This window comes from Gemmatimonadaceae bacterium (assembly GCA_016720905.1).
Classification (GTDB): Bacteria; Gemmatimonadota; Gemmatimonadetes; order Gemmatimonadales; family Gemmatimonadaceae; genus Gemmatimonas.
Genome location: JADKJT010000016.1, coordinates 1 through 57,671 on the forward strand (window position 1 = coordinate 1; position 57,671 = coordinate 57,671).

The following is a 57,671-nucleotide window of genomic DNA, read 5'->3' on the forward strand; positions in this document are numbered from 1 at the left end:
ACGCCCGCATGCCGTCAATGCCGAGCGCGTGCACTGCGTGTGGTTCCATCACACCAATGGCGCCGCGCAATCGTTCGTACATGGTCTTCGCCGCCGCCAGCGACACCTGCTGTTCGAGAATGATGCGCACCAGTGTCGCGAACCCCGGCCGACGCGCCCAGAGCGGCGGCGCGCCAAAGCGTGTGACGATGGCCCCGAGATCGGGATCGCGGTCGGCCAGTTCGTGCACCGCGAGTTGCAGGGTGGCGGCGTTCAGTTGCCTCACCCTGCACGCTCGTTCATTCCCGACGCCAATGCCTTACCATCACGGCGTTGGCGGAATGCGACCCGGTGTTGGCGGGGCACCAATCCGATCCAGTTCCTGTTCGATGGCTGCGATCTCCGTCATGAGAATGGGCCTGAGCTTCGCGTACTCACTGGCGAAGTCCGCCGCGGCAATCTCGTATTCCTGTCGGTTGGTGCCGGTGGGCGGAGCAAGCACACCATCGGGCGATGCATTGCCGGCCCGCGACTGGATTGACACCGGCACCTGCTCACCGCGCGCCGAGTTGACGTTGTCGCCGCGCAACGCACGCAGCGAAAGCGTGAGCCGACGATTCACATCGCGCGCGCGATCGGTGAGCGCCTTGGGGGCTTGCGGCATCTGATCGAGCACCCTGACGATGGCGTCCATCTTGGTTTTCGCCGCGTTGGCCGCTTCCACCGAGGCGGAAATCTGTCGCGTGAGCTTCTGCACTTGCGCACGGAACGTGAGATTGGCTTCGCGATCGGCCACGGTGGTGGTGGCGGCCGGGTCGTGCAGAATGTTGAATGACATGGGACCGGCGAGTGGCGTGGATACCCCCTGCTCGCGTTTCACCAGCGTAACGGTGTACTTGCCAGGCGGAACAGGGCTGCCACCGGCACCGCCGCCACCGAACCCGCCGCCTCCGCCTCCGCCCGCGGCAGCCGCGGCGCCGCCGTCACCCGGCGCGTCCAGCGTACCGCGCGCAGGTCCCACGTGACACGATGCGCGCCACGCGACCCCGGCAGCGTGAGTACACGCCACACACGCCCCGATGCATCAGCAATCGACGCACCGAGTACCACTGCCTCTTCTTCGGCCTCGGCAATGAAGTCGGCCGGCGTTGGATACACGATAGGCTTGCCCGCTTTCTCCGCGGCGCGCTGCGCTTCCAGGCGCTTCTCCTTCTTGGACGTAAAGAGCGCTTCTTTCAGCGAGTAGGTGATAGCCGCACCGTAGTCCGGATTGGCAGCGCTGAAAATCGCCTCACCTTGCGAGCCCTTCCCGCTGCCGCCAAACGGACTGCGACGCACAAACGAGATGGCATCTTTCACCGGATACAGCGTGGCTGGCGCCGCCAGTGACGCCGTGGTCACATCGCGCAGCCGCGAGTAGTCGTCCACCACGAAAATGCCGCGACCGAAGGTGCCGAGCACGAGATCATCGGCCTGTCGCTGAATCGCGATGTCACGCACCTGGATGGTGGGCAGTCCGGGAATCTTGAGCCAATGCGCGCCGCCGTCCTTACTGACGTAGGCACCGAATTCGGTGCCGGCAAACAGCAACATGGGGTCGACGTGATCTTCAGCGAATCCATACACCGTGCCGCGCTTGGGCAGGTCACCCGTGATGGACACCCATTGCTTGCCGGCGTCGGTGCTCTTGAACAGATACGGCGAGAAGTCGCCGTTCTGGTGATTGTTGAAGGCGGCGAACACGGTCTTGGCGGCATGTCGCGACGTGATGAGACGCTGCACGTAGGCGTTGCCAGGCACGCCGGGCACTGAATCGCTCTTGCGCCAGTTGGTGCCGCCGTCCTCGGTGATCTGAATGAGCCCGTCGTCGGTCCCCACAAACAGCAACCCTTCCTGCTTCTGCGACTCGGCAATCTGGCTGATATTGCTGTAGAACGCCGTGGACTGGTTCTTGGCAATCGCATCGGGGCCCCACACCTTGCCCATCACCGGCATGGCGTTGCGATCGACCTGCCGCGTGAGGTCTGCGCTGATGGGTTTCCAGCTGTTGCCGCGATCGTCGCTGCGATACAAACGCTGCGACGCCGTATACAGTCGCGTATGTGAGAAAGGCGAGATGATAATCGGCGTGTCCCAGTTGAAGCGACTGGGCGCTTCGCCGCGACCCACCGCCGGCTGAATGCCGATGGCCTCGCCGGTGCGCACATCATGGCGCACCATGCCGCCGCCCTGGCTTTCCGCATACACGGTGAAGGGATCTTCCGGATCGACGCGCGACACGAAGCCATCACCACCCGTGGTCACAAACCAGTCGGTGTTGAGAATGCCGTTGTTGCTGCGGTTGGCCGCCGGACCGCAGAGTGAGGCGTTGTCCTGCGTGCCGCCGCACACCATGTAGAACGGCGCGTTGTTGCTCACATCCACATCGTAGAACTGCGTGATGGGGAGGTTGGCGAAGAAGATCCAGTTCTTGCCGCCATCCCACGTCTGATACAGGCCACCGTCATTACCGTTCACGTAGTGATCGGGGAAACGTGGGTCCACCCAGATCACGTGATTGTCCACGTGCTTGGTCCGTTCGCCGAGGTTGCGCCATGTGGCGCCGCCGTCGTCGCTCACCTGGTTTTGCACGTCCACCGCGTACAGCCGTTGCACGTTGAACGGGTCGGCGAAAATAGTGGCGTAGTACATGGGCTGCGCCGAGTAGGGCGAGCGCTTCTCCCAGGTGATGCCGTTGTCGACGGAGCGGAACATGCCGCCGTCGCCGGGTGTGCTTTCGACCGTGGCGTACACCACGTCAGGATCCTTCGGCGACATGGCGAGACCAATGCGTCCCAGCGCGCCAGAGGGCAGGCCCGTGGTGATCTTCCTCCAGCTCTTGCCGGCGTCGGTGGAACGATAGAGCGCGCTTTCCGGTCCGCCATTGATGAGCGTGTAGAAATGCCGGCGGCGCTGCCACGTGGCGGCGATGAGCACGTCGGGGTTGCGCGGGTCCATCACGACATCGGTGACGCCCGTACGCTCGGTAACCGCGATGAGGGAGGTCCACGTCTTGCCGCCATCGGTGGTCTTGTAGAGTCCACGGTCACCGCCGTCGGCCCACAGTGGCCCCTGCGCGGCGACATACACCACGTCGCTGTTGCGCGGGTCAATGAGAATGCGCGCAATGTGCTCGGACTTCTCCAGTCCCATGCGCTTCCAGTTCTTGCCGGCGTCGTCGGAGCGATACACGCCGTCGCCATAGGCGACGCTGCGCTGCGAGTTGTTCTCGCCAGTGCCTACCCATACGGTATTGGGCTGGCGCTGGTCGAGTACCACGGTGCCAATGGAATACGACGACTGCTTGTCGAAAATGGGTGCCCAGGTGGCGCCGCCGTTGTCGGTCTTGAACACGCCGCCCGAGGCAACGCCCACGTACATGATGCCCGGATTGACCGGATGCACGGCGATGCTGGAGATGCGCCCGCCGGTGACCGCGGGGCCAATGAGGCGTGGTTTGAGCAATGCGCTGAGCGCGCCGGAGATGCCGCGCGCGGCGGTGGTGTCGCCTTCAGCGCGCGTGGTATCCGGCTTGGTGTCGCGCTTGGTGGTGTCGGGGCGCGACGCCGTCGTTGGCTTGGTCGTCGCGACGGTGGGTTTCCGTGCGGCGGGCGGTGTCGATTGTTGTGCAACAACCGGTGTGTTGCTCAAAGAGAGCAGCGCGACGGAAACGATGAAGATATGGCGCATCGGGAGGGACTCTGAGAGGGCGGTAACGGGATCGCGACCAACCTGAACGATCGCCCGTGGCCTGACGGCGCGCCAGACATGACGCCCCGCGACGTGCGCGGTGCGTACCGTGTGCGCGTGATGCACTGGACAGCGGTCTCAGGGCTCACCAGTATCAAGTGTCCGGATATCTGTTGGCGCCGGTGGCAACGCGGCAGTAAGCGGCCGCCTGGAGTGGCAAGGAGGTTCCATGGCGAACTGGACGACGACGTCGGCGATGGCCGTTGCGCTTGGCCTGTCAGTGCTCGAGTCGGGGTGTGGCGATAGCAGTAAAGACGGAGGTCCGACGGGTATCGGCCCGCCACCGGGGCTTGCCGCATGCAGCGCCGGCCCGTTCCTCACCGTGCCGCTGGTTGCCGCTTCCAGCATCCAGGTCGTGGCGCCGCTGGGGAATCTCAACCCACCGGGACACACGTTCCCCACCGATCATATCTACCTGTACATGGCGGTGTTTCCCGTGGCGATATCGGCGCCCGGCAATCTCGTCATCACCGACGTGCTGGTGCAGCATCGCACGGGTGGTGGGCAGGCGGATTTGGACGACTATGCCGTGACGTTCTTTCCGTGCAGCGACGTGATGATGCAGCTTGCCCACGTCGCCAGGCTGGCGACGCAGCTCAGCGCGAAGGTCGGCGACTTGAGCGGTGGGTGCGGGAGCAGCTATCAGTTGGCCGGCTTCACGTACCAGCAGTGCCGCAAGAGCGTGAACGTGGCAATGTCAACCGGAGAGGTCATGGGCACCACGGCGGCGACGCTCGACGTGCTCGCCCGGGACCGCCGCATCACCATCGCCTACGTGAACGCGTCACGCCTGTCCGACAGTGTCGGTGCGTTCGGCGACAAGCACGTGGCCTGCCCGATCGACTACTTCGAGGCCTCTATCGCCGATCCGTTGCGCGCGAAACTGGGCATCGGCAGCGCGCTGCGCACCACGCCCCCGGTATGCGGCGATGTGGCGCAGGACGTGCCCAACACGGCGGCGGGACGCTGGTTTCGTATTGGCAGCCCGACCTATCCGGAAGAACCGCATCTGGCCCTGGTGCACGACAATTTCAATCCGGCCCTCGGTGTGTTTTCCGTCGGCTCGTCGATCCCGTCGCTGTCGGCTCGCACGTACACATTTACTCCCGCAGCCACTGGTCGCGTCAATCTGGATTTCCGCTACGTCACCACGATCGGCGAGACCGAGTGTTATGTGGTGTCGGCCAATCAACGCGTGTTGCTGCAACTCACTTCCACAACGCGCCTTCGCATTCAGGGCATTGGCCCTGGCACCTGCGGCGACCCCAGCACCTGGATACTTGGCGCCGGGGCCGTGGAATTCGAACGCTGACCGGTTGTGACAGTGGCCGCATTGCGGGCGACGCGCTCGCCGAAATGCTGCGCTCACCGAAGTAAACTCCAATTTTACCTGACCTATGAAACGCTCCATCGCGCTCTGTTCCCTGATGCTGCTGCCACTGGCGTTGCCGTCGCAGTCCGTCGCCACGCCGTCCGCGTACTCGCTGATCAAGGAAGCCGATATCAAAGCCGACATGCTCGTCATGGCCGGCGACGGGATGCGAGGCCGCGAGTCGGGCACGCTCGATGAACTGCGCGCATCGATGTGGACCGCGGATCAGCTCGCCAAGGCTGGCGTGAAACCGCTGGGCGAAGACGGCACCTGGTTCCAGTGGTTCAATATGCGCCGAACGCGGATCTCAACGGCCGTGAGCACCGTGCGCATTGGCGGCCGGCCGTTTGCCCTGTGGACGGAGGCCACGCCGACGTCGAACGCCGATGGAGACGTTGTCGGCATCACAGTATTCGCCGGCGACGGCAGCGATTCAACGATCGACGTGCGTGGTCGGGTGGCGGTGGTGACGCTCAAGCCGACCTCCGAAGGCACACGTAGCACGATCAACACACCGGCGTATCGCGCGGTGCGTCAGGGGCTGACGGTGCAGGGCGGCGTCATGACGCGGCGCGGCGCCTTGGCCGTGATCATCGTTGCCGACGACGTCGGCGAGGCAAACTTCGACGCCGTCGGTAGTCTGCAATCGCGTGGCACGTACAATGTGCCCGGTGGCGCCCCACGTTTTTCCGAGGCAGCGCTGAGTAACCGTGTGGGCGGTGCGGGCCGCGGCGGGCGTGGGGGCGCCGGAGGCGCTGCAGCCGGTGGCGGTCGCGGGCAGCCGACCGGCGGTATGGCCGTACCCGTCCTGTTCGTGCATCGTGCAATGCTCCAGCAACTGCGTCAGAATGGGCAAGGCGTCGAAATTCACATCAAGTCGGAAACTTTCGACGCGCCGTCGGTAAACGTCATCGGCGTCGTGCGCGGCACCGACCCCAAGCTCCGTGATGAGTACGTCGTGTTCAGTTCCCACCAGGATCACGACGGAGTCCGTTTCTCCATTGACGGGGACTCCATCTGGAACGGTGCCGACGACAACGCGAGCACCAGCGTGGCGCTGTTCGCCATCGCGCGCGCATGGGCCAAGCAGCCTTCCAAACGCTCGGCGCTCTTCATTTTTCACGGCGCCGAGGAGCGCGGGCTGCTCGGATCGCGCTGGCACGCCGCCCACCCGGTCGTACCGCTCACGAGCATGGCCGCAGTGCTCAACGGCGACATGATCGGCCAGAACCATCCCGACACGGCATCGCTGCTGGGATCGCAGCCGCCACACCGGAACTCGAGCGCACTCGTCCAGATGGCGTTCGACGCGAACAGCCGCACCGGCAAATTCGTCATCGATTCCATGTGGGACCGTCCGACGCACCCGGAAGGCTTCTACTTCCGGAGCGACCACGCGTCGTACGCTCAGCTCAATGTTCCCTCCATCTTCTTCACGACGACCCTGCATCCCGACTACCACACCCCGCGTGACGATGCGTCACGCATCAACTACCCCAAGCTCACCCGGATGACGCAGTGGATGTACCTCACGGGTTGGATTGTCGGGAATGCCAAGGATCGCCCAACGATCGACGGCGGTGTCCGGCAGGTGCCGTGACCGATACAGCGAACGCGCGACGCCCCCCGTGGCTATTTGGTCCAGAAGATCGCCGTTCCGCAATACGAGCCGTCACCTCCGGCACCCGTCGCGTTGTACCTCGATGGAGTCGACGATGGATTGTGCCACTCGAAGCCAATGATCTCGTCCGCTCGGAGACTACTCACATCAAATATCAGTGTTTCCCGAGCGATCTTCGTAGGCGCGCCATTGAAAACAGAGATTCCGTTCACAACAACTTGCGGGTAACAGGCTTGTGCATCTCGCTGTGCCGCGAGGACAGTCTTGCCGCTCACCCGACGAGTCCGCAGTCCGGGAACTCGGCCAATGAGCACCACGTCAACCTGACTCGCGGAGTTCTCCTCAAAAACCGAGCGGTCCAGGAATCGCCCGAAACCCATGGCCCGCCGCTCATCAAACTCCGCGAGTCGCAGGCGATCAATGGTCCTGTCAGCCTCGACCTGAACCGGCGCCATGGCTTGTGCCGTGCGCGTCAGCAGGAAATCGACATCGACCACGTCGTTCGCGGCCAAGCGAATACTGACCACGAGCGAATCAAAGCCCAACGCGCGAACGACAACCACGTATTCGCCTGGGGGGACATCCATCAGGCGAAATCGTCCGTTCGGCTCGCTGCGCGTGGTCAGTCCGCGCGTTCGCACCTCGATGCGGGCATCGGCGATTGGCCGTTCAGGCATGTCAGCCAGAACCCGACCAGAGATTTCGCCACGCTGAGCGGATAGCTGCAGCGGCCGTCCCGTGCACAGACACAGCGCGGCCAGCGATATCGCCTTCGCCCTATTGAGAATCATGCTGGGCCGCCAATAGGCGAGTTACAGCGGTGGTCCCGCGACCACCCGATCCTCGTCGTCGATGACCTCGTTATTCAGCTTCGAACGCCTGAACAACGCCACCTTGAGCGGCTCCGACCCCGCCGCCTTGAGCTTGGCGTTGAGCGCCGGCACCTCGGTTTTCGCGATCGCGTTCCACTGCGCTTGCAAGGCTGCCAGAGACTTGAGACGGGCGTTCGCTGCCGCGACCGCCTGTGACGTGGGCGTGTCGTCGGCGCCCTGCAGCACGTTCATCACCGGCAGGAATTGACCCGCGACACTGGTGAACGACTCCGGCGCCGCTGGGCCACCGCCACTGCCGCGTCCACCTCCACCGCCAAAGCCACCGCGACCGCCACCGACGGCTTCCGGACCAGCGAGTGCCTCGAGGCGTTTGGCCAACGCATCCACGGCGTTGGCCAGATCACCAGTCACCTTGCCCTTGCGATCCAGCAACTGCGTGCGCAGCGCGCGCGCTTGCTTTGCCATCACTGGTGCCTGCAACGCGGCATCGTACAGCGCGACCGACAGCGTGTACTGCTGACGCAACGCCACCGCGGGTGTCTTCACGCGCGGATCCATGCGCACCGTAAACGACTGCGACTGGCTCGCGCCGTTGGCAGTTAATCGTGCCGTGTACGTGCCGGGGTGCGCCCACGGCCCTTCGGGCTCACACTTGGTGTTGAACGGCGTCGCTGAAATGGGCAACGAGCAGTTCTCGCCCGGCGGCGTGAAATGCAGATCCCACGTGTATCGCTGCAGGCCGGCCTTGGTGGACAGCACTTGTGGCGGCCGGAACCAATACCACGGCCAGTTGCCCACGTCCTTCACCGGCTCGGCTTTGTCGGTACTGGAATACGTGCGAATCACGCGCCCCGACGCATCGAGAATCTCCAGCGTGACCGGGCCGCTCACATCGTTCTTCAGGTAGTAATCGATGATCGCGCCATCGGGCGGATTCTCGGCGTACGGCTCGTCGGGCGGCACCGGCGTGTCGGTGTACATGGAATACCGCACGCGCGTGGCCATCGCCGGCTTGAACAACGTGACCGCATCACTGGCGGCTTTCTCGCTCCACTGCCGCAACGCGGTGATGTTGTCGAGAATCCAGAAACCCCGACCGTGCGTGCCAATGGCCAGATCGTCGTCCTTGATGATGACATCACGCACCGAGGTGGCCGGCATGTTTACGCGCAATGAATGCCAGTGGTCGCCGTCGTTGAGCGAGAACCACACCTGCGTTTCACTGCCAGCGAATAACAGCCCTTTGCGTTTGGGATCTTCCTTCACGCTGTTGATGGTGGCGCCGTCGGCGATGCCGCCGACAATTTCGGTCCACATCTTGCCACCATCGCGCGTGCGGAAAATATGCGGACGCAGATCATCCAACCGGATGGTATTGATAGCCGCGTAGGCGGTGCCGGCGTCGCTGTGCGAGGCGTCCATGATGGACACCTTGGCCCACGGACCAATTTGCGGTGGGGTCACGTTGGCCCAGGACTTGCCGCCATTCCGCGTGACGTGAATGAGTCCGTCGTCGGTGCCGGCCCAGATGGTGTTGGAGTCCACCGGGCTGGGCGCGATGGTGTACACCACGCCGCGGCGAGTGGGGGTGGCGGCTGGTGTGCCGATGTACCGCCCCACGTTTTTGGGCACGTTCCACGTTTCGCGCGACAGGTCGGGGCTGATTTGCTTCCACTGCTGGCCGCCTGTCACGGTCTGCCACACCACGTTGGTGCGTAGTAGAGTTTGCGCGGGTTGATGGGCGAAAAGAGGATCGGCATGGTGCGCACGCCGCGATAGATATCCGGACCGCCGCCACCACCACCGCGTCCCACGTTTGGACTCACATTCTGCGTTTGACCGGTACGCCGATCGTAGCGCACCACGGTGCCGCCGAAGTACACGTCGGGGTTGAGCGGATCGGGCGCGACGTAGCTGTACTCGGATGCACCAACCGGATGGAACTCGCGATAGCCGATATAGCCGTCGTTGCCGCGACTGGATACGCACCCCGAGCCCGAGTCCTGCTGGCCGCTGCACAGCCGGTAGGGAAACGCGTAGTCGGCGGCCACGTGATAGAACGCGGCCGTGGGCTGATTGTACCACGAGCTCCACGTCTTGCCGCCATTTACCGTGATGACCGCGCCCTGATCGGCCACCAGCAGCATGATGTCGCCGTTGTTCGGATTGATCCAGTAGCGCTGATAGTCGTCACCGCCGGGCGCGCCGCGATGCGCGGCCCACGTCTTGCCGGCATCGGTGGATTTCCAGGCCACGGTGTTGGCTGAATACACGATGTCCGGATTTTTCGGGTCGACGGCGGGCGCCGACATATCATCAGCCTTGCCCGCAATGTTGTTGTTGGTGGTGGCGACGGTCCAGCTTTCGCCGGCGTCGTCGGAGCGATACATCGCGCCACCGCGCGTGGCCTGCACAATGGCGTAGAGGCGATTGGGATTGCTGGGCGCGATGGCGATGCCAATGCGACCCAGTCCGTCTGCCGATGTCGGGAGGCCTTTGGTGAGCGGCTTCCACGTCGTGCCACCATCCGTGCTCTTGAACAGCCCGCTATTCGGTCCGGAAAACGATGAGTTCTCCCACGGCCCATGCTGCGCATCCCACAGTGCGGCATACACCGTGTTGGGATCGTTGGGCGCGATCTGCACTTCGGCGCCGCCGGTGTACTCGTCTTTGTACAACACCTTTTGCCACGACGTGCCGCCATCGGTGGTGCGATAAATGCCGCGCTCCGGATTCTGGCCGTACGGGTGTCCTAACACCGCCGCGAACACGCGTTCGGGATTGGTGGGATCGATGGCCAGTCGCGGAATTTGCTGGTTGTTGTTGATCCACACGTGCGACCAGCTCTTGCCGGCGTCGGTGGACTTGTAGATGCCGTCACCGGTGGCCAGATCGGGGCGGTGCAGGCCCTCTCCCGAACCCACGTAGATCACGTTCGGGTTGGACGGTGCCACGTCGATGGCGCCGATGGAGCCACTGGATTGCTCATCGAAGATCGGCGTCCAGATACGGCCATAGTCGGTGGTCTTCCACACGCCTCCGTTCACCATGCCCATGTAGAACACATTGGGCTGACTGGGCACGCCCGCTGCCGCTTTAGTGCGGCCGGCGCGGAACGGTCCGATCATGCGCCACTTCGGGCCCTTGATGCTGGCGGCATCGAAAGTGGCCTGCGCGCTGAGCGCAATCGGCGAGAAGGCGGCGGCAGCGAGCAGTGATGCCGTCAGGGCGCGTCGGGAAAGGAGCACGGGGGCCTCGGGTGAGCGGGAATGCGTCCAATCTGCGGTGAAGCGGTGCGAACGGCCAGAATGTCGCGATTTCGTTGGAAAGCACCTTGAACCGACAAGTACGCAAAGGTCGCGAAGGAACAGGACCCACCATGCCCGACTTGACGACCTTCGCGTACTTTGCGGTCAGCGTTTTGAACTGTCATTTTTCGAACAGGTGCAGCGGTGTACCTCGACTGCGAGGCGTGACCCATGCGAATCCCCTTGGCGCACCAAGCTGACGCTGACGCCATGCCGCCCACCCTCCGTACATTGCTGGAGGCCGAACTGGACGCCGGCAATGCGATCATCGAGGTGGGTCACTCGCACCCGGCGCCACCGGTCGGGGCCTATTTCAAGTTGGCACGCCAGGTGTCGACCCGGCCGCGCGAAAGCGGCGATGGTCTCAATTTCTTTGACCGCCACGGATCGACGTCATCGGGGGAATTCACCGATACCGATCGACGGTATTGGATCCTGGAGGCGCCGAACCCCGCCGACGCCGAGGAGCTGGATATGGACGCCATCCGAGCGGCCCTGCAACCTCCGCCGTTTGTTCCGGAGCCTTCAGTCAACGGGCCGTCTGCGCCTCAGCACGCGTTGGACCACTCCGGCGAACGTGGCGATCCGGGCGACAGTGCCTCAGACGCCGACGCGTGGCGGCGCTTCGCCGACAGCAAGCGGATGGACTACGACCGGTGGAAAGAGGGGATCGGGTACGACCTGGACGCGTTGGCGTCGCTCTCGGTGGAGAGTCAGCGCGTGGTGGAGAGACAGCTGACCCCGCCATCCGGTTGGCGCGATGTGGAAGCCCTGGCGGCGCTTGATACCGCAACCGCACGGGAGACTCTGCGCGGCGCCGTGCATGCGGAAGACATCGAGGTGCGGTTGGCCGTATTGTCCCATGCGCCGGAACTGATTGACGATGCCACGCGGACGGACGCCATCCTGCTGGCCCTCACCGAGGCCGGTCCCTTTGCCGGGCGAACGGAGACGCTGGATCTGGTGATGGAGTTCCACCCGCCGGTTGTCGTGCAAGCGATGTTTGTGCGGCTGCTGCTTGCCACCGGCGAGATGGCGTATCACTACGCGGCCACGTTGACGGCCATTCACGGTGTGGTCGATTCACGTTATGATTGGTCGCTTCGACCGATGTACCTCGCCTTCAACACCGACGAGATGTCGGCCCGTCGCGAGGCGTTTCTCTCGCTGTGCACCACACTTGGTGTGGACGGTCCCGCGCAGTTGGCGGTGGTCGACCAGACCATCGCCACTCACCACGACTCCACGCCATGACCAATCCCATGCTCATCGAAGCCCCCGCATCAACCGATTCCATCGCGTACGAAACGCTGGGGTATGTGGACGCCTACGATGCCGTGCTCAATTGCGACTATGCGTTTGTGGCCTACAAGGAGACGGATCGCGAGAGCGGTGCCTGGTCGGTGCGCATTCGCTCCTCGCAAACGGCGGGCGGCGCGTTTGACCCCGAGGCCATGCGTCTGCAGGCCCGCGCCGCGGGCGCCCAGGGGAAGCCCTGGTTTGTGTGGGGCTACTCGTTTGAACCCACGGCCGATGATGTGCGGCAGATTGAGTTCCGCGTGCACGTCGCCGACGGCAAACCATCGTCGGTCGAGATGTGTGTGCGGTTGCGCAAGTTTGATCAGTCGGCCGATACGCCCAAATCGGTCTCGTTCGCGTGGCCGTCGTCGTGAGTCGTGACGGCATGACATCCTGGTTCGGTACGATCGGCGTTGGGATCGCGGTTGGCGTGGTCGGCCTGGTGGTTGGCGGGTGGCTCGCGTCGCGCGCGGTGGACTGGTACAACGTGCCGTCGCGCGAAGGCGGCTCCGCGTACTTCGTGATGTTCCAGGCGTTGTTCGCGCTCGTGGCCGGACTCATCATCGGCGTGATCGTCAGTCGGGTGGTGGTGAGCGGCGGCGGGACGCAACTGAAAGCGTTGCTGCTGGGCGGTGGCGCGCATCTCCTGCTGCTGGCGGTCATTGGCACCGTGGCACGACTGATGGCCGATGTGCCGCCGTCGTTCGAAGGAGAGCGGTTGATGCTGGCCGTGGAGGTGTCCTGGCCCGAGGCAAGCGCGCCGTCGCTCCCCAGCGGCGACATCCTGCCGTATGTCGGACTTGCTGCGGCGAGCGGGAACACCACGCGGGTTGGGCGTCAGGGGCCGTTGTGGGCCGCCGATGCCCGTCACGAAAACGGCCGACTGATCGTGCCGGGGGCGGTGGAGATATTCACCAGTCGGGGCAAGCGTCTGCTGTTCGTGAATACGGGCACGAGGGACAAGGAAGACGGGCTGGTGCTGCCGCTGCCGGCGTATCCGGGAAAGGCGCAGCGCACATGGAGCGAGTGGATGCCGCGTGCCCGCAGCGGCACGCCCGCCCTCCCCGACGGTATTCGGTATCGCTTTCGTGTGGTCAAGCGCAACGAGCCCATACGCACGCAGCATGTCGGCGCGTTTGACATCAGTACCGTGGCGCGCAAGTTCACCGAGTCCCGCTATGCCCCCATCACCAGTGACTACGCCGCGGATGCAGACTTTCAGGTGAGCTACAAGGGAACGCCGGTGACGGTCGAGGGGCGGACGGTCGATCAATACATCCCCGATCCGTGGAAACCGGATGCGGCACCGCCGGCAGACGCACCGGTGCAGTTCGATCGCATCATTGCGGTCGCGACGATCCCGGGTGCCGAACCCGCGCTGGTGGTCGAGGTTGAGTACCGCGACTCGCAGTACCGTTCCACCTATGACTATCTGCTCCAGGCACAAGGTGACCGACTGCGAACCACCTTTGTCAGTGCGGGCGGTGCCGACCTCATGGCCAGGCGACTGTCCCGGCCTCCGGACAATGCACCTCCGGAACCGGTGAACGGGCGTCAGGGGTATATCGACGACCGAATCCTCGCGGTTCCCGGATTGTATCTCTTTCCCCGAGCGGTGCTGGATACCCGTTCGCGAACGGTGCAGGCGGTGTCACTGGAACGAACCGACGACGAAATTCTCAAGATCGGGCCACTTTCGCTGTCGCCCGACGAGAAACACTTCGCACGCTTGATTCGCAACAGTGAGAACAATTCGATACTGATGGAGCAGGTTACGATTGCCGACAACGCGCGCCGCACGGTGCCAACGGGATTCGCCACAACGTCCACCGGCAATTGGCAGGACGCCGACCGGTCGTACTTCGACAACTACTTCGCCTGGGAATCGACCGCAGGCGGTGGCTACCGCGTGACGCCAAAGGCCGGTGCGACCACCCTGCCACACCGGGGAACGCTCAAGGAGCAGGTGGGGTATCGCGAATACCGTGTTTCGCTGGCGAAGGAGTCACTGCGCGACGCGTTCATTGCCGATCTCACGGCGACATACGGTGCCACGCTGGTGCCGACTGCGGCTGATGCGTATGCGAAAGAAGTGCGCATCAACGGCGAGATCTTCAACCTGTCGTACAGCGACGAGGGTGAGGTGGGCATCTGGATGGAGAATCACGACAATACACTGCCGATGGTGAAACTGTCGCGACATCTGGATTCGTTGCTGGCCACACGCCGACTGGATGCCCATTTCAAGAAACCTGATGCTCCGCAGTGACCTGCGGTTCGACAATCGATTCATTCAGGAGCTGCCGGGAGACGCCGAGACCACCGCGCGACGGCGCCAGGTAGTGGGTGCATGCTGGAGCGCCGTCGATCCCACCGCGGTGGCGGCGCCGGTGCTGCTGGCCCATTCGCCCGAAGTGGCTGCGCAGGTGGGATTCACCGAAGGCGATGTCGCCGAGCCCTGGTTTGCCGAGGTGTTTGGCGGCAATCGCCTGATGGAAGGGATGTCGCCGTTTGCCGCGTGTTACGGCGGCCACCAGTTCGGGAACTGGGCGGGTCAGTTGGGTGACGGGCGGGCGATCACGCTGGGCGAGGTGGTTGGCACGGACGGCGCGCGTCATGAATTGCAGCTCAAGGGTGCCGGACCAACACCCTATTCGCGCACGGCCGACGGGCGCGCGGTCCTGCGATCGTCCATTCGCGAATTTCTGTGCAGCGAGGCCATGCATCATCTCGGTGTGCCCACCACGCGGGCGCTGTCGCTGGTGACGACGGGCGATGCGGTGGTCCGCGACATGTTCTACAACGGCGACGCACGGGAGGAACCGGGGGCGATCGTCTGTCGCGTGGCGCCATCCTTCATCCGGTTTGGCAACTTCGAGATCCTGGCGGCGCGTGGTGACACTGTCGTGCTCGAACGCCTGGTGGACTTCACGATTGCGCGCGACTTCCCGCATCTCGGCGTACGCGAGCAGGACCCGCAGGCGCGGCGCGCGGCGTGGTTCACCGAAGTGTGCGAACGCACGGCGCGCATGATGGTGCACTGGATGCGCGTGGGGTTCGTGCACGGCGTGATGAACACGGACAACATGTCGATTCTGGGGCTGACCATCGACTACGGACCGTACGGCTGGCTGGATGACTTCGATCCGCACTGGACGCCGAACACGACGGACGCGAACGGTCGGCGCTATCGCTATGAGCAACAACCGGCCATTGCGCAATGGAATCTGGTGCGACTCGCCGAGGCACTGCAGCCGGTGTTCGCCAACGACGCGCCGCTGGAGGCCGCGCTTGAGCGGTACGTTGCCGTGTATACCGCCGAGTATCAGACCATGCTGCAGGCGAAATTTGGACTGCGTTTGCCGGACGCCGATGACGGGGCGTTGATTGGCGCGTGCTTTGCCTTGCTGCAAGCGGCCGAGATGGATTTCACCCTGTTTTTCCGCGCGCTGGGCAACCTGCCCGACACCCTGCCGGCCGATGGCGCCCTGGAGACACTGCTGGGCGACGTGTTCTATGATGACAGCAAGCGTCGTCTGCACCACGATGCCGTGCGCGCGTGGGTCGTGCAGTGGCACGCGCGCGTATCGCGCGACGGCGAGGCGGCCGCGACGCGTCGGGCCCGCATGCATGCCGTGAATCCGAAGTACGTGTTGCGGAACTATCTGGCGCAGGAGGCCATCGACCTGGCGAATGCGGGGGACTTTTCACGGGTGCACACCTTGCTGGACGTGATGCGCCGTCCCTATGACGAGCAGCCGCAGTTTACGCTGTTTGCCGCGCGTCGGCCCGAGTGGGCGCGCCACCGGGCGGGATGCTCGATGCTGTCGTGCAGTTCGTGAGCGCGTGGCTACCTGCCGTGGGACGCCAACCGTGCGAAGAGCGAGCGGCGAACGCCGCTGACGACGACCGGCGGTGCGTCGCGATCGGGGTTTCGCTGAGGAACTGAGCGGTGAGGGGCCGGAGGGGTGAGCAACGGAAGCGTCGAGCGCTAGAGAGCCCAGCCGGTGAGGGTAGAACGCAGTCCTGCCCTCGCCGGCTGGCCCCTCAACGCTCAACGCTTCTGTTGCTCACCCCTCCGGCCCCTCACCGCTCCAAGCTCAGCGATGTGTCAACGCATCCTTGAGACTCTGCACGCGTGTACCGCACCCATCACCGCGGCACCCCCATGCCCTGGCTCAACGCCACCTTCCACGCGTCACTGGCCACAAACAGTTGCTCCGGGAACCTCTTGAGCGCCGCGATCTCCTCGAAGATATCGGCGGCCGTGTACTGATTGAGCCCGACGCCGGCAAGATACTGGAGACGCAGGTTGCGATCGGTGTTGATGGCCGCACCGCTCAGCCATGCCTTGAGGTCGGCGCCGCTGCCCGCGTACGTCGAGAACAGCTCCATGGGTGAGCCGAAGCCGCTTTCCGTGAGTGACGCACCAACCTGACGATAGCCGGCGTCCTGGAACCGTGTCTCCAGGCTGGCGATGTCGATACGCGATGGACCCGCCTGGCCCAACAGCACGACATCATAGCCGGCACCATTGAGATTGTTCGCCCAGATCGTGCCGTCGGGAAAGACCTCGAAGAAGGTGGCCAGCTCACTGCGCACCGCGTCCAGCGTGCTTTCGTACAACGGCACCCACTGTGTCACCACGCCGCCGGGCTTCAGGTGTGCCTTGACGGCCTGGAAATACTCGCGCGTGTACAACGAGGCGGCGCCCTTCACCCACGGATTGATGGGATCCGACGTGATCACGTCGAATTGCTCGTCGGACGTTTGCACGAAGCTGCGCGCGTCGTCGAAGTAGATCTGCGTGCGCGGATCCTTCGCGACGTTGTTGTTTTCCTTGACGAACCAGGTGGACACGACTTGTGGAATCAACGGCTCGATTTCGCAGATCACCAGACGGGTGACGGAGGGATACGGGAGAAATGACCCGGCCGTCACGCCGGCGCCGAAGCCCACCACCAGCACCGACTGCGGATTGGGATGCACCAGCGCCGGAAGATGCGCGAGCATCTTTTGCAGCCGCATGTCCTGGGGCAGGCTGGACGCTTCCACCTTGCCGCTCACATGAAACTGCGTGGCCCCACTGTTCAACACCCTCGTGACGGCAACGGAACTGTTCATGCCTTCACCCACATACAGCACATCGGTCTTGCCGATCCACGTGACGGCGTATCGGCCGTGCGCCACCAGATTGCCGGGCAGCTCAGGGACCGTGGCAATCAGCAATGCCGCCAGCAGGGGAGTGGCCAACAGGGCGAGTCGTGCCTTCGCGCCGGGGGCGAGCAGCAACAGCATCGACGCGGAGGCGGCGACGGCGATCAACACCCGCTGCGCATCGCGCGTGCCCAGCGCGGGAATGAGCAGCAGACTGCACACCGTTGCCCCGACGATTGAGCCGACGGTATTGGCGGCGTACACGCGGCCCACCAGTCGCGACGTGTCTTCCCCCGGTGCGGCAATGGCCGCGAGCGCGAAGGGGAAACTGGCTCCCCACAGGACGGCCGCTGGCAGAATCGCCAGGGCGCCGCGCACCAGATCGAGCTGCAACGCGTACCACGCGCTGGGAGCGAGCGACGGATTGACCGGCCAGTTGGGAAGTGCCAGGAAGATCACGGCAGCGGCCCAGGCGATGGCGACGGTCAGCAAGGCCTGGCACCAGGCGAGCGCCCGACGGGGACTCTCGACAATGCGCGCCAGCCAGGCGGCGGTCGCACTGCCGATGCCGAGGCCGGTCAGGAAGACCGCCAGGATCATCGAAAACGTGTAGACCGAGGCGCCAAACGTCAGCGACAGCAGGCGGGTCCAGATCACTTCGGCGGCTAGCGCGCAGGCACCGGACAGGCCGATGGCGAGATAGACGGCGTTTGCGCCCTCGCGCGGTGCGTTGGCCGTGATAGCGGCGCTGTCGGACACTCCTCGCGCGTGGTCCCCAGCGGGGTAGGCCGGTGTTCGCGTGGAGATACCCCACGCGATCAGCGCGACCGCGATGTTCAGCGCCGCTGCGACGTACGTGGCCACCGCCTGATCGTGCACCCGCAGCAGGTAGAACCCCGCCAGCACGCTGCCCACGACGGCGCCAGCGATATTGCCGCCGTAGAAGAATCCCAGCCAGGAAATCCCGCGCGGGGACGACTCGACCCACCGCGCGATCGCGGGGAGCGTGGCGCCCATGAGAATTGTAGGGGGCAGGAGACAGAGCGCGGCCACCACGGCGCGCAACACGATGGCGGCTGCGCCGTGTCCCACTGCCGGCGAATACAGGCGACCGATCAGCGGAATCGCGAACAACTCCACCACGCCGATGAGGCCGATGCTGAGTTCGAGCATGGCATAGAGCTGCAGCGGATGACGCGCGCGCGACGCAAATCGCGGCAACGCCAGACTGCCGATGCACATGCCGCCCATGAAGGTGGCCAGCAACACGCCCAACGAGACTGCCGACGATCCGATCACCAACTCCAGCAGTTGGAACCAGACCACCTCATAGATCAACGCGCAGATGCCGCTGCCGACAAACAGCACCAACAGGAAGGGCAGGACGCGGCGCGAAGTCTGTTCAAACGCGTCGGACCGGAGAGTCGAGCTGGTCATGCGGGGCGGGTCTGGATGAAGGCGTCAGGCGATGATCGGCGGGGGACGGGAGGAAAGAATAGCTTCGGTCGCAGCGATGCGCTGCTTGGTTTTCAGGAACGAGTCCGGGTTGAGCGAGATGGAGTCGATACCGCACTCCACCAGGAACGCCGCGAAGTCCGCATGGTCGCTGGGCGCCTGACCGCAGAGCCCCACCGGTCGCCCGGCGCGGTGAGCGCGGTCGATCACATCGCGGATGAGCGATGTCACCGCCGGATTGCGTTCGTCAAAGAGCGATGCCAGCAGGGCGGAGTCGCGGTCCACTCCCAGCGTGAGTTGGGTGAGATCGTTGGAGCCGATGGAGAACCCATCGAATCGTTCGGCGAACTCCGTGGCCAGAATCACGTTGGAGGGAATCTCGCACATCACGTACACCTGAAGACCATCCTTGCCGCGGGCCAGACCCGCGTCGGCCATCGTGGCCAATACACGGTCGGCTTCGTCGAGGGTGCGGCAGAAGGGGATCATCACGATGATGTTCCGCAGGCCGATCGTTTCGCGCACCGCGCGGATGGCCCGACACTCCAACAGAAAGCCGTCGCGATACCGATCGCTGTAGTACCGCGAGGCTCCCCGGAATCCGATCATCGGATTCTCCTCGTGCTCCTCGAAGACCGACCCGCCCAGCAGGCCGGCGTATTCGTTGGTCTTGAAATCACTCATGCGTACGATCACCGGTCGCGGATGCTGCGAGGCGGCGATCATCGCAATGCCGCGGGCCAGCCGATCCACGAAAAAGTCGCCCTTGTCGGCGTAGCCGCGCGTGAGTTGTTCGATCCGCGCGCGTTCTCCCGCGTCAGTCACCGGATCGAAATGTGCCAGTGCCATCGGGTGCACCTGGACCTCGTCCGTGATGATGAACTCGATCCTGGCCAGTCCGACACCATCGGTTGGCAGGCGCCAGTGCGACAGGGCCGACGCAGGATCCGCCAGATTGATCATCACCTTGGTGCGGGTGGACGGAATCGACTCCAGTGGCGTCTCCTCGCGATGGCTGGCGATCGCCCCCTCGTAGACGATGCCCTCTTCGCCACCCGCACACGACAGGGTGATCATGGTGCCGTCGGCGATCACCCGCGTCGCCCCCGCCGCCCCGACAATAGCCGGAATCCCCATTTCCCGGCTGACGATGGCCGCGTGACACGTGCGGCCTCCGTGCTCCGTGATGACGCCGGCGGCCACGCGCAGCGCGGGAACCCAATCGGGATCCGTCGACTCGGCAACCAGAATGGAGCCGGGGCGGAACGTCTCCAGGTCCGTCACGCTGCGGATGACGCACGCGGGGGCGGTGGCCACTGCATTGCCGACGCTGCGACCGCGACACAACTCGGTGCCCGTGCCATCCAGATGCCAGGTGACCATCGCCGGTGCCCGCTGCGATTGCACGGTCTCCGGCCGGGCCTGCACGATGTACAACAGCCCATCTCCGCCATCCTTGGCCCACTCGATGTCCATCGGGACGAGTTTGCCGCTGCGCGCGGAGGTGTCGCGCTCAATCTGCAGCGCCCAGCGTCCCAGCTGCAACGCCTCCTCTTCCGAAATGCACAGGCGCTGTCGCTTCTCCGCTGGCGTGTCCACGTTGCGCGTCGTGGCACTGCCGCCGCGCGCCAGCACCATAGTGCGTTCCTTCTCGCCAATGCGCGTTCGCAACACGGGACGCAACGACGGGTCGGCCAGCGGCGGCTTGAACAGCAGAATCTCATCGGGGCCGACGGCGCCCTTGACGACGTTCTCGCCGAGTCCCCACGAACCGGTAATCAACACCACGTCCGGAAAGCCTGTTTCGGTGTCGATGGTGAACATGACGCCGGCCGATGCCAGGTCGGAGCGCACCATCTTCTGCACACCAACAGACAAGGCCACCTTGAGGTGATCGAACTCATTCTCGTCGCGATAGGCGATGGCGCGATCCGTGAACAGCGACGTCACACACTGACGCCAGCGCTCCACCACCTCGACCTCGCCGACGATGTTGAGATAGCTCTCCTGTTGTCCCGCAAAGCTGGCTTCGGGGAGGTCTTCGGCGGTGGCGCTGGAGCGCACCGCCACGCTCATGTTCGCGGCACCACACCGGCGGCACAGTTCGCGATAGGACGCGACGATCGAGTCGCGCACGTCGTCGGGAATGGTGGCGGTGCGCAGCAGGCGACGGATGTCACCACCCGCCTCATGCAGAGACTGCCGACCGGCCTTCCACGCCGCCAGTCGGTCGCGCATCGGCGCCTCCAGCTCGTTGGCGCGAATGAACCGCCAATACGCGTTGGCAGTCAGGGCGAAGCCGGGCGGAATGCGAATGCCCAGCGGAACCAGCGACTGCGTCATCTGCGCCAGCGACGCGTTCTTACCGCCCACCTGGTCGATCGCCGTCGCCCGTGCGTCCTCAAACCACAAGACGAGCGCACCGCCACGGTCGGTGTCGTTGTGACTCCGCATACCAGAATCCTCGGTTCGCGCGAACCCTGTGCCCGTCAATATCGATAGATCGCGGCCACACCGGTCTCGGTCGGCATCATCTCGGACGGCACGACGACAACCTCTCCGCCGCGCATCGCCGTCAGGGACGCTATGTCATCCAACACATCGCCCGCGTCGGGAACGGCCGCGTCGGCCAACGTGAGGTTACCGAACATCCCCTCAACATGTCCGGGAATTTCGCGATCAGATTCCACCAGCAGGGTGGCGACCTTTCCCGCCACCACGGCGCTGGCCACCTGCGAGAGATCATCCGTTCCCAGTCCGTGGGCGCGCGCGCTTCCAAACTCGTCCACGCGGGCGCGAAGGCGCGCGAGATACTGCGGTTCGATCACCGCCCACGCACGCGCACGCATGTCATCCAACGACAGCGTTTCGGGCTGGGTGTCGATGCCTTCGTCCACGAGGAACGGGTTATGACTCACATGCCGGAACCGGGCCTGATGATCGGGCAGCGTGGCGAGGATGAGCGGCAGCGCGGTTGGCTTGGAGTGGTAGTCCAGCACACCGCGCGCGACCACGCGAAAGAACCGTTCGGCATCGATATCATGCTCGGACTCCTTGCCGCCGTGCCCGTGATGCATGGCCGGGTGTCCCGCGCCAAGGCCGCCATACGAAGCGACCGTCTGATGCGGTTCCGTCAACTCGGCGCCGAGGGCTTCGATCAGCGTGCGCGGGATCTGTGGCGCCAGCGGAATTTCGTCCAGCGCATCGCGGGTTCCCTCGTAGAGTCTCACACGCTGTCGGGTCAACGCGAGCACCTGAAAGCGATCCGTCGACTGACGAAAACCGATCAATGGTTTGGTCACGAAGGTGTCCGCGACCATGGCCAGCTCGGGCACCGTGCGCGGCAATCGATAGACACGGAACACCCCCGGCGCCCCGAATACCGCCACGCCATCCTGCGCGCGACTCCAGAAGTCATGGTCGCCGGCCAGCGCCAGAAATGGCGCCAGCAGCGTGTCGACCGCTTCCGCCGCCGACGTTTCGCGCAGCGACGCCTCCAGACGCTTCACCATCGTGCGAAAACGAATCGGATCCTGCTGGTTTTCCGGATGATGCCGATGGGTCGGCTGGTACAGCGAAAGACAGGGGGGCGTGCAGCCGTTGAGCGCTCCCGACGCGAGGTCCCTCTCGAGATTGTCCACTTGGTGCCTCCAGACATCATTGACCAGCGCGGAGTCGGGCAGGCATGCGGAACAGCCAGCCGACCATCCGGCGTGTAGCGACCGCGGTGAGCTGCTGCCGCCCAACCGGACTCTATGGTGGATTGCAGCATGGCGCGTCGGGGTTTGCCCGATCACTCGACGGGCAATGCTTGGCGCATCTTGTTCCTCAGACGCCGTGCGATGCGCCCCCGTGTTGTGCCGCGTGAACGTGCCACCTGTCAGGTGCCGGAGGTCGTATGCTGCAGATCCGCGATGTCATGACCCGCGACGTGATCACGGTGTCGCCCGAGCACACCCTTCGCGAAGCGATGGAGGTACTGGCCAGGAATCACGTGAGTGGCGCGCCCGTGGTGTCCAATCGCACGGTGGTGGGGATTGTGTCGGCCAGCGATCTGCTGGAGTATGCGTCCGCACTTCCCCCCGTGGGATCGGCCAACGAGGAGGACGAGGATGCGAGCACGTCGCGCGACGACGACGTCCCCGATCTCGATGACGACGACGGGTCGGCCGAAAATGTCAGTTGGTTCCTGCAGCGCTGGCGGGAAGGTGATGTGGACGAGAACGAGCGATTCGTCGAAGGCGCGCCGGTGGCGTGGACGGCGCTGGATGAGCACGTGGTGAGCGACGTCATGACGCGCGATGTGGTGTCGTTGCGTCCCACCGTGGCCATTACGGCGGCGGCCGACCTGTTGCGTCGTCGTCGGCTGCATCGGGTGTTGGTGATGGAGGACGACATCCTGGTCGGCATTTTGAGCACGAGCGATATCGTGCGCATGGTGGCCGACGGGAAGCTGACGCGGACGCGCTATGTGTTCCGGGGCAAACGCTCCCGGATTCCGTAGGTGCGGCCTACCGGGCGAAGATCGTGATCGCGCCGGCGCTTGGGATGGACACCGATGCGGCACCACCGGTGGTGATCACGACGTCCGTGGCACTGACATTGGCGCTTGCCGCCGTGGCGTAGTTCACGCCGTAGGTCCCGGCCGGCAAGCCGCGAATCAGCAATTGCTGCGCGCCCTGCGTGCGCACGATGACCGCGTACTTCCCGTTGGCGTTCCGAAACGCGACGGGGTTGGCTTGGCCGCCATTGGCGCTGGTGGCCGCCACCCGCACGGCACCGGAGCGCACGTAGCGGAACACCTGACTCAATAGCTTTCCCGTGGCACTCAGGGTCACCGTCGGATTGGCCGGGGAGCTCTGGTTGATCACGTACGCACTGCCGTCGTCCGGGACGCAGAACCCGAGCGCAAACTGCTGCCAGGCCGAGACGTTGGCGATCGTGAGATCCTCGAACAGGTCGTCAATGCCGCTGCCGATGCGTTCAAGCATCGACGTCCGCACATTGTCTCTGGTCCGTCGCAATCCGATCTGTTGCAGGCTGCTGCTGCTGACCTGGTCGTAGCGATGATAGGAGAGCTCGCTCAACAGTGCGGACGCGCCTGGCACTGCTCGCATGCCGTCCCAGTACACCGCGGCGTTTGCAGACGCCGTGGTGGAAGGTCCGATAAAGTCCGGTGACCAACCGAGGCTATGCAGGCGATTTCCGGTGGCCACCAGTGCATTGCCCATCTGCGCGCACTCCACGGTGTGTTCTCCGGTTCGAGAAGCAACTCCACCCCGTTCGGGACCCACCCGTACTTTTGCTGCAAATGTTGAAACGTGGCCGCAATAAACTCGGCGTACTCCTCGGGGTTTGACATTTGGTTGAAGGCCGAGGGCGCGGCTTTGAAATCGACAAGCTCCAGATTGACGTACAGTTGTTCACCGCGGGCGGCGAGGCGCTGGCGCAGCGGATTAATGATTTCGTCGACTGAAGAGTCCAGGAAGGTCCACTTGAACCCCGCTGGATTGACCGTGAAGGGGTCTGCGTTGTCGTTGGTCGGCGCGTATCGCAATGATGTTGTAGGTGCCCCTGCTGATCTGGCCGCTGAGCAGTTGGGCAAAATAGTCGGTCGGGTTCTCAACGCTCGAAACGATCTCGAGGCGCATGCGATTGATGCCCAGTTCATTGACGGCGCGATCGAGCAGCGTCGAGCCATAGATCTGATAGCTGCTGCACCCATGCTCACCAATCTGCGATGTAGCCTCCCAACCGCTGATTGTCTGGTACGAGATGCCCGGCGTAACATCGATTGCGAGCCCCGCCGTCTGCACGGTGAGTGCGGTCGTGGCGGTGATCCCGTTGCTGGTGGCTCGAATCGTGGTCGACCCCGGGGCGACACCCGCCACCAATCCGGATTGATTCACGGTGGCGACAGCGGTGGCGTCGCTGGCAAAGGTGATCAGCGCGCCGCTTACCAGTGCCCCCGTGTTGTCGCGGGCCTGCGCGGTCAGCTGCGCGGTTGTCCCGGCCGCGATAGCGAGACTGGACGGTGTAAGCGTGACTTGAGTGACGGGTCGCGCCGAGACAGTCACTGTCGCAACGCCATTCACGCCTTGACTGGTCGCCGTGATCTGCGCGGTGCCGGGTGCCACTGCCGTGACGAATCCGGACTGCGTCACCGTGGCGATGGCGGTGGCGCTGCTGCCGTACGTGACCACGGCGCCGACCACCGGCGTGCCCGTGTTGTCGACCGCCAGCGGCGTCAGTTGCGCTGAGGCACCCGCGACCAGCGACAGGCTTGATGGATTTAGCGTTACTTGCGCGACGGATCGCGGGGTAACGATCACCGACGCGACGACGCTCACTCCCTGACTTGACGCTGTGATCTGCGCACTGCCGGGTGCCACGGCGCTCACCAGCCCACCCTGCGTAACGATTGCCACGGTCGCGGCATTGGTGGCGAATGCCACGACGGCACCGGCCACGGGATTGCCGGTATTGTCGAGCGCCTGTGCCGTCAGCTGCTGCGTGGCGCCAGCCATCAGCGTCAGGGTTGACGGCGTTAACGTGATCTGTGACACCGGTCGCGGCGTGACGGTCACGGAGGCGAGTGCACTGGCCCCCTGACTGGACACCGTCACTTGCGCGGTGCCGGGCGCAATGCCGGTCACCAGTCCGCCTTGCGTCACCGTGGCAATCGGTAAGGCGCTGGAGGTGAACGACACCACCGCCTCCGGTACCGGAGCATTGGCATCGTCCAGCGCTTGCACGGTCAACTGCGCGGTCGCGCCAGCCATCAGCGTGGTGGCGGTTGGCGTCACGACGATCCGTGCGACCGTGCGCGGCGAGACGGTGATCTGCGCGACGGTACTGACACCGCCACTCGAAACAGTCATCTGCGCCGTGCCGGGCGATACGCCGGTGACGAGACCCTCCTGATCGACCGTCGCGACGGTCGGAGCGCTGCTGCTGTATGCGAGCGTTGCGCCGGCCACCTGGCTACCCGATTGATTCAGTGCCCGCGCTGTTACCCGGGCGATCGCGCCGACGATGATGTAGATGGGAGACGGCGAGACCGTCACCTGCGTGACGGGGGGCCAGCGTTGTAACGTTGACCTGAGAGATTGTATTGACGCCGTGGCTGGTGGCGGTGATACGCGCAGTGCCGGGACCGACGGCCGTGATAAGGCCGGATTGGTCGACGACCGCAACCGGCGAAGCATCACTGGCGTAAGCCACGGTCGCGCCCGCCACCGGATGGCCGATGCGATCAAGCACCTGCGAGGTCAGTCGCACCGCTCCGCCAGCGGCAAGCGTGACGTTGGCCGGAGACACCGTGACCTGCGAGACCGGAGTGACCACCGGGGTCACGACCACCGGCGCGGAGGTCGTCGCGCCTTGGCTGGTGGCCGTGACCAGCGTGGCCCCGGGGCTGACCGCACCGATCACGAACACCTGGTTTAGCTCTCGGGTGCGCGTGGTGGTCACGCGCGCAGTGGCGATCTGCGTTGAGTCGCTGCCGAACGCGATGATGGCGCCGGCGACCGGAATGCCCGCATCGTCAAGTGCCTGCACGGTCACGCGGGCCGTGTTCCCGGTGATCAGGTTGACCGTCGGCGGCGAAATCACCAGACGCGACACCGGTCGCAGCACCGACGTCACGAACACCTGCACATTCACACGCGTATCATCATCGAACGTCGCCGTGACCCGCGCCGATCCCGGGCTCACACCCGTCACGAGTCCGTTGACATCGACGGCGACGATGGCGCTGTCTTCACTCGTCCAATGGATCGGACCGTCCGGCGCCCTATCGCCGGCTATGGACGTCACTGTCGCCGCGATGGCCGCATTGTCGCCAACCGTCAGGAAGAACGAATCCGACCGTAGTCGGATGATACTGTCCACCGGCAGCGACGCCGGTGACATGATCTGTCCCGCGCGATCACCCGCGACACACGCGACCAGACTGCTCACGATCAAACTCACGAGCGAGGCGCGGCGCAGTGAACGAGTGGCGGGAGACTTCACGCGAGTGCGGGCGAAAGGGGGCGCTGCGGTGACCACGTCGATAGCAAGAACTGAGAGGGCAGCAAACCGTGAAATATCGCTCGTTCGGTGCGGCGGTGGCAATACAAAGTCGCGATATCCCAACCGAAAGACGGCACGCTGCCCAGTCAAGTCACCTCACGCGCCGACCCACATACTGACGAGTCAGCTGGTAGAAAGCATCGGCTGCCGAACTCAGCCAGTGACGGGCGTCACCGGCGTGGCCATTACTCCACCACGATGCCGAAAGACCGCACCAGTGTAACAGCGGCCTCGAGCGAGATGCGGGCACCCTTGGCGCGATTCTGTTGCGGATCGACATACACGCCGGTGGCGCGCGTCAGGTTGGCTTCCTTCAAAAGACACCCGCGAAAGGAGGTGCCGGTCAGGTCGGTGTCCGTGAAGTCCGCCTTGGTCAGGTCCGAGTCCACAAAGCTGGCGTCGCGGATCACGCAGTTCACGAACCGCACCGCTCGCAGCGGCACCTTCACAAAAGACGCATAGCGCAGATCGCATCCGGCGAACGACACGTCCGGCAGCAAGCCGAGGTCCTCCCAGTCGACCCCCGACAGGCGCGTGTCCGCGAACCTGACCCCGGAAAGCACCATGCGCCGAGGCACCATCCGCGAGAGATCGCAAGCCTCAAAGACACAGTCCTCAAGGCGCGCATTGGCCCATCGACTTTCCGGCAATTTGCAGCGTCGGAACGTGCAGCGTTCGAACTCCTTGCCGGTGAGATCGGCCGCGTGGAGTTCGAGATCTTCGAACAGCCTGTCGACAAAGAGGGTTCCGTCGAAGTTACTCATCGGTGCGCAGCATCGTGCCGGCCAATTCCTTCACCAGTTTCGCCGCCACGACGGCCGTGATGCCGGTGGGATCGCGCCGTGGATTGTATTCCACGACGTCAGCCCCGATAATCGGCGAGCGCAGCCCGTGAATCATCGATATCACCTCGCGCACCGTGAGCCCGCCGGGTTCCCAATGGGACACGCCGGGGGCAAAGGCCGGATCGATCCCGTCCAGATCGACGGAGACGTACACCGGACCATCGACCACCGGCCGCACGCCCTCCGTCCACGCCCGCATATCGATGACCTCCACGCCGAAGCGGGCGGCCTGTTCCCGCTGATGCCGCGACATCGTCCGAATGCCAACCTGCACCAGTCGAGAGGCCAACCCCCTCCTCCATGATGCGGGCAAACGGGCACGCGTGCGAGTAGTGGTCGCCGCCGAAGTGATCGTAGAGATCACCGTGCGCATCAATGTGCAGAATGGTGGGTCGCGGATACACGCGATTCACCGCGCGCAGCACCGGGTACGTCACCGAATGATCACCACCGAGTGCCAGCACGCGTGCATCGGTGGCGAGAAGCGTCGCCACGCCCGATTCGATGAGGTCCCGCGCCGTGGCATCGGGCGGCAGCCGCAGATCGCCCGCATCGCCAAGCCCGCCAGGTGCCACCAGGTGGCGCAACTCTTCGGTCCAATCATTGCCCGCCGGCGAGCGAAGCGCCGCCCGAATCAGCGGCGGTGCCTCGGCCGGACCGCGCAGGAATGATGAACTGGCATCATACGGCAGGCCGATGAGACTCGGCGGCGGAAGGGTCATTGAGGGATCTCCATGGGGGAATGTGGTGTCGGAGTGTTCCGAAGCGGTAGGTGTGCTGAATCCTTCGAGACGCCCATGACAAAATCGACAGCCAACATCCGCGAGTCGGGAAATCCTGAACCCGGCGCCGCCGCAGAGTGCGTGAGCTGTACGCGCCGGAGCTTTCTGTCGGCCTCCATGCTCAGCGCGGCCAGTGTGCTGTTGGCGTCAGCGTGCGGAGATGGGGTGTTCGGCGGCGGGATCACCGGTCCGGGAACCACCGTCAGTCTGACCATCGCGCTGGCCGACTACCCGGCCCTCGGCACCATCGGCGGCATGGCTCGACTCAACGGGCTGGCGACACCGGTCGTCGTGGTGCGTTCGGCGGCCAGCACTTACCTGGCGCTGTCGCTGGTCTGCCCGCATCAGGGCACGACGGTCACGGCACAGGGCAATGGGTTCATCTGCCCCAACCATCGGGCCACCTTCAGTGCGACGGGGGCGTGGACCGGGGGGCAGCGCACGAGCGGACTCAATGCGCTGGCGGTCACCCTCGACGCGGTGGCTGGCACGTTGCTGGTAACGGGCAAGGTTGGCACCGGTGGAAATGGCCGCGATGACGACGACTAGCGTCGACTGACGCGGCGCGAGGGACGATAACGCGGCGCGCTCGCGTCTGGTCGTGGGGCGCCGACGGGGGCATATTCGTCGAATCCCCTCTTCTGGAGCTCGCGAGCATGAGTGCCCCGTTCCGTCTACCCAGTGCACTGCGTCGGTGTGCCTATGGTGCGCTGCTGAGTTGCGTTCCGGCGCTGGTCAGCGCGCAAGCCAAACGCCCCATGAACGCTGACGACCTCATGCGCGTGCGCGGAGTGGGCGGTGTCGCCATTTCGCCGAGTGGCGACCGCGTCCTGTACACCGTGTCCGCCTGGGAACACCCGAATGCGAAGGGTGACACCGCCCTCGGCGACAAGCACGATCGACGTTCCCACGTATGGATCGTGCCGTTCGGTGGCGGCACCGCGCGACAGCTCACGTCCAGCGAGCGTGGTGAATCGCAGCCCCAATGGTCGCCCGACGGGTCGTTGATCGCCTTTGTCAGCGCGCGCGGCGCCGGCACCGGCGACGACGGGCCGAAACCGCAGATCTGGTTGCTGCACGCGGACGGCGGGGAGGGCTGGCCACTGACCTCCGCCCGCGATGGCATTGTGTCGTACGCGTGGTCACCCGACGGGAAGCGCATTGCCTATCTCACGCCCGACACGCTGTCGCGCGACGCAGAGGCCAAGCTGCGCCGGCGCGATGATCCCAAGGTCTACGAAGGCGACCTGCGCCTGAATCATCTGTGGGTCGTCGATCTGGAATCGAAGGCGGCCACGAAAGTCACCAGTGGGGCGTACACGGTGCGTGGCACACCGTCATGGTCCCCCGATGGGCAGAAGTTGGCTTTTGATGCCTCACCCACCACGCTCATTCGCGACGAACGACACGATGCGTACGTCGTGGACATTGCCTCGAAGCAGCTGGACGCACTCACCACCTCGCACGACGTGGAGAGCACGCCGCAGTTTTCTCCGGACGGCAAGTCTTTGGCGTTCACGACGAACGGCCATGAATGGAAGGCGTACAAGGACGGCATCATGCCGCGCACCATTCGCAACGCGCGCGTGGTGACGTGGGATGTGGCCACGCGCACGGTCACCGACCACGCCACGCCGGCGTTTGACGTGAGTGCCGGGCAACTCCGCTGGTCGCCCGACGGGAAACACCTGTGGTTCAGCGCCAGCGATCGCGTGTGGCAGAGTCTTTACGACTACAACCTCGCCACCAAAGCCTACACGAAGCTCACCAGCAACGTGATCGCCAGTGGCGCGTCGGCCAGCAAGGATGGATCGAAGATGGCGTTCGTGTTTGACACGCCGAATTGGCCGGCGGAAGTGTACGTGCAGGACGCGTCACTGCCGACGCCCAGGCGCATCACCAACACCAATGCGTGGCTGTCCGACGTGGCGCTGGGCGAATCGGAAGTGATCACCTGGAAAAGCAAGGATGGCGCGCTGGTGGAAGGCGTGCTGCTCAAGCCTGTTGGTTACACGCCGGGCAGCAAGGTGCCGTTGATTGTGTCGGCGCATGGTGGCCCGACGGGCGCGCACACCAACGGATTCAAGGGCGGCACCGGTCCCGGACAATCGTGGGCCGCTCGTGGCTGGGCCGTGTTGTATCCCAATCCGCGCGGATCGACCGGCTACGGCGAGAAGTGGATGCGCGGCAACATCCCCGACTGGGGTGGTGGCGACTATCGCGACATCATGACCGGCGTGGACGAGCTCATTCGCAAGGGCATTGCCGATTCGACACAGATGGCGTTTGAAGGGTGGAGTTACGGCGGGTACATGACCAGTTGGGTGGTGTCGCAGACGGGCCGCTTCAAGGCGGCCATGATGGGTGCCGGGCTGCCGTCGCTGCTCTCGATGGCCGGTACCACCGACATCCCCGGGTATATCGACACGTTCTTCAATGGCATGCCACAGTACGATGGCTCGATCATGAACCCGCAGATGAAGTTCATGCTGGAGCGCTCCGCCATCAGCTACAGCGACAAAGTGACCACGCCGCTGCTCATTTTGCACGGGGGCAACGACGAGCGTGTGCCGATCGGACAACCGATGGAGTTCTATCGCGCGCTCAAGAATCGCGGGAAGACGACGGAACTGGTGTTCTATCCGCGCGAAGGCCACGGCTTCTCGGAGTACTATCACCAGATGGACCGCATGAAGCGCGAGTACGAGTGGATTGCGCGGTACACCTTGGGTACCAAGACGGTGCAATAGCCCCTATGCATCAACTCCGGAAACCGTACCTGCTGTATCTCGGTGACGCGCACATTCCCACCGACGCGAAGACCGCCTGCGGACTGCGCGACTGGTGTCGCGACGACGTGCTCGGCGAGTGGAGTCTGCCGACGGCCACGGTCAGTGTGGGTTTGCCGCGATTGTCGCCGCACGACGCCGCGACACAGGGCGCTGGCAGCCTGGTGATTGGCATCGCATCGGTGGGCGGCAAGTTGCCCGATGCGTGGCTGCCCGATCTGGAGTCAGCCATCGAAAACGGGCTGGACATTGTGAGCGGCATGCACACCAGACTCACGTCGTTTCCGGTGTTGGTGGGGTTGGCGGCCGCGCGCGGTGTGCGCTTGCTGGATGTGCGTCATACCAACGCGAAGTTTCCGGCGGCAACAGGTCGCAAGCGCACCGGCAAGCGCGTCGCCACGGTGGGCACCGACTGCGCGCTGGGCAAGAAGTACACGGCGCTGGCCCTCACCAATGCCCTCAAGGCGCGCGGCGTGAATGCCACGTTTCGCGCCACCGGACAAACCGGCATCATGATTGCCGGCGAAGGGATCGCGATTGACGCGGTGGTATCGGACTTTGTGGCCGGTGCCGCCGAAACGCTGTCGCCTGACAATGCGCCCGATCACTGGGATGTGATTGAAGGGCAGGGCTCGCTGTTTCATCCGGCGTACGCGGGCGTCACCCTCGGCTTGCTGCACGGCTCGCAGCCGGACGCGTTTGTGCTCTGCCACGACCCGTCCCGGAAGACCATCGAGTACTACCCGGACTTCCCCATACCCGAGTTGCGTGACGCGGTGCAGCAATACGCGCAGGCGGCGCGCATCACCAATCGGGCCGTGCGCTGCGTGGGTGTGAGTATCAACTCATCCACGTTGGGTGACGCCGAGTGGCACTCGTACGCGGCCCGCGTGTCGGCGGAGTTGGGGGTACCGGTGTGCGACCCCATGCGCGGCGGTGTCGACGCGATTGCCCAGACGCTGGTAGACATGACGCCGAGCGTCACATGATCACGGGACGTGTGGGTATCGAGCAGTGGGAGCTCACCGAACCGTTCGAAATTGCCCGCGGGGTGATAACGGCGCTGCCGGTGATTGTGGTGACACTCACCGACGGAGCGGGACGCATTGGCCGTGCGGAGGCCGCCGGGGTGGACTACGATGGCGAGACGCCCGTGATGCTGAAGGCGCAGGTGGAGTCGGCGCTCCCGGCGTTGCACCAGATTGCGCCACACGATCTCGTGAGCATCGACACACTGAGGGCGCTGCAGTCGTTGTTGCCGCCCGGTGGCGCCCGCAATGGCCTCGATTGCGCGCTGTGGGACCTCCGGGCCAAGCAATCCGGTATTCCGGCATGGCAGGCTGCAGGACTGGCGCCGCTGCGTCCGCTCACCACCGTGTACACGCTGGGACTTGGCAGCGAAGCCGATACCCGTCGCAAGGCGCGCGCCGCCCGACACTATCCGCTGCTCAAGCTTAAGTGCGACGGTGAACGTCATGTGGATATCGTACGGTGGGTGCGCGAAGAGCATCCGCAGGCGCGCATTGCCGTGGACGCGAACCAGTCGTGGTCGCGCGAGCTGCTGGAACGCGTACTGCCCCGACTTGAGGCGCTTGGGGTGGAGATGGTGGAGCAGCCCGTGCGCCGCTACGAGGACGCGCAATTGCGTGGCCTGCGTTCGCCGTTGCCGCTGGCCGCTGATGAATCGTGTGCCGATCGCTCCTCGCTGGCGGCGCTTTCCGAGTTCTATCAGTTCATCAACATCAAGCTGGACAAATGTGGTGGCTTGACCGAAGCAATGGCCATGGGTGACGAGGCGCTGTCCCGTGGCCTCCGGCTGATGGTGGGCAACATGTGCGGCACGTCGCTGGGCATGGCGCCAGGGTTTCTGGTCGGGCAGCGGTGCGGGTATGTCGATCTCGACGGACCGTTGCTGCAGAAGCTCGACCGGGAGCACCCGATGGTGTTCGTGGACGGCGTGATGCAGCCACCGGAGCCGGCGCTGTGGGGGTGAGACCGGTGGCGGCCGACCAGGTCGGCCGGGGGACCAGACGTTTCGACTATTGTGCGCGTCGCAGTGCGCGGCCTGCGTAGCGACCGGTCGGCTTCCCGACGTCGAACACCATGGCACCGTTCACCCACACGGCGTGAATGCCGGTCGCCTGCGCTTGCGGTGTTTCGAACGAGGCGTGATCGGTAACCGTAGCGGGATCGAACAACACGAGATCCGCGAAGAACCCCGGCGCAATCATTCCCCGTTGCACGAGCCCCACGTTCGCCGCGGCCAAGCTGGTCATCTTGCGCACGGCTTCCTCCACCGGGAACAACTTCCGGTCGCGCACATACGGACCGAGCACCTTGGGAAAACTGCCGAAGCCACGGGGATGCAATCCGCTGGACATGCCGTCGCTGCAGATGTTGGTGAACGGCCACTGCATGAGCGTGGCGACGTCCCGGTCGTCCATGCCTTTCGCCACGACGCCCGCGCCTGATCCACCGGGCTCCGCCAGCAAGTCCATCATCGTGCGCGAAGCCGGCTTGCCGCGTAGGACGGCGATTTGCGCCAGCGTCTTGCCGCGATACTCCGGATGCCCGGTGACGCTGTTGAAGATGATGTCGTCGGCGGCCGTGAGGTGCGCAAGGATGAATGCGGTCTCTGCACTGTCGCTGAAGTTCCGCTTCGGATAGAACACGCCGAGATTCGACTGCCAGTAGAGGTACGGATAAATGTCCGCGGTCACCTGCACCCCCGAGGCGCGCGCACGATTCAGAATGTGCACCACGCTGTCGGCCTGTCCCCACAAGTCCAGCATGCCGAGTTTGATGTGTGACACCTGCACGGGCATGTGATTTGCGCGACCAATCGCGATCACTTCGTTCAGTGCCGGCCAGAAGTCACGATCTTCACTGCGAATGTGACTGATATAGCGACCGCCCGCGTCGCCGGCGACCTTGGCCAGCGCCATCACTTCTTCCGGTGCCGAGTAGATGCCGGGATCGTATTCGAGTCCGGTGGACAGGCCGAGTGCACCGGCCGCCATGTCGGTTCGCACCAGCGCCTGCATGCGCGCCAGCTCGGCAGCGGTCGCGCGACGCTTGAAGTCGTCGCCAAGCACGGCGCGTCGAACGGCGCCGTGTCCCACGTACGAGGCCACGTTCACCGCGACGGGTTGCGAGTCGAGCCGGGCGAAGAACGCGCCGAGGTTCATGCCACCGCCGTCCTGACCCACCACGATGGTGGTGACGCCCTGGCTGACCATGGCGACCGCGGAACGCGCGTCGAACAGGCCGCGATCGTGATGACTGTGCGTGTCGATGAAGCCCGGGGCCAGCGCCAACCCCTTGGCGTCGACCACGCGTTCAGACGCCTGCGGCGTGAGTTGGCCAACAGCGGTGATACGATCGCCAACGACGCGCACATCCGCGCGACGGGCGGGTGTGCCGCGGCCGTCGATGACGAGGGCGTTGCGGATGAGGGTGCCGGCGGGGGCCTGGGCGTGAGCGGACAGCCCGGTACTGCAGATCGTGGCGCACGCCGCGAAGACGCGCGAGAGATTCGACGGCATAGGTTAGCGGGATATCGTCGCGTGTTCCGATTGGGCGGCCCGGAATGCGCTGATCACATCCCGGTCGAACTGCTGTCCCGCACCACGATCCAGTTCGGCCCACGCGAGCTCGGCCGGCTGGCCCAGCCGATAGGGACGGGTCGTGGTCATCGCGTCGAAGGCGTCGACTACCGACACAATCCGTGCCGTCACCGGAATCTGGTCACCCGACAAGCCATCGGGAAAACCCGTGCCGTCAATGCGCTCGTGGTGCCATCGCACAATATGCAACACTTCCGGATGGTCGTCGCGCAAGACACTCAGCATGGCCTCCCCGTCCACGGTGTGTCGACGCAGTTCCACAAACTCGGCGTCAGTCAGCGGCCCAACCTTGTTGAGCACGGCGTCGCGTGTCCCGATCTTGCCGATATCGTGCAGTTCGCCGCCCAGCCGAATCTGCTCCAGCAGCACGCCTGTGATCCCCATCTGGCGAGCGGTGGCCACGGCGAATTGGGCGACGCGCCCCGAATGCCCTCTGGTATATGGATCCTTGGCTTCCAGCATGGTGACCGCGATCTGCACCTGCGCCAGAAACATCGCCTGATTCTTGCGCGAGAGTTCATGCACTTGTCGCTCAAGATCGTTGCGATACCGGGCGCGGAGCCGGCGAACCTCCATGGCGAGTTGGCGCTCCGCCAGCGCCTTGTCGACGCGCGCCCGAAGCTCCAGGAGCTGCACGGGTTTCGCGAGGTAGTCGATCGCGCCGACTTTCAGGCACTCGACAGCCGTGGCCACGTCGCGGTCACCGGTCAACATCATCACTGCGGTATCCGTGTACTTGGCGCGGATCTCCCGAAGCAGCTCGCGCCCATCGCGGCCCGGCATGCTGACGTCGCTGATGACCAGCGGCACCGCGCCGTCACGCTTGAGGACGACAAGCGCAGCATCGGTGCTGTCGGCTTCGAGGACCGTGAATCCCTGACTGGCCAGCAAGCGCACCATCACGTAGCGGACGTGGATGTCGTCATCGACCACGAGCACCCGAATGGGTGTCAGGTCGGATTGGGATGCGGCAGGCAATACCATATGACGGTTCGAACGAGACGTGTGCGGCGCTGCGTGTCAGGCAGCCAGGGCATTCAGACCCTCACCGGCACACCGGCAACGCGTCCAGCGCGTCATCGCGCTTGATTGACGTGACCTGCAGGAACTGCACACCGGCCGGTTCTGTAGGCGCCAGCGTCACGGTGATCCGCAGATCACCGGTACCACATCGCATCCGCCAACTACCGCGCAGCGCATTGAGCGCCACCATCTTCCCCTCGTTGCGACACGCGCCACCGGCGTTTGCGACCAACGCGGCGATGCCCGCCCTACGTCGGGGCTTGGACTCGTCGAGATACAGATTCATCGCTGCGAGGCTGTCGGCCAGCGCCTCGTTCCACCCCGCAATCAACCGCGACACCTGCGCTTGCCGTGCCAAGAGCACCGGAGCCGGCTGCGGTTCACGCGGAACCATCCCGCCTGTTCGTGCCAATGCCGCCAGCGCGTCTTCCGTCACGCCGCCCCATGAAGTGTAGGTGAGGTTTCCCAGTGCGACAATACCGACACCCTGCTCGGGCAGCCAGCGCATGAGCGACCCGAATCCGGGCAGGCCGCCCGAATGCGCGATGGATATGCGAAATAGACAATTCTGTCGCACCCCGAGACCAAACCCGTATCCACCGGCACTGAGCACCGGCACACCGCTGGCATCCCGCATGGCGGTGCCGCCGTTGTAGCGAATGACCTGCTGCATTTCGCGCCGCGACGACCGCTTGAGCGGCCCCGTGTCGTCACCATCGCGTGCGGGCCAGGCATCCAGCATGAAGCCCACCCATTTGCTTAAGTCGGTAATGGAGGTAAGCATGCCTCCCATGGGACCAAACGACCCATCGGGGAGCTGCGCTTCTTCCAGCCATGCGCCATCCTGTCGTCGATAGCCGTGCGCCAGCCGATCGGCCGGCACCTCGCGCGCCTGCAACGTGGTCACCGTCATTCCCAATGGCAGCAGCACTTTCGACTTGATGTAGCGGGGATACGGCATGCCGGACACATTGGCCACCACGCGACCAAGAATCGCAAATCCGAAGTTCGAGTATTCGTAGCCGGTGGCCGGCGACGTGGAGAACGGAATACCGCGTTCGATCATCTGCGACAGCTCCGCGTCGGTGCGCGAGAGCTGTTGGTCGCCCCACGGATTGTCTTCCGGAAATCCGGCCGAATGCGAGAGCAGGTCGCGAATGGTGATCTTCGGCGCATCGGTGGTGGCATAACGCAGTTTGGCGAGTTCGGGCACATAGCGTTCGGCGGGCTGGTCGAGCGACAGCTTGCCCGCGTCCCGCAACTGCAGAATCGCGACCGCGGTGAAGCTCTTGGTCATCGACGCAATGCGGAACACCGTGACGCTGTCCACGGGCGCCTTGCTGGGCACGTCGCGCAGGCCGGCGACGCCGATGTGCGCCAGCTTGCCGTCCACGATGATGCCATAGGCGATGCCCGGCACATTCGATTGGGCCGCAAATGCGCGCATCAACCGGTCGATCTCGGGATAAGCCGTTGCGAGTTTCGCGGTGCGACCGGGATCGGTGAACGCGGGCGGCGGCGCCTTGCTGCCGAGCGAAGCAGGCTGCGCGTTCAATCCGACCGGGAGGGCCAGAACGGCGGTGCTCAAGATCGATACGAATGGGCGGAATTGCGCGCGGAATTTCATGACAGCCGGGGGCGTGGGAACGTGCGGCAAGCGCGAGATCGTGCTACCGTTTGGCGAGCGGGCTGTGCCGGGATGGGCACGGCCGACCGGAATGCTTCCAACATGCACAGCGACCCAGGAAAGAGCCAATGCGTTTGCGTTTCATGGTCCTGCTGAGTCTGGCCAGTGTTATTGTCGTTCCTGCGTCGCTGGAGCAGACGACGCACGGTCGACGCCCGCCCGCGCGCTTGGTGGCGTCCTTCGACGGATTGGGGGTTGGATTCACCGGTCCTCAGGGCACCTCCGTCACGCGCAATCCATCGGACAACAGTCTCGCCGTGGGGCGCGATCATATCGTGCAGACGGTGAACTCCCGCATGGCCATCTTCACCAAGAAGGGCCGGCGATTCGACACCACTGGCCGCACGTTGTATGGATCGGTGCCCACGAATACGGTGTTCAAGGGGTTTGGTGGACCGTGCGAACTGCGCAACAGTGGCGATGCCGTGGTGCGCTACGATCAACTGGCTGATCGCTGGCTCATCGTGTTGCCGATTTTCTCCCGCAGCGCGCGGCGGGCGACCGAACCGCCCACCCCGCGTCATGGCGAACCGGCCACGCGCAGTATGATTGGTCACGAAGGACAACCGGGTGCGGCCGCGCCGTTGTTTGTGCCGCCGCCGGTTGATGCCGGCACCAGCCCGGCGGTGCCGCCGGCAACCGGTGTGCGTACGCCGCCCAGCGCGCCACTCGATAGCGGTTCGTACGCGATGTGCTACGCGATCAGCTCCGGTCCCGATCCGATGGGTTCGTACTATCGTTACGAGTTTGTGCGACCGCTGTTCCCCGACTATCCGCGGCCCGCGGTCTGGCCCGATGGCTACTACGTGCCCAGCAGCACCAGCGATGACTTCATCCAGAAGCATGCCTGTGTGGTGGATCGCGCGCGCATGCTGAAAGGGGAAAGCGCCACGGAACAGTGTCTGGTCATCGATGGCGTGAACTTCCTGAACAATGTCGATCTTGACGGACAGCAGCTCCCACCCGCTGGGGCGCCCAACCTCATGCTTGCTGCCGGCGGCGCCCAACTCAACAAGGTGATGCAGGACGACGGCCTGTATGTGTGGGCGTTTCACGTGAATTGGGATGATCCGTCGCGCACCCGACTGACCGGCCCCACCAAAATTACCGTCGCACCCTACCACTATCTGTGTGACGGCCAGCTTACCAGTTGTGTGCCGCAGCCAGGCACCGATCGAAAGCTCGATGCCCAGGGAGACAAGCTGATGGCCAGAGTCGTGTATCGTCGTATCGGCAATCGGGAATCGATTGTGGCCGTGCACTCGGTCAACAGCGCCTCGGGCGGCGGCGGCGTTCGGTGGTACGAGCTGCGCGTGAATGCCCGCGACACGGCACGAACGGTTTCGCTGTTTCAGCAGGGCACATACGCACCGGATGGCTTCTACCGGTGGATGGGGAGTCCGGTGATGGACGCGCGCGGCAATATCGGCATTGGCTATTCGTTCGGTGGCACGCCGCATTTCGCCGGCCAACGATTTGCCGGTCGGTTGGCGTCCGATCCACCAGGCGTGCTCACGCTGCGCGAGCAGGTACTCGTGAATGGTGAGAGCGCGCAGCAGAACACGTTACGCTGGCAGGACTATACGCAGACCGCGGTCGATCCGGTGGACGATTGCACCATCTGGTATGTGGGCGACTACCTCAAGTTGGGCGCGCCGAGCTATTCCACCAAAATCGGGGCGTTCCGAATGCCGGGGTGCCGATGATGACCGCCCGCGTATGGCGACCATTCTCTCCGTCGCGCGTTGCCCGTATCACGGGCTGCGGGCTGGCACTGGGTTCGACGGCGTGTTTTCCCACGTTCCACAACGCGCGCATCGATCCCGGATTTCGCCTCGACGCCGGGGCCACGACCATTCGCGATCAGCCTCGCGACAATCAACCCCAGCCTCCCGACTATCTGGCCACTGTGTCGCCCGCGGTCGGTTTCGGGCACCGCCTCGAAGTGGGGGTGCCGATTGGCGTGTACATGGCAAACGGTCTGCGGCGTCAGCAGGGCGTGTACACCGAACGCGGAATGGTGGTCATGCCCTACGCCAAGCTGGCGTTGCTCGATGCCACCTCGCGTGACCATCTGGCGGTATTCGTGCAGACCTCGGCGCTGATCATTCCATCTATCGCTGGTATTCGCTATGGACGCGACTACGGCACATGGGAGCCGCATGCCGGCCTCACCGTCATCCAGTCGGGCGGACCGTCGGGTGACGACCCTGTCATCACCCGATATCAGCAGCTGCATCAATCCCTGATCACGCTGTCGGTGGGCGCCACCTGGATGGTGGCGGGCTATCCCGGCGTCGAGATGGGTGTGTTGCGAAACGCCTACGACGAAAACCGGTTCACGGCGCAAGGCACGCTCGAACCGACGCGCCACACGCTGTACGATATCTTCGTCGGACTGCGGGTCAGCACCGGCACGCTGAAGCAGCAGGCGAAACGCCAAGCGGAGCGTCACCCATGATTGCGTTGTCCTTGCAGGACCGGCTCCGCGGGCTCCGCGCGCTGGTTGGCAACACGCCGCTGCTGGCCGTCGACTATTGCATCGACGACGGCGCCGCACGTCGCCTTTATGCCAAGGCGGAAAACGCCAACATGACCGGCAGCATCAAGGATCGGATGGCGTTGCACATCATCCGTCGCGCGCTCGAAACAGGCGCCCTGCAACCGGGCGGACTCATTGTCGAAGCCACCAGTGGCAATACGGGCATCTCATTTTGTGCGATCGGGCGCGCACTGGGCCATCCCGTCACGATCTTCATGCCCGATTGGATGAGTGCCGAGCGCATCGCGCTCATTCGCTCGTTCGGCGCGACCATTCGGCTGGTGTCGAAAGCGGACGGCGGGTTCCTCGGCTCGATTGCGCAGGCGGAAGACCTCGCGGCTGCAACACCCGGCGCCTTCCTGCCGCGTCAGTTCGCGAACGAAGAGAATCCCGACGCGCACTTCCGCACGACGGGTCCCGAAATCTGGGCGCAGTTACAGTCGGAAGGACTCACGCCGGACGCCTTTGTGGCCGGCGTCGGCACCGGTGGGACAATCATGGGCACAGGGCGCTTCCTGCGCAGCCGACACGCGTCCATCGCCCTGCATCCGGTGGAGCCGGCCAATTCGCCAACCATGTCCACTGGACACAAGGTAGGCAAGCATCGCATTCAGGGCATCAGCGACGAGTTCGTTCCGGCCATCGTGCATCTGACAGAACTCGATCGCATCATCGCAGTGGATGATGGCGATGCGATCATCATGGCCCAGAAGTTGGCCGCGGAATTGGGGCTGGGCGTTGGTATTTCCAGCGGGGCGAATTTTCTTGCCGCCATCGAGGCGCAGGACGCTCTGGGCGCGAATGCAGTCGTGGCGACAGTGTTCAGCGATTCGAACAAGAAGTACCTGAGCACCGACCTGCTGCGCGACGAGCCGAGAAAGACCGCGCATCGTTCACCGCACGTTACGCTGTTGGGATTCCGGGCGATCAATCGGGTGTGTGAGAGTTGTTACGACCCCGCCGACCCGGCAAGTGCGCCGGCGGGGTTCTTCTCGATTGTGCGACGGTGAACCGCGTTACGGGAACGCGGCAAGTGTCAGCAAACTCGTACCGCCGAGTGTGACGGCAACGCTGTTGAACGTTTGCGTAACGGGATTGCCCTGCTGGCGCACGACAACGGTGTATGAGCCGACTGGCAGACCCACCAGATAGAACACGCCTTCATTGTTGAGCGTGGCGACCACGGACGCGCCGCCACCCGTGGGAGTTGCGGTGGCCGTGCTGCCGCCAAGATACTGACCTGACGTGGAGACCATCGTACCCTTGATGGAACCCGCATTGCCATAGGTCACCCAGCCGATATCGGTCTGTCCGAACGCCGTCGCCGTGATAACGGCACCGCCACCGAAACTGGCACCGGTTGACGCGCTCACCGTGATCAGTCCGGTTTGATCGATGGACACCGGACCACTCGTTGGAAAGATCGACCAGACGACAGGTGCGAGCGGCGGAGACGCATTCTGCACAACGGCCGCCGCGAACTGAAACGTGCTGGGCGACGTGGACGACGGCTTATAGATGTACCTCGGCGACACGTTGACTTGCGTCACGCCAAACGTCTGGTCGGCGACCGTCAACCGCACGGCCGTGGCGAGTGTTCGCGCGTCATTGCAGAAGGCGCGGAGTGCGGTGGTGCCCGGAGCTACGCCAGTGGCGATGGCGGTACGCACTCCGCCCGACACTGACGTCGATGTGATTGACCCAATACTGGACTGGTCGATGGCCATACCCACCGGGCAATCGGACGCGACGGCGCCGTTCACATCAAGGGCAGTGCCAGTGAACTGCACGGTACCACCGGGATGGATGTAGCCGAGCACTGGTGACGAGGTCACCACGATGCGTGTTGCCAGTCCGCCTGCTGGCGGCCCGACGACTATTGCGAAGGTGGTAGTCTTTATGGTGGCGCCACTGGTGCCTGTCAGCGTGGCGGAGTACGTGCCAGCCACAACAGAACTCGCGGCCGTCACGGTGATGACTGTCTGGTCGGCCGTGGTGGTTGCAGGAGTGGCGGTGATCGTGATGGCGGGAGGGACCGTGCCTACCAGAGGCGCAACGACGCCAGTGACGGCGATTGCACCAGTGAAGTTGGTGCGATTGAACCGCACCACATCGGTTGCAGATGCACCCGCGGCGACCGGGAGCGGTGCAGTCTGCACGTCCAGTACGAAGTTGGGAGTCGGCGCGGTGACGACAACCTGAAACGTGGTGGTCTGAATGGACACGCCGCTGGTGCCGGTCAACGTCACCGTGTGCGGACCGGCCGCAGCCGAACTGAGCACGTCCACGGTGACGGTGGTTTGGGTACCGGTTGTCGACGCGGGGTTGGCCGTCACGACGATACCCGCGTCCGAACTTCCCGTCACCGTGATGGCGTTTAGGAAGTCGGTGCGCGTCAAGGTCACCACGTTGGCAATGGATCCAGGTGCCGTCACGTTGAAGAGGGCAGTGGCGGGTGTAAGCCTGAAACCACCAACGGCAACGGCGACGCTCCCGGTGACCGTTACGGTGCCGGACGTGGCCGTGACGGCGAGGTCATACAGCCCGGGCGTCACGCTATTGTCGGCCACAATCTGAAAGGTCGCCGTTGACGCGGATGCCGCGATGGTTGTCGGAACGACGCGCATCTCGAGATTCGCATCCGACGAGAGACTGATGGCTCCGCTGAACCCCGGATCGCGCAGCACCACGGCCGTGCCGAGACCGGACGCGCCCACCAGGATCGGGAAGGTCGGGGCCGACAGTTGCATCGAGAACGCTGGGAGCCGGACCAGCACATCCACGTCCTGAGTATGGGTCTGTCCATCCGACCCACGCGCCGACAACTGCAACCTGTAGCTCTTCAAGGCGGCAGACGCCGGGATGTTGACGCTCACATCGACCGTATTGCCGGTTGTGGTGGCCGGAGTGAAGGTGGAGGCGATGCCCTCAACAGCGGCGGCGCTGAACGTGATGGGGAGGGAATAGGTGTCCCGCAGAATGGCGATACTGGTGCGAATGGACGTGCCGGGATTCCCGATGATCACGGGTGTGGTGCCGACGTTGCCCAGACTGAACGTGCCGGGCGACAACACCGAGATGCCGGCAGACGTCGATTCCACGCGATAGCCATCGGCGACACCCAGGATTTCGACGCTCGATCCCCCAATTCCCAGCGAGGCGCTGGTGACCAGTGGCACGGTCGCGCTGGTGACGCCGCTTGGCACCACGGTGGTGGTGATGCTGATGCCCGAGGTGTTCAGGCCGCCTTGAAGGCTGACGGCGCCCGTGAAGCCGGCCAGTCGCGTGACCGTGACATTGAGACCGGTGGTGCCTACCTGGGGAGTCCCGATCGGCTGCGCATTCGTGATCGCGATGGAGAAGCCTCGCGGCAAGTCGGCGGTCTGTTCCTCCGGCGAGGGCACGTTGCACGCGGGAACGATGAGCCCGGCCGCGACGATTACAAGAAACGCGATGAGTGGGGCGAATTTCGGTCGACGAGGCGTCATGTGGGTCGCGGCTCCGGTGCTTCCGGCGGTTTCGATCGTAGCTGGTGAGCCAGCACACTAATCCGCCATCGTTAGAGCTTCGTTAATTGCTCGTTGTGGGTAGCTTTAACGCATGGCGCCAGATGATGTACCGTTCTCGGGCGGGCCGATCGACCTGCGAACTCTTGGCGCGCTGAACCTGAGCGGATCCAATGCGCCGCAGGCCGCCGAAGCACTGGCGCGGCCCAAGCCGTTGGCGCTGCTGCTCTATCTGGCGCTGGCGAGACCTCAAGGGTTCCAACCGCAAGACAAGCTGTTCGCGCTGTTTTGGCCGGAATCCGACGCGAAACGGGCGCAAATCTCGCTTCGGCAGGCTGTTCACGTCTTAAAACGCGCTTTGGGCGATGGCATCATTGCACGGCGCGGACGGTCGGAGCTGGGTGTTGATCTCAGCCGACTGTGTTGCGACGCGTTGCGTTTCGACGAAGCAATTGCCGCCAAACAACCGGAACTTGCGCTCGAACGCTATCAAGGTGACCTACTGTCCGGGTTCTATGTCCCGGACGCGCCCGATTTCGAGCGATGGCTGTCCGGTGAGCGCGCACGGTTGCGGGATCTCGCGATTGGTGCCGCCCGCGGTCTGATGGCAACAAGTGCGGCAGCGGACGACGCGGCCGGCGCGGCCCGATGGGCAAGCCGATGGTGCGCGCTGTCGCCTGACGACCAGCAGGCGTTGCGCTGCGCCATGGAACATAGCGTCGCGGCGGGAGACCGCAGTGCGGCACTGCGCACATACGATGCCTTTGTCGAATTCCTGGCCGAAGGCGACGAGCAACCTGATGCAGACCTCGTCCAGTTCGCGTCACGCGTGCGGGAGCGCGTCCTCCGTGACGCACCGATTCGTACTCCGGATACGCTCATGTTCGAAGTGGAATCGGCGCCGGCATCAATGCCGTTGCCGGTGCCGCCTGCGACAGGGGTGCAGGGTCTTGCCCGTCGCCGCCGCGGACTCGTGTGGGCCGTTGCGGCCATGACGCTTCTGGTAGCCGGCGTCGTCGGTACGCGACTCTACGATACAACGCGTCGTACCGCGGCGGAGGGTGGGGTGCTGGCGACGCGCATTGCGGTACTGCCGTTCACGGTGCGCGGCGGCGCGAGTGTCGAGTTTCTGCGCGAGGGTCTTGTTGATCTCCTGTCGGCCAAGCTCGATGGCGCCGGTGGACTGAGTACCGTCGATCCTCGCGCCATTTTCGCCTATCAACGCGCGCACACGCCAATCTCCGACGACCCGCGCCGCGCCGTCGAAATCGCGCAGCAGTTTGCCGCTGGCCAGTACGTGATGGGCAGCGTCATCGAGGCAGGTGGTCGTATTGCCCTCAATGCATCGATCTACGATGCTGCGGGTCGACGGCGCGCCACAGCGGACGGTTCGGCCCGTGACGAGACCCAACTGTTGGCGGCCATTGACAAGCTGGCGCGCGACCTGCTGGCGGCGCAATTCTCCGACGCGCCGGCACACCTCGAATTCACGGCGGCCACCACGACGGCGTCGCTGCCCGCACTGAAAGCGTTCCTTGATGGCGAGCGTGCCGTGCGCGCCGGTCAGGGCACCGAGGCGGTTGATGCATTCAGTCGCGCCGTTCGGGAAGACAGCACCTTTGCGCTGGCGCACTATCGCCTGAGCACGGCGGCCGATTGGAGTTCGCAATCGGCGTTGATTCAGAAATCCATCAATCTGTCCATGCGGTTTTCCGACCGCTTGCCGCAACACGAACGTTTGTCATTGCGTGCGCGCAGCCTGGTCAACGACGGCGCCGCAGAGGAGGCCGATCGACAGTACCGAAAGCTGGTGGCGACGTATCCCGATGATACGGACGCCTGGAATCAGCTGGGTGAGCTGCTGTTTCACACCGGCCCGTGGCGTGGGACACCTATGGTGGAATCCCGAGCGGCTTTCGAACAGGTGCTCGCGCGACTGCCGTCTGACCTCAATGCGCTGCTGCATCTGGCGCGACTGGCCGCGCTCGATCGGCGCTCGGCGGATGTCACGGCGCTCGCCGATCGCGCCCTCGCGTTGAAACCTGAACGCGAGGCCGTTTTGGAACTGCGTGGACTGCGCGCCGCCGCGACATCCGATTCCGGCGACCTCCGCCGTCAGATGGACACGCTGCGGGCGACCGACGGCGCGCGTGAAGAAAGCGACGGTGCACGGCTGACGGCGTGGCGTGTCGCGACGTACAGCGACCGGCCGGAGGTCGGCGCTTTGCTCATCCGGGACGTGTCGGATTCAGCTGGCGCGACCCATGTGGAGTTGCACCAATACGTCATGCTGGCGCACTTGGATGCCGCGCGTGGACAATGGCACGCGGCGGCACGCGATCTGGACATGGCCGAACGTACGAATGCATCATTCGCTGCCGAAGTGCGCGCGAATCTGGCGCTGATGTGGCCGGCATCCCTGACACACGCTGCTCGTCGGCGACTCATCGATATTCTGTCGCCGACGGAAGTCCCTGGTCCCTCGCGGCGCGACCGTCTCGATTCGTCTGATGCGATGCGTCGCGTTCGCCGCGCGTACCTGTCCGGCACCCTGATGCTCGCGGATGGCGACTCACTTGCGGCGCGTGCGCAGCAGCGTCAGTTGGTTGGACTGAGCCGGGAACCTCGCGTCGACGCCGAACTGGCCAGTCATCTCGGCCATGAACTCTCGGCGCGCATCCTCTGGCGACTGGGCAACGCCGCGGGAGCGCTGGCGGAGGTGGAGCAGGGCTGGCCGCGCGGAACGCCGCGCGCGTCCCTGCCGCTTATTCAGGGCGATACCTATACCCAGGCGCATGAGCGATTCTTTCGCGGAGAACTGCTGGTGGCGTTGCATCGAGATGCCGAGGCGCTGCGGTGGTTCGCATCGGTGACCGATGATCAAGGGGAATCACTGATGCTGTCGGCGCCGGTGCACATGGCGCGCGCGCGAATTGCCGAGCGGGGTGGTGACACGGCAACCGCAAGCGCACAGTATCAGCGGGCGATTGCGCTCTGGTCAACCGCCGATTCGGGAGGGCTGTCGGAGTTGCGCGACGCCCGCACCCATCTCAGGCAGCTGCTCTCAGTGAGCGAACGCGGGCGGACGGGCAGCGCCGCGCCGGTGCGACGCGACCCCGGCAACTAGACCGCTCAGCGGATATCGAACACGTAGGAATGCAGGTCCTGGATCAGCGTTTCCTGCTCGGCCATGCGAAACGCCAGCAGGTCGCCCGGCGTGATCATCCCGCGCAACTCGCCGTCGTCCATCACGGGCAAGTGACGCACCCGACGTTGCGTCATCAGGTTGCCGCAGGCTTCCAGCGTGGTGAGCGACGTCACGGTGAGCGGCTTGGGCGTCATGACCTCGCTCACTTTCGTGAGCACCGGGTCGCGCTGCTCCGCCACCACACGTCCCAGCACATCACGCTCGGTGAAGATCCCCACCACCTGCGCGTCACCGTCCAGCACCAACACGCCGCCGATGCGACCCTGCATCATCAGGCGCGAGGCATCGAGCACCGTGCAATCCATTGCAACACTTACCACTTCCGGATTCTTTCGCGCCATCACGTCGCGGACCGTTGCCATGCCGTGCTCCCGGGTTGTGAGGTTCTCCCAAGGAATCCTACGCCCCGCGCGCGTCGCGTCCAGAGGCGCGCGCGGGGTTGCGGTAGGGATCAGACCTGCTTGATCTCGGCCAGCAGCTTGCTGAGCGTCCCCTTGGCATCACCAAACAGCATCTGCGTCTTGGGATTGTAGAACAGTTCGTTCTCGATACCGGCAAACCCGGCGCTCATGCCGCGCTTGAGCACGATGATACGCTTGGCCGCGTCGGCGTGAAGAATCGGCATCCCGAAAATGGGGCTGCCTGGATCGGTCTTGGCCGCCGGATTCACGACATCGTTGGCACCAATCACCAGCACCACGTCCGTCCGTTCGAACTCGGGATTGATGTCGTCCATGTCGAACAGTTTGTCGTACGGCACGTTGGCCTCGGCCAACAGCACGTTCATGTGCCCCGGCATGCGACCGGCCACCGGGTGAATGGCGAACTTCACCACGCCGCCGCGCTTCTCCACAAGCTCCATCAGTTCGCGCACCTGATGCTGCGCCTGCGCCACGGCGAGACCGTACCCGGGCACGATGATCACCTGCTGCGCGTACGCCAGTTGCAGCGCCGCTTCTTCGATGTTGGTCTCGCTGACACTGAGCCCCTCGGCGAGCTTGCCACTCGACTTGGACGACCCGCCAAAGGCACCGAAGATGACGTTGGTGAGCGAGCGGTTCATGGCCTTGCACATCACCAGGCTCAGGATGACGCCGGATGAACCGACCAGCGCACCGGAGACAATCAGCACTTCGTTGTGAATGATGAATCCCGTCATCGCACCGGCGAGGCCCGAATACGAATTCAGCAACGAGATCACCACCGGCATGTCGGCGCCGCCAATGGGAATGACCAGCGTCACGCCAAGCACCAGCGAGAGCGTTACGAGCGCATAGAACGCCGCATGCGGGGCGCTGGGGTCCATCACCAGCCACGCCGCGAGGGCGGCGATCACCAGGAACATCAGCGCGTTGGCCGACTTCTGCGCCGGGAAGGTGATGGGTTTGCCCGTCATCACTTCCTGCAACTTGGCCCACGCAATGAGCGAGCCCGTCAGCGTGACCGCGCCGATGAGCACCCCAAGATGCGTGGAGATGGCCGTGTCGACCGAAGCGGTTTCGCCGCGATTGCTGGTGTTCAGGTATTCGGCAATAGCCACCAACAGCGACGCACCGCCGCCAAATCCGTTCAGCAAGGCCACCATTTGCGGCATCGACGTCATCTTCACGGAGTACGCGAGCCATAAGCCGAGTGCCGTGCCCACCACCATGCCGGCGGCAATCGTGGCATACGACACGATACCCGTGTCAATCAGCGTAATGAGAATCGCGATCAGCATACCGATCGCGGAGATGCGGTTGCCGTTGCGTGCCGTCTCGGGGCTTTGCAGTCGCTTGAGCCCGGTGATGAACAGGACCGCCGCGATCAGGTAGATCAATCGAATCCAGGCAACGGAAATCACTTGGTGCCCTCCACCGGACTCTTCTTGAACATCTGCAGCATGCGATCGGTGACCGCGTACCCGCCAACGACGTTCATCATCGCGAACACAATGGCCAGGAATCCCAACACCGAAGAGAGCCAGCCGAAGCCGGCACCGGCCACCAGCATCGCGCCTACGACCGTGATACCCGAGACCGCGTTGGCTCCGGACATGAGCGGCGTGTGCAACGTGGTCGGCACGCGACCGATCAGCGCTGCGCCCAAGTACGTGGCGAGCACGAACACCACGATCCCACCAATCAGCGCTTCAGTCACGAGGTCTTCCTCCCGGTAACGATCATGGCGCCCGTGATTTCGTCGGCGCGGTCGACGTTGAGTTGACCCTCCTTGGTGAGGAGGTGCTGCACAAACGTGAGCACATTGCGGCTGAGCATCTGCGACGCGTGCTGTGGCATGGTGGCGGGCAGATTGATCGGGCCGATAACCTGCACGCCGTTCACGTCCACCGTCTCGCCGGCCTTCGTCGCTTCGCAGTTGCCACCGGAATCGGCGGCGAGGTCCACAATCACCGAACCCGGCGCCATGGTGCGCACGGTGTCGGTGGAAATGAGTCGTGGGGCGGCGCGGCCAGGAATGGCCGCCGTGGTGATCACGAGGTCCATCGTGGCCAAGTGCGTTCGCAACGCCGCCTGAATGGCGGCCTGTTGCTCGGCGCTCTGCTCCTTGGCGTACCCACCAGCGGTTTCGGAGTCGGTGGCAATCAGATCCTGCGCCACCACGGTGGCACCCAGCGAGCGAATCTGCTCGGCCGCCGCAGCGCGGATGTCAAAGCCCGAAACCACCGCGCCCAGTCGACGCGCGGTGGCAATCGCCTGCAGTCCCGCCACGCCGGCGCCCAGCACGCAACACTTGGACGGCGCCATGGTGCCGGCGGCCGTGGTGAGCATGGGCATGAACTTCACCATCGCGGAGGCACCCAGCAGCACGGCCTTGTAGCCGGACACCGTGGCTTGTGATGACAGCACGTCCATCGATTGCGCGCGGGTGATGCGCGGCACCAGCTCCAGCGCGAAGGCCGTCACGCCCTGCGCTTCAAGCGCGGCAATCGCGTCGGCGCTGGTGGACGGCTGCAATAACGACAACAGATGGCTGCCGCTCTTCATGCGAGCGACTTCGTCTCCCGTGGGCTTCTGCACCTTGCACACCAAGTCTGCACCGCCGAACACCGAGTTGGCGTCAGCGAGCGTTGCACCGGCCGCCTCGTAGGCGGAATCGGGGAAACCGGCACGGAGTCCCGCGCCTCGCTCAATGGTGACGGTCACCCCGGCCTTGATCAGCCGGGCCACGCTCTCGGGAACGAGCGCTACCCGCGCTTCGCGGGGGGCGTGTTCGAAGGGAACTCCGATGTTCATGCGGGCGGGAGCAGGAGTGAAAGGGGGAGCGACAGGACTCGGCAAGCGGAAAGTACGGACCGCCGTAGCTTGTGGAAAGGCGCACGGGCGCGCCGAGTGCGATTACCGCTTGCCCATGACACTCGGAAGTCGCACACTTGGCTAGGCCGCAATTGGGTGCCCCCCTTCAACGTCCCGATGCCATGATCTCCCTGACCGTGAACGGTGCCCGCCGCAGTTTCGACGGCGACCCCACCATGCCCCTTCTTTGGTTCCTGCGCGACGAATTGGCGTTGACGGGCACCAAGTACGGCTGCGGTATTTCGCAGTGCGGTGCCTGCACCGTTCATGTTGACGGCCAACCGGCCCGGGCCTGCCAGCGACGCATGTCCACCCTGGAGGGGCGGACCATCACCACCATCGAGGGGCTGCACCCTACCGGGGAGCACCCGGCCCAGGTGGCGTGGCGCGAATTGGACGTCCCGCAATGTGGATTCTGCCAATCGGGGCAAATCATGGAAGCCGCCGCGCTGCTGCGCACCAAGCCCAAACCCACTGACGGGGACATCGACACGGCCATGACAGGGCATCTGTGTCGCTGCGGCACCTACCCACGCATTCGCGCGGCGGTCAAGAGTGCGGCGGAGAAACTGCCATGAGCGACATCAAGGGTCCTTCCGACGGCTCGGCGCCGCGTAACGCACCTGTCGATCCGGAACGGCGTCGATTTGTGCAGTTGCTGGGCATGGGCGGCATCGTGATTGCCGCGGGGCCGGCCGGTATTCGCCGTTTGGATGACGCCGAGCGATTGGCCGCGACGTGGGCCGAGCCCTGGTCGCCAGTAGCGTATGTCACACTGCATGACGATGGCATGGTCACGCTCATATGCCATCGGTCGGAGATGGGGCAGGGTATTCGCACCACCATGCCGATGATCATCGCCGATGAAATGGAAGCCGACTGGGCCAAGTGTCGGGTGGAGCAGGCCGACGGCAACGAAAAGAAGTACGGTTCGCAAAACACCGACGGCTCCAGCAGCATCAGCAACTTCCTGCCGAAATACCGCGAGGCCGGCGCCACCATGCGCGCCCTGCTGGAAGACGCGGCGGCTGCGCAGTGGGGCGTGAACGCCAGCACCGTGCGGGCCCGACAGCACATGGTGGTGCACGAAGCCAGCGGGCGCACGGTCACGTTTGCGTCGCTGGTGGCGTCGGCGCGCACACTGCCCATGCCGGCCAAGGATCGCGTGCGCGTGAAAAGCGCTGCCGAGCGGCGGTGGCAAGGCAAGAAGATGCCGTCCATCGACCTGGTGCCGATGACGACCGGGACGGCCAAGTATGGAGCGGATATCACGCTGCCGGGCATGAAGTACGCGGCAATCGCGCGTCCGCCGGTGTGGGGTGGCAAGGTGGTGTCGGTGGACGACAGCGCGGCGCTCAAGGTACCTGGCGTTGAGCGCGTGGTACGTATTCCCGAACCGCCAATCCCTGCCGGCTTCCAGCCTCTGGGTGGTGTGGCCGTGATCGCGAAGAACACATGGGCCGCCATGAAGGGTCGCGACGCATTGGTCATCACCTGGGACCACGGCCCGAACGCCACGTACGACTCGAAAGCGTACAAGCTGTCCTTGCAGAAATCGGTGCGATCGGCGGGCAAGCCCGGTCGCACGCTGGGCAACGTGGACAACGCGCTTGCGTCGGCCAGCCGGAAAGTTTCCGGCGAGTACTATATGCCGCACTTGTCGCACGCGCAGATGGAACCGGTGGTGGCCATTGCGCAGGTGACGAACGGTGCGGTGGAAGCGTGGGCGCCCACGCAATCGCCGCAGGACGCACGGGCGACGATCGCCGCGTTTCTCAAGGTGGATGTCGAGAAAGTCACCGTGCACGTGACACTGCTGGGTGGTGCGTTCGGTCGGAAGTCCAAACCCGATTTCATTTGTGAAGCCGCGTGGCTGGCCCGCGAAGTCAAGGCGCCGGTGCGCGTGCAGTGGACGCGCGAGGATGATCTGCGGAACAGCTACTATCACGCCGTGGCGGCGCATAGACTGGAAGCCGGATTGGATGCGAAGGGCAAGGTGATCGCATGGCGCCACCGTTCCGCGTACCCGTCCATCTCGGCCACCTTTGCGCCCAAGGTGGCAGGCCCGTCGATTGACGAACTCGCCAACGGCGCCTCCGACATTGCGTTTGCGATTCCCAACATGAGCGTTGAGGCGTGTCCGGCGGTCGCGCACGCCCGCATCGGATGGTATCGCTCGGTGAACGCCATTCATCACGGATTTGCCATTGGTTCGTTCGTGGACGAACTCGCGCACGCCGCCGGCAAGGACACCGTGCAGTTTCTGGTCGACCTGATTGGTGTCGATCGCCAGGTGGACTTGAACAAGGACGGTTTGATTGCACCCACCAACAACTACGGCGCGTCGTGGGCCGATCATCCGATGGACAGCGCACGAGCAAAGGGCGTGGTGAAGCTGGCCGCGGAAAAATCAGGATGGGGGACGCCGCTGCCCAAGGGCCGCGGCCGCGGCATCGCCATGAACATGAGCTTCCTGTCGTACGTGGCCATGGTGGTGGAGGTGGAGGTGTTGCCCGATGGCACGGTGATGGTGCCGCGAGCCACCGTGGCGGTGGACGCGGGCTTCGTGGCCAACCCCGATCGGGCGCGCGCGCAGATGGAAGGCGCACTGGTCATGGCCATGAGCAACGTGCTGTACAGCGAAATTTCCTTTGCCCAGGGACGCGTGGTGCAAAGCAACTATCGCGACTATGGCGTCACGCGCCTGAAAGCCGCTCCGCACGTGGTGGATGTGCACCTGGTGGAAAGCGAAGGACTGCCAGGTGGTATTGGCGAGCCTGGTGTGCCGCCGGCCTGCGCAGCCATTGTCAATGCCATTTTCGCGGCGACGGGTCGACGCGTGCGCGAGTTGCCGGTGGCTAAGCAGTTGGCAGGATGGACGGGTGGAGCGGCGGACGCTCCCCGCGACCACGATGGATTCTCGAGCGACGACTCATGACCAACAGCACGCACATGGCGTTCAAGGTGGGACTGGCGATGGTGGCCTTGTCGCTGTACGCGTCCAGCGCCCACGCACAAAACGAGGCAGCGTTACGGGCCGCATTCGAAGGCAAGACGCTCACCGTGAAGGTGGACATGCCCGCCACCAGCAAGGGGATCGATCTTTTCCCGGAAGAGTCGATGCCAGTCAACTGGCGTGAGATGGCCGACCGCATGAAGGACAACGGCACGGCACTCAAAATGGGACAGTCCATCATGATCACCAAAGTGGTAGTCAAGAAGGACTCACACATCGAGCTGCAACTGGGCGGCGGCGGGTATGGCACCCTCGGCGACTACATGACGAACAGCTCGTCGGTGTCGGCCAACACGGAAAGCGAGAGCAAGCTCGAACGACAGCTCCGGGACTCGGTCAAGTCCGCGGCCACGCCGGCAAAGAAGAAGCAGTTCGAGAAGGAATTATCCAACGCGCGCACCGCGCGTGAGCGCGAAAATTCGAAGGCCAAGGCAGAGGCGGCACAGGCCAACGAGGCCCGCGAAGCCAATCTGCGCATCAAGCGGGCGGAAAGCGGAAGTCGATTCAATATTCGCTACAAGCACGGCATTCCCGCCGATGCACTCACGCCGGCCGGCGTGATGCAGGCGTTGTCGCAGTACGCGGAATTTTCCGGTGGATCTCGATCCGGCGCGAGCATACCAGCCGCGAACGCCAATGCGCTCGCTGCGCTCAAGAAGGGCCTGTCCATTACCGAGGTGGAAGCCTTGCTGGGGCCGGCCAATACCGCGAGTGAGGTAAAGGAAGGTTCAATCTCGGTGATGAAGCGCAGCTACGTGTACGACGGGAAGAAGGTCCTGGCGTCGTTCGTGAGCGGCGTGCTGGTCGACTACGCCATCACACCACAGTAGAGGTCATCATGCCGCAGCACGTCAGTACCTGTTCGCTGTGCGAGGCGATGTGCGGCATTGTCATCGAGACCGAGGGTGATCGTGTGATCGGGATTCGCGGCGATCCTGACGATACGTTCTCGCGCGGGCACATCTGCCCGAAGGCCGTGGCGCTGGGCGATGTGCACGCCGACCCCGATCGCCTGCGGCGACCCATGGTGCGCTATGGCACCCACTGGGGCGAAGTGAGTTGGGAGCATGCCTTCGATCTGGTCACGAAGCGGCTCACGGAAATTCAGGCCACCCACGGCGCGAACGCCGTGGCGGTGTACGCCGGCAATCCCACCATTCACTCGCTGGGCGCGTCGATGTTCTTCCCCGACTTCGTACGCGCCCTCGGTACGAAGAATCGATTCTCGGCGACCTCGGTGGACCAGCTGCCCCATCACCTGGCCGCCGTCACGATGTTCGGGCATCCACTGCTCATCCCCATTCCGGACATTGATCATACCGATCACCTGCTGATTTTCGGCGCCAATCCGGCGGTGTCCAATGGCAGCCTGATGACGGCGCCCGATGTGGTGAAGCGCCTCAAGGCCATCCGCGCGCGCGGGGGGCGCGTGGTGTTAGTCGATCCGCGGCGTACGGAAACGGCCGCGTTGGCCACCGAACATCACTTCGTGCGCCCTGGCGCCGATGCGTTGGTGCTGCTGGCGTTGTTGCACGTGGTGTTTGCCGAGCGGCTGGAGCGACTGGGGCGCGTGGGCGATTTCACAGACGGACTGGACGCTGTTCGGGCGCTGGTGGCGACATGGACACCGGAGCGCGTCGCACCGCTGGCTGGCTTGTCAGCGAGCGCGATGCGCACCATGGCGCGCGATTTCTGCGCCGCACCGCGCGCGGTGGCGTACGGGCGGGTAGGTGTGTCGATGCAGGAGTTCGGCGCGCTGTCGTGCTGGCTCATTTCGGTGCTGAATGTGGTGACGGGTCGACTGGATGCCGAAGGCGGCTCGATGTTCACCAGGCCGGCCGTCGATTTAGTGGCGGGCGCTGGCCTGTACAGTGGCGGGCGATTCGGTCGCTGGCATTCGCGGGTGCGAGGATTGCCCGAATTCGGTGGCGAACTGCCTGTGGCGGCATTGGCGGAGGAGATCGAAACGCCAGGTGAAGGTCAAGTGCGCGCGCTGGTGACGCATGCGGGCAATCCAGTGCTGTCCACGCCGAACGGCATTCGTCTGGACCGCGCGTTGGACGGGCTGGAGTTCATGGTGTCGTTCGACTTTTACGTGAACGAAACCACTCGGCACGCCGATGTGATCCTGCCGCCGGCGTTCGCGCTGGAGCGCGATCACTACGACACCGTGTTCCATGTGCTGGCCATCCGCAACACGGCCAAGTTCTCGAACGCCGTGTTTGCGCCCGCGGACGGCGCAAAGCAGGATTGGGAAATCTTGTCGGAGATGACATCGCGGCTGCGACGCGGTACGCCGGCCGAGGTGGAAAAGGCGCGGGACGGCGATGCGAAGCGTGCCGTGCTGGGTCCTCGTGGGATGTTGAACATCGGATTGCGCGCCGGGCCGTACGGGGCGGCGAGCGGCGATGTGAATGGCGGACTGTCGCTCGCGGCACTGGAAGCGTCGCCACATGGCGTCGATCTTGGGGCGCTCGCGCCGTGCCTGCCCGATCGCCTGCGCACCGAGGCCAAGCGCATTGCGTTGGCACCGGAAACGATTGTGGCGGATGTGGCACGACTGGAGCGGGTGTGGGTCGCCGACAGCTCGGCGCCTGTCGGCGCGCTGTCGTTGATTGGTCGTCGCGATTTGCGCTCGAATAATTCGTGGATGCACAACAGCGAACGACTGGCGCGTGGCAAACGACGTTGCACGCTGCTCATGCACTCTCTCGACGCGGCCGGGCGTGGCCTGACCGATGGCACCATGGTGTTGGTGGCGTCGCGGGTAGGCGATGTCGCGGTGGAGCTCGAAACGACCGAGGACATCATGCCAGGAGTCGTGTGTCTGCCGCACGGATGGGGACACGGTCGCCCGGGCGTCCAGATGCGCGTGGCCCAGTCGCACGCCGGAGTGAGCATCAACGATCTCACCGACGATCAGCGCGTGGACGTGCTGTCGGGAAATGCGGCGTTCAGCGGCACGCTGGTGACGGTTGTCGCGGCGGCACCGGCGGCCTGAGGGTGGCGGTTCAGATGGCTGGTGGACCGGAAGGTGTTGCCTACGTCACCTGACGTATGGTCGTGCAAGGGTGGCGCGCCGAGTATGTCGGCATCCTCCACGGAGATCACGATGCAGAAGCGCCTGCTGCTGGTTGTATGTGCCGTACTTGCGCCACAGATGTTCTTTGCCCAGACGGTACCGCCGCCGTCGGCTCGGGAAAGGCAACGGCCGGACAGTGCCACCGTGTCCGTTCGCCTCGTGGACGGCTCGGTGGTGTACGGGGTTCTGGCGCACCGCGATGCGGACTCTGTGGTGGTGATCGGATCCGCCGGTCGGATGGCCTTCGCCATGTCACGCGTTCGCGACGTGAGGCCGGCCGGCGTTGCGCACCGGCGACTGGACGGAAGCAGCGAGTACTGGTATCCCAACGCCAACACCACCCGGCTGTTCTTCGCCCCCACCGGCCGGACATTGGCGCGTGGCGAAGGGTATTTCGCCGATCATTATGTGGTGCTGGGCAGCCTCGCCGTTGGCGTGACGGATCGTGTCACCATAGGAGGGGGCAGCTTTCTGGTCCCAAACTCGGGGTTCTGGTTCGTCACGCCCAAGGTCGGCATTGTGCGAAGCGCGAACGTCAACGTGGCCGCCGGCGTGCTCCTGGGTGGTGTGGACGATGAAACCGGCGGCATTGGCTTTGTGTCGTCCACCTTTGGCGGCGAGGACCAGAACGTCACGATCGCCATTGGCAACGCGTTCGCCGGCGACAAGCTCGCGAACTCACAGGTGTACATGCTGGGTGGTGAGACGCGGGTATCGCGGAGACTCACGCTGGTGACGGAGAACTACCTCATGCCCGGTCTCGCCTTACCGCTGATCTCGTACGGCGTTCGGATTCTGGGCGAAAAGCTGTCGGTCGACCTGGCGTTCATCAATTACACGGGAGGGCCGGTGTTCCCCGGAATCCCGTACCTCGACTTCGTGGTGCGATTCTGAGCCGGAGCGGTAGACCGCCGGTGCGGTGAACGGTGCGCCGCGAGCCTTACCGTCTGAACACCAGCCCCGCGCCGGCGAAACCATCGCGGGCCCGCGCCGACGGCCCGATGCCGGCACGGATGTCAAACTGCACATCGGGGTTAATGAGCAACGTCATGCCGCCATTGACGAACTTCCGTACCACGTGTGAGCCGTCGCGCGTGGCGATGCCGAACGCCTCGGCATAGACCCCAACGCGTTCGCTTACGGAGTAGCCGAAAGAGGCGCTTCCCGCCAATTCGCTGAACCGGTGGGAGCCATCGAACGGACGCGCAATGTTGAAGTTGCCGGCCAGTCCGAGCCTCTCAGTGAGTGACCATGCACCAATGAACTTCACTTCGGGCGCCATCGCCGGCGCGATACGACGGGGAACCGGTGGGCACCGTGGAATGCAGGATGACCGAAAACGCCGGCTTCCAGGAGGGCACGTCGGCGCCACTGGTGAGC

40 protein-coding genes and 2 pseudogenes are annotated in these 57,671 nt (G+C 64.4%); 20 read left to right on the plus strand and 22 right to left on the minus strand.

The genetic code is table 11. The features are described 5' to 3' along the window. From IPP90_13425 to IPP90_13435, 3 genes are all read right to left on the minus strand, one after another. Positions 1-265, minus strand: a 265-nt coding sequence (locus tag IPP90_13425) for a DNA-3-methyladenine glycosylase 2 family protein (protein MBL0171698.1), incomplete at its 3' end; no start/stop codon positions are given. Between the two features lie 39 nt (positions 266-304). Beyond that, positions 305-817, minus strand: a complete 513-nt coding sequence (locus IPP90_13430) for a hypothetical protein (GenBank protein ID MBL0171699.1) — start codon at positions 815-817, stop codon at positions 305-307. A gap of 38 nt (positions 818-855) precedes the next feature. After that, positions 856-3,708, minus strand: a complete 2,853-nt coding sequence (locus tag IPP90_13435) for a glycosyl hydrolase (protein MBL0171700.1) — start codon at positions 3,706-3,708, stop codon at positions 856-858. A 229-nt stretch (positions 3,709-3,937) separates the two neighbouring features. Between IPP90_13435 and IPP90_13440 the strand changes: the two genes are divergently transcribed. After that, positions 3,938-5,080, plus strand: a complete 1,143-nt coding sequence (locus IPP90_13440) for a hypothetical protein (GenBank protein ID MBL0171701.1) — start codon at positions 3,938-3,940, stop codon at positions 5,078-5,080. A 202-nt stretch (positions 5,081-5,282) separates the two neighbouring features. Next, positions 5,283-6,740 carry a M28 family peptidase gene (locus tag IPP90_13445; GenBank protein ID MBL0171702.1) on the plus strand — a complete coding sequence of 486 codons (1,458 nt, stop codon included), beginning with the start codon at positions 5,283-5,285 and terminating at the stop codon, positions 6,738-6,740. A gap of 32 nt (positions 6,741-6,772) precedes the next feature. On the opposite strand, the gene IPP90_13450 is transcribed toward IPP90_13445, so the two are convergent. Together IPP90_13450 and IPP90_13455 are read right to left on the minus strand one after the other, a co-directional pair. Next, positions 6,773-7,438, minus strand: a complete 666-nt coding sequence (locus IPP90_13450) for a carboxypeptidase regulatory-like domain-containing protein (GenBank protein MBL0171703.1) — start codon at positions 7,436-7,438, stop codon at positions 6,773-6,775. Between the two features lie 135 nt (positions 7,439-7,573). Continuing rightward, positions 7,574-10,722, minus strand: a pseudogene (locus tag IPP90_13455) (glycoside hydrolase). Between the two features lie 390 nt (positions 10,723-11,112). Here IPP90_13455 and IPP90_13460 point away from each other — a divergent pair. From IPP90_13460 to IPP90_13475, 4 genes are read left to right on the plus strand one after another with little or no spacing between them, the layout of a single operon-like run. Further along, positions 11,113-12,156 (plus strand): hypothetical protein, encoded by a 1,044-nt coding sequence (locus tag IPP90_13460; GenBank protein MBL0171704.1) that lies wholly within the window; start codon positions 11,113-11,115, stop codon positions 12,154-12,156. After that, positions 12,153-12,575: a hypothetical protein gene (locus IPP90_13465; GenBank protein ID MBL0171705.1), complete on the plus strand. Its 423-nt coding sequence runs from the start codon at positions 12,153-12,155 to the stop codon at positions 12,573-12,575. The genes IPP90_13460 and IPP90_13465 overlap by 4 nt, the downstream gene beginning before the upstream one ends. A gap of 11 nt (positions 12,576-12,586) precedes the next feature. Further along, positions 12,587-14,470 (plus strand): hypothetical protein, encoded by a 1,884-nt coding sequence (locus IPP90_13470; GenBank protein MBL0171706.1) that lies wholly within the window; start codon positions 12,587-12,589, stop codon positions 14,468-14,470. Beyond that, positions 14,457-16,043, plus strand: a complete 1,587-nt coding sequence (locus IPP90_13475) for a YdiU family protein (GenBank protein ID MBL0171707.1) — start codon at positions 14,457-14,459, stop codon at positions 16,041-16,043. The genes IPP90_13470 and IPP90_13475 overlap by 14 nt, the downstream gene beginning before the upstream one ends. A gap of 310 nt (positions 16,044-16,353) precedes the next feature. Here IPP90_13475 and IPP90_13480 read toward each other — a convergent pair whose 3' ends face one another. From IPP90_13480 to IPP90_13490, 3 genes are read right to left on the minus strand one after another with little or no spacing between them, the layout of a single operon-like run. Further along, on the minus strand, positions 16,354-18,795 hold the full coding sequence (locus tag IPP90_13480) for a fused MFS/spermidine synthase (protein MBL0171708.1): 2,442 nt from the start codon (positions 18,793-18,795) through the stop codon (positions 16,354-16,356). A gap of 24 nt (positions 18,796-18,819) precedes the next feature. Continuing rightward, positions 18,820-21,267 (minus strand): phosphoenolpyruvate synthase, encoded by a 2,448-nt coding sequence (gene ppsA / locus IPP90_13485; protein ID MBL0171709.1) that lies wholly within the window; start codon positions 21,265-21,267, stop codon positions 18,820-18,822. Between the two features lie 35 nt (positions 21,268-21,302). Then, the gene (locus IPP90_13490; GenBank protein ID MBL0171710.1) at positions 21,303-22,454 is read right to left on the minus strand and encodes a hypothetical protein; all 1,152 of its coding nucleotides are present in this window, start codon (positions 22,452-22,454) and stop codon (positions 21,303-21,305) included. A gap of 257 nt (positions 22,455-22,711) precedes the next feature. On the opposite strand from IPP90_13490, the gene IPP90_13495 reads away from it, so the two are divergent. Then, on the plus strand, positions 22,712-23,317 hold the full coding sequence (locus IPP90_13495) for a CBS domain-containing protein (GenBank protein MBL0171711.1): 606 nt from the start codon (positions 22,712-22,714) through the stop codon (positions 23,315-23,317). A 7-nt stretch (positions 23,318-23,324) separates the two neighbouring features. Here the strand turns inward: IPP90_13495 and IPP90_13500 are convergent, their stop codons facing one another. The 5 genes and pseudogenes from IPP90_13500 to speB form a co-directional block, all read right to left on the minus strand. Then, entirely contained in the window at positions 23,325-24,059 is a 735-nt protein-coding gene (locus IPP90_13500; protein ID MBL0171712.1) for a hypothetical protein, read from the minus strand. A gap of 210 nt (positions 24,060-24,269) precedes the next feature. Then, positions 24,270-25,880: an Ig-like domain-containing protein gene (locus tag IPP90_13505; protein ID MBL0171713.1), complete on the minus strand. Its 1,611-nt coding sequence runs from the start codon at positions 25,878-25,880 to the stop codon at positions 24,270-24,272. Beyond that, a complete protein-coding gene (locus IPP90_13510) occupies positions 25,798-26,775 on the minus strand; it encodes an Ig-like domain-containing protein (protein MBL0171714.1) in 978 nt (325 codons plus the stop codon). Before IPP90_13510 ends, IPP90_13505 begins: the two co-directional genes overlap by 83 nt. 299 nt (positions 26,776-27,074) lie before the next feature. Then, positions 27,075-27,653 (minus strand): pentapeptide repeat-containing protein, encoded by a 579-nt coding sequence (locus IPP90_13515; protein ID MBL0171715.1) that lies wholly within the window; start codon positions 27,651-27,653, stop codon positions 27,075-27,077. Further along, a pseudogene (gene speB, locus IPP90_13520) lies at positions 27,646-28,456 on the minus strand (agmatinase). The gene IPP90_13515 and the pseudogene speB overlap by 8 nt, the downstream one beginning before the upstream one ends. 75 nt (positions 28,457-28,531) lie before the next feature. On the opposite strand from speB, the gene IPP90_13525 reads away from it, so the two are divergent. From IPP90_13525 to IPP90_13540, 4 genes are all read left to right on the plus strand, one after another. Further along, on the plus strand, positions 28,532-29,065 hold the full coding sequence (locus IPP90_13525) for a Rieske (2Fe-2S) protein (GenBank protein ID MBL0171716.1): 534 nt from the start codon (positions 28,532-28,534) through the stop codon (positions 29,063-29,065). Between the two features lie 107 nt (positions 29,066-29,172). Beyond that, complete coding sequence (locus IPP90_13530) at positions 29,173-31,266, plus strand: S9 family peptidase (protein ID MBL0171717.1); 2,094 nt, start codon at positions 29,173-29,175, stop codon at positions 31,264-31,266. A gap of 5 nt (positions 31,267-31,271) precedes the next feature. Beyond that, entirely contained in the window at positions 31,272-32,294 is a 1,023-nt protein-coding gene (locus IPP90_13535; protein ID MBL0171718.1) for a DUF1611 domain-containing protein, read from the plus strand. Then, positions 32,291-33,298, plus strand: a complete 1,008-nt coding sequence (locus IPP90_13540) for a dipeptide epimerase (GenBank protein MBL0171719.1) — start codon at positions 32,291-32,293, stop codon at positions 33,296-33,298. Before IPP90_13535 ends, IPP90_13540 begins: the two co-directional genes overlap by 4 nt. Positions 33,299-33,344: 46 nt before the next feature. On the opposite strand, the gene IPP90_13545 is transcribed toward IPP90_13540, so the two are convergent. The 3 genes from IPP90_13545 to IPP90_13555 all read right to left on the minus strand — a co-directional run bounded on the left by IPP90_13545 (position 33,345) and on the right by IPP90_13555 (position 37,542). Next, positions 33,345-34,850: a D-aminoacylase gene (locus IPP90_13545; GenBank protein ID MBL0171720.1), complete on the minus strand. Its 1,506-nt coding sequence runs from the start codon at positions 34,848-34,850 to the stop codon at positions 33,345-33,347. A 3-nt stretch (positions 34,851-34,853) separates the two neighbouring features. Beyond that, the gene (locus tag IPP90_13550; protein ID MBL0171721.1) at positions 34,854-35,915 is read right to left on the minus strand and encodes a response regulator; all 1,062 of its coding nucleotides are present in this window, start codon (positions 35,913-35,915) and stop codon (positions 34,854-34,856) included. A 61-nt stretch (positions 35,916-35,976) separates the two neighbouring features. Further along, the gene (locus IPP90_13555; protein MBL0171722.1) at positions 35,977-37,542 is read right to left on the minus strand and encodes a beta-lactamase family protein; all 1,566 of its coding nucleotides are present in this window, start codon (positions 37,540-37,542) and stop codon (positions 35,977-35,979) included. A 167-nt stretch (positions 37,543-37,709) separates the two neighbouring features. On the opposite strand from IPP90_13555, the gene IPP90_13560 reads away from it, so the two are divergent. The 3 genes from IPP90_13560 to IPP90_13570 are packed head-to-tail and all read left to right on the plus strand — an operon-like array spanning position 37,710 to position 41,193. Then, positions 37,710-39,347 carry a hypothetical protein gene (locus IPP90_13560; protein MBL0171723.1) on the plus strand — a complete coding sequence of 546 codons (1,638 nt, stop codon included), beginning with the start codon at positions 37,710-37,712 and terminating at the stop codon, positions 39,345-39,347. Beyond that, positions 39,344-40,102 (plus strand): hypothetical protein, encoded by a 759-nt coding sequence (locus tag IPP90_13565; protein MBL0171724.1) that lies wholly within the window; start codon positions 39,344-39,346, stop codon positions 40,100-40,102. Before IPP90_13560 ends, IPP90_13565 begins: the two co-directional genes overlap by 4 nt. Then, positions 40,099-41,193 (plus strand): cysteine synthase family protein, encoded by a 1,095-nt coding sequence (locus tag IPP90_13570; GenBank protein ID MBL0171725.1) that lies wholly within the window; start codon positions 40,099-40,101, stop codon positions 41,191-41,193. Before IPP90_13565 ends, IPP90_13570 begins: the two co-directional genes overlap by 4 nt. A gap of 6 nt (positions 41,194-41,199) precedes the next feature. Here the strand turns inward: IPP90_13570 and IPP90_13575 are convergent, their stop codons facing one another. Further along, positions 41,200-43,671 carry a carboxypeptidase regulatory-like domain-containing protein gene (locus IPP90_13575; protein ID MBL0171726.1) on the minus strand — a complete coding sequence of 824 codons (2,472 nt, stop codon included), beginning with the start codon at positions 43,669-43,671 and terminating at the stop codon, positions 41,200-41,202. A gap of 112 nt (positions 43,672-43,783) precedes the next feature. Here IPP90_13575 and IPP90_13580 point away from each other — a divergent pair, with 112 nt between their 5' ends. Next, entirely contained in the window at positions 43,784-46,816 is a 3,033-nt protein-coding gene (locus IPP90_13580; GenBank protein ID MBL0171727.1) for a hypothetical protein, read from the plus strand. Between the two features lie 5 nt (positions 46,817-46,821). Here IPP90_13580 and IPP90_13585 read toward each other — a convergent pair whose 3' ends face one another. The 4 genes from IPP90_13585 to IPP90_13600 all read right to left on the minus strand — a co-directional run bounded on the left by IPP90_13585 (position 46,822) and on the right by IPP90_13600 (position 50,133). After that, complete coding sequence (locus IPP90_13585) at positions 46,822-47,259, minus strand: CBS domain-containing protein (protein ID MBL0171728.1); 438 nt, start codon at positions 47,257-47,259, stop codon at positions 46,822-46,824. A gap of 89 nt (positions 47,260-47,348) precedes the next feature. Continuing rightward, positions 47,349-48,740: an NAD(P)(+) transhydrogenase (Re/Si-specific) subunit beta gene (locus IPP90_13590; GenBank protein MBL0171729.1), complete on the minus strand. Its 1,392-nt coding sequence runs from the start codon at positions 48,738-48,740 to the stop codon at positions 47,349-47,351. Next, positions 48,737-49,036 carry an NAD(P) transhydrogenase subunit alpha gene (locus IPP90_13595; GenBank protein MBL0171730.1) on the minus strand — a complete coding sequence of 100 codons (300 nt, stop codon included), beginning with the start codon at positions 49,034-49,036 and terminating at the stop codon, positions 48,737-48,739. The genes IPP90_13590 and IPP90_13595 overlap by 4 nt, the downstream gene beginning before the upstream one ends. After that, on the minus strand, positions 49,033-50,133 hold the full coding sequence (locus IPP90_13600) for an NAD(P) transhydrogenase subunit alpha (protein ID MBL0171731.1): 1,101 nt from the start codon (positions 50,131-50,133) through the stop codon (positions 49,033-49,035). The genes IPP90_13595 and IPP90_13600 overlap by 4 nt, the downstream gene beginning before the upstream one ends. Before the next feature lie 182 nt (positions 50,134-50,315). Between IPP90_13600 and IPP90_13605 the strand changes: the two genes are divergently transcribed. The 5 genes from IPP90_13605 to IPP90_13625 all read left to right on the plus strand — a co-directional run bounded on the left by IPP90_13605 (position 50,316) and on the right by IPP90_13625 (position 57,185). Continuing rightward, positions 50,316-50,771 (plus strand): (2Fe-2S)-binding protein, encoded by a 456-nt coding sequence (locus tag IPP90_13605; protein MBL0171732.1) that lies wholly within the window; start codon positions 50,316-50,318, stop codon positions 50,769-50,771. Further along, a complete protein-coding gene (locus tag IPP90_13610; protein ID MBL0171733.1) occupies positions 50,768-53,131 on the plus strand; it encodes a xanthine dehydrogenase family protein molybdopterin-binding subunit in 2,364 nt (787 codons plus the stop codon). Before IPP90_13605 ends, IPP90_13610 begins: the two co-directional genes overlap by 4 nt. Continuing rightward, on the plus strand, positions 53,128-54,039 hold the full coding sequence (locus IPP90_13615) for a hypothetical protein (protein MBL0171734.1): 912 nt from the start codon (positions 53,128-53,130) through the stop codon (positions 54,037-54,039). The genes IPP90_13610 and IPP90_13615 overlap by 4 nt, the downstream gene beginning before the upstream one ends. Positions 54,040-54,047: 8 nt before the next feature. Then, positions 54,048-56,210, plus strand: coding sequence for a molybdopterin-dependent oxidoreductase (locus tag IPP90_13620; GenBank protein ID MBL0171735.1), 2,163 nt, complete (start codon positions 54,048-54,050; stop codon positions 56,208-56,210). Between the two features lie 84 nt (positions 56,211-56,294). Next, positions 56,295-57,185 (plus strand): hypothetical protein, encoded by an 891-nt coding sequence (locus tag IPP90_13625; protein MBL0171736.1) that lies wholly within the window; start codon positions 56,295-56,297, stop codon positions 57,183-57,185. Positions 57,186-57,231: 46 nt separating this feature from the next. Here the strand turns inward: IPP90_13625 and IPP90_13630 are convergent, their stop codons facing one another. Beyond that, positions 57,232-57,573, minus strand: coding sequence for a transporter (locus tag IPP90_13630; GenBank protein ID MBL0171737.1), 342 nt, complete (start codon positions 57,571-57,573; stop codon positions 57,232-57,234). Positions 57,574-57,671: the final 98 nt, after the last annotated feature.

Bases quoted from the DNA above. Each gene is read 5' to 3' on its own strand.
- IPP90_13430 (MBL0171699.1), bottom strand. From the start codon at position 817: ATGTCATTCAACATTCTGCACGACCCGGCCGCCACCACCACCGTGGCC.
- IPP90_13435 (MBL0171700.1), bottom strand. From the start codon at position 3,708: ATGCGCCATATCTTCATCGTTTCCGTCGCGCTGCTCTCTTTGAGCAAC.
- IPP90_13440 (MBL0171701.1), top strand. From the start codon at position 3,938: ATGGCGAACTGGACGACGACGTCGGCGATGGCCGTTGCGCTTGGCCTG.
- IPP90_13445 (MBL0171702.1), top strand. From the start codon at position 5,283: ATGCTCGTCATGGCCGGCGACGGGATGCGAGGCCGCGAGTCGGGCACG.
- IPP90_13450 (MBL0171703.1), bottom strand. From the start codon at position 7,438: ATGCCTGAACGGCCAATCGCCGATGCCCGCATCGAGGTGCGAACGCGC.
- IPP90_13460 (MBL0171704.1), top strand. From the start codon at position 11,113: ATGCCGCCCACCCTCCGTACATTGCTGGAGGCCGAACTGGACGCCGGC.
- IPP90_13465 (MBL0171705.1), top strand. From the start codon at position 12,153: ATGACCAATCCCATGCTCATCGAAGCCCCCGCATCAACCGATTCCATC.
- IPP90_13470 (MBL0171706.1), top strand. From the start codon at position 12,587: ATGACATCCTGGTTCGGTACGATCGGCGTTGGGATCGCGGTTGGCGTG.
- IPP90_13475 (MBL0171707.1), top strand. From the start codon at position 14,457: ATGCTCCGCAGTGACCTGCGGTTCGACAATCGATTCATTCAGGAGCTG.
- IPP90_13480 (MBL0171708.1), bottom strand. From the start codon at position 18,795: ATGACCAGCTCGACTCTCCGGTCCGACGCGTTTGAACAGACTTCGCGC.
- ppsA (MBL0171709.1), bottom strand. From the start codon at position 21,267: ATGCGGAGTCACAACGACACCGACCGTGGCGGTGCGCTCGTCTTGTGG.
- IPP90_13495 (MBL0171711.1), top strand. From the start codon at position 22,712: ATGCTGCAGATCCGCGATGTCATGACCCGCGACGTGATCACGGTGTCG.
- IPP90_13515 (MBL0171715.1), bottom strand. From the start codon at position 27,653: ATGAGTAACTTCGACGGAACCCTCTTTGTCGACAGGCTGTTCGAAGAT.
- IPP90_13525 (MBL0171716.1), top strand. From the start codon at position 28,532: ATGACAAAATCGACAGCCAACATCCGCGAGTCGGGAAATCCTGAACCC.
- IPP90_13530 (MBL0171717.1), top strand. From the start codon at position 29,173: ATGAGTGCCCCGTTCCGTCTACCCAGTGCACTGCGTCGGTGTGCCTAT.
- IPP90_13535 (MBL0171718.1), top strand. From the start codon at position 31,272: ATGCATCAACTCCGGAAACCGTACCTGCTGTATCTCGGTGACGCGCAC.
- IPP90_13540 (MBL0171719.1), top strand. From the start codon at position 32,291: ATGATCACGGGACGTGTGGGTATCGAGCAGTGGGAGCTCACCGAACCG.
- IPP90_13545 (MBL0171720.1), bottom strand. From the start codon at position 34,850: ATGCCGTCGAATCTCTCGCGCGTCTTCGCGGCGTGCGCCACGATCTGC.
- IPP90_13550 (MBL0171721.1), bottom strand. From the start codon at position 35,915: ATGGTATTGCCTGCCGCATCCCAATCCGACCTGACACCCATTCGGGTG.
- IPP90_13560 (MBL0171723.1), top strand. From the start codon at position 37,710: ATGCGTTTGCGTTTCATGGTCCTGCTGAGTCTGGCCAGTGTTATTGTC.
- IPP90_13565 (MBL0171724.1), top strand. From the start codon at position 39,344: ATGATGACCGCCCGCGTATGGCGACCATTCTCTCCGTCGCGCGTTGCC.
- IPP90_13570 (MBL0171725.1), top strand. From the start codon at position 40,099: ATGATTGCGTTGTCCTTGCAGGACCGGCTCCGCGGGCTCCGCGCGCTG.
- IPP90_13575 (MBL0171726.1), bottom strand. From the start codon at position 43,671: ATGACGCCTCGTCGACCGAAATTCGCCCCACTCATCGCGTTTCTTGTA.
- IPP90_13580 (MBL0171727.1), top strand. From the start codon at position 43,784: ATGGCGCCAGATGATGTACCGTTCTCGGGCGGGCCGATCGACCTGCGA.
- IPP90_13585 (MBL0171728.1), bottom strand. From the start codon at position 47,259: ATGGCAACGGTCCGCGACGTGATGGCGCGAAAGAATCCGGAAGTGGTA.
- IPP90_13600 (MBL0171731.1), bottom strand. From the start codon at position 50,133: ATGAACATCGGAGTTCCCTTCGAACACGCCCCCCGCGAAGCGCGGGTA.
- IPP90_13605 (MBL0171732.1), top strand. From the start codon at position 50,316: ATGATCTCCCTGACCGTGAACGGTGCCCGCCGCAGTTTCGACGGCGAC.
- IPP90_13610 (MBL0171733.1), top strand. From the start codon at position 50,768: ATGAGCGACATCAAGGGTCCTTCCGACGGCTCGGCGCCGCGTAACGCA.
- IPP90_13615 (MBL0171734.1), top strand. From the start codon at position 53,128: ATGACCAACAGCACGCACATGGCGTTCAAGGTGGGACTGGCGATGGTG.
- IPP90_13620 (MBL0171735.1), top strand. From the start codon at position 54,048: ATGCCGCAGCACGTCAGTACCTGTTCGCTGTGCGAGGCGATGTGCGGC.
- IPP90_13625 (MBL0171736.1), top strand. From the start codon at position 56,295: ATGTCGGCATCCTCCACGGAGATCACGATGCAGAAGCGCCTGCTGCTG.
- IPP90_13630 (MBL0171737.1), bottom strand. From the start codon at position 57,573: ATGGCGCCCGAAGTGAAGTTCATTGGTGCATGGTCACTCACTGAGAGG.